This window comes from Gelidibacter algens (genome assembly GCF_001678675.1).
GTDB classification, from domain to species: Bacteria; Bacteroidota; Bacteroidia; order Flavobacteriales; family Flavobacteriaceae; genus Gelidibacter; species Gelidibacter algens.
On sequence record NZ_LZRN01000016.1, the window covers coordinates 1 to 57,671 of the forward strand.

The 57,671-nt window shown below is 37.8% G+C and carries 44 protein-coding genes (1 of these 44 running past the window's edge); 31 read left to right on the top strand and 13 right to left on the bottom strand.

The window, feature by feature from the left end; genetic code table 11:
- The first annotated feature begins 183 nt into the window (after window positions 1–183).
- Window positions 184–489: a hypothetical protein gene (locus A9996_RS09345; RefSeq protein WP_066433633.1), complete on the top strand. Its 306-nt coding sequence runs from the start codon at window positions 184–186 to the stop codon at window positions 487–489.
- A gap of 455 nt (window positions 490–944) precedes the next feature.
- Here A9996_RS09345 and A9996_RS20240 read toward each other — a convergent pair whose 3' ends face one another.
- The 11 genes from A9996_RS20240 to A9996_RS09390 form a co-directional block, all read right to left on the bottom strand.
- Window positions 945–1,799, bottom strand: coding sequence for a DUF3387 domain-containing protein (locus A9996_RS20240; RefSeq protein ID WP_211272647.1), 855 nt, complete (start codon window positions 1,797–1,799; stop codon window positions 945–947).
- Between the two features lie 9 nt (window positions 1,800–1,808).
- Entirely contained in the window at window positions 1,809–4,070 is a 2,262-nt protein-coding gene (locus tag A9996_RS09355) for a type I restriction endonuclease subunit R (RefSeq protein WP_211272644.1), read from the bottom strand.
- A 15-nt stretch (window positions 4,071–4,085) separates the two neighbouring features.
- On the bottom strand, window positions 4,086–5,366 hold the full coding sequence (locus tag A9996_RS19625) for a restriction endonuclease subunit S (protein WP_083993903.1): 1,281 nt from the start codon (window positions 5,364–5,366) through the stop codon (window positions 4,086–4,088).
- A gap of 342 nt (window positions 5,367–5,708) precedes the next feature.
- Entirely contained in the window at window positions 5,709–7,403 is a 1,695-nt protein-coding gene (locus A9996_RS09365) for a DUF4397 domain-containing protein (RefSeq protein ID WP_066433639.1), read from the bottom strand.
- Window positions 7,404–7,871: 468 nt separating this feature from the next.
- A complete protein-coding gene (locus A9996_RS09370) occupies window positions 7,872–8,432 on the bottom strand; it encodes a hypothetical protein (RefSeq protein ID WP_066433642.1) in 561 nt (186 codons plus the stop codon).
- Window positions 8,433–8,503: 71 nt separating this feature from the next.
- Window positions 8,504–9,547 carry a nucleotidyltransferase family protein gene (locus tag A9996_RS09375; RefSeq protein WP_146608944.1) on the bottom strand — a complete coding sequence of 348 codons (1,044 nt, stop codon included), beginning with the start codon at window positions 9,545–9,547 and terminating at the stop codon, window positions 8,504–8,506.
- Window positions 9,548–9,600: 53 nt separating this feature from the next.
- On the bottom strand, window positions 9,601–10,620 hold the full coding sequence (locus tag A9996_RS09380; protein ID WP_146608945.1) for a phosphoenolpyruvate carboxykinase (ATP): 1,020 nt from the start codon (window positions 10,618–10,620) through the stop codon (window positions 9,601–9,603).
- A gap of 129 nt (window positions 10,621–10,749) precedes the next feature.
- Window positions 10,750–10,923, bottom strand: coding sequence for a hypothetical protein (locus A9996_RS20110; protein ID WP_169817246.1), 174 nt, complete (start codon window positions 10,921–10,923; stop codon window positions 10,750–10,752).
- An 835-nt stretch (window positions 10,924–11,758) separates the two neighbouring features.
- The gene (locus A9996_RS20115; protein ID WP_169817247.1) at window positions 11,759–11,929 is read right to left on the bottom strand and encodes a hypothetical protein; all 171 of its coding nucleotides are present in this window, start codon (window positions 11,927–11,929) and stop codon (window positions 11,759–11,761) included.
- A gap of 132 nt (window positions 11,930–12,061) precedes the next feature.
- Window positions 12,062–14,266: a T9SS type A sorting domain-containing protein gene (locus A9996_RS09385; protein ID WP_066433648.1), complete on the bottom strand. Its 2,205-nt coding sequence runs from the start codon at window positions 14,264–14,266 to the stop codon at window positions 12,062–12,064.
- Window positions 14,267–14,463: 197 nt separating this feature from the next.
- Complete coding sequence (locus A9996_RS09390) at window positions 14,464–16,713, bottom strand: T9SS type A sorting domain-containing protein (protein WP_066433651.1); 2,250 nt, start codon at window positions 16,711–16,713, stop codon at window positions 14,464–14,466.
- Between the two features lie 491 nt (window positions 16,714–17,204).
- Between A9996_RS09390 and A9996_RS09395 the strand changes: the two genes are divergently transcribed.
- The 30 genes from A9996_RS09395 (at window position 17,205) to A9996_RS09540 (ending at window position 54,800) form a co-directional block, all read left to right on the top strand.
- Entirely contained in the window at window positions 17,205–17,666 is a 462-nt protein-coding gene (locus tag A9996_RS09395; protein WP_066433655.1) for a transcription termination/antitermination NusG family protein, read from the top strand.
- A 164-nt stretch (window positions 17,667–17,830) separates the two neighbouring features.
- Window positions 17,831–18,946 (top strand): GDP-mannose 4,6-dehydratase, encoded by a 1,116-nt coding sequence (gene gmd / locus A9996_RS09400; RefSeq protein WP_066433658.1) that lies wholly within the window; start codon window positions 17,831–17,833, stop codon window positions 18,944–18,946.
- Between the two features lie 2 nt (window positions 18,947–18,948).
- Window positions 18,949–19,896 carry a GDP-L-fucose synthase family protein gene (locus tag A9996_RS09405; RefSeq protein ID WP_066433662.1) on the top strand — a complete coding sequence of 316 codons (948 nt, stop codon included), beginning with the start codon at window positions 18,949–18,951 and terminating at the stop codon, window positions 19,894–19,896.
- Window positions 19,897–20,799: 903 nt separating this feature from the next.
- Entirely contained in the window at window positions 20,800–22,191 is a 1,392-nt protein-coding gene (locus tag A9996_RS09410; protein WP_066433666.1) for a UDP-glucose 6-dehydrogenase, read from the top strand.
- Entirely contained in the window at window positions 22,175–23,224 is a 1,050-nt protein-coding gene (locus tag A9996_RS09415; protein WP_066433674.1) for an NAD-dependent epimerase/dehydratase family protein, read from the top strand. The genes A9996_RS09410 and A9996_RS09415 overlap by 17 nt, the downstream gene beginning before the upstream one ends.
- 512 nt (window positions 23,225–23,736) lie before the next feature.
- Window positions 23,737–24,693: a Gfo/Idh/MocA family oxidoreductase gene (locus tag A9996_RS09420; RefSeq protein WP_066433678.1), complete on the top strand. Its 957-nt coding sequence runs from the start codon at window positions 23,737–23,739 to the stop codon at window positions 24,691–24,693.
- Window positions 24,694–24,944: 251 nt separating this feature from the next.
- Entirely contained in the window at window positions 24,945–25,523 is a 579-nt protein-coding gene (locus A9996_RS09425) for an acyltransferase (RefSeq protein WP_066433681.1), read from the top strand.
- A gap of 745 nt (window positions 25,524–26,268) precedes the next feature.
- Window positions 26,269–27,054, top strand: a complete 786-nt coding sequence (cysQ, locus tag A9996_RS09430) for a 3'(2'),5'-bisphosphate nucleotidase CysQ (RefSeq protein ID WP_245905315.1) — start codon at window positions 26,269–26,271, stop codon at window positions 27,052–27,054.
- 333 nt (window positions 27,055–27,387) lie between these two features.
- Window positions 27,388–29,412: an acyltransferase family protein gene (locus A9996_RS09435; RefSeq protein ID WP_066433684.1), complete on the top strand. Its 2,025-nt coding sequence runs from the start codon at window positions 27,388–27,390 to the stop codon at window positions 29,410–29,412.
- Entirely contained in the window at window positions 29,412–30,902 is a 1,491-nt protein-coding gene (locus tag A9996_RS09440) for a lipopolysaccharide biosynthesis protein (protein ID WP_066433687.1), read from the top strand. Before A9996_RS09435 ends, A9996_RS09440 begins: the two co-directional genes overlap by 1 nt.
- A gap of 13 nt (window positions 30,903–30,915) precedes the next feature.
- A complete protein-coding gene (locus A9996_RS09445; protein WP_066433695.1) occupies window positions 30,916–32,670 on the top strand; it encodes an arsenate reductase/protein-tyrosine-phosphatase family protein in 1,755 nt (584 codons plus the stop codon).
- Complete coding sequence (locus A9996_RS09450; protein WP_066433699.1) at window positions 32,670–33,860, top strand: glycosyltransferase; 1,191 nt, start codon at window positions 32,670–32,672, stop codon at window positions 33,858–33,860. Before A9996_RS09445 ends, A9996_RS09450 begins: the two co-directional genes overlap by 1 nt.
- An 11-nt stretch (window positions 33,861–33,871) precedes the next feature.
- The gene (locus A9996_RS09455) at window positions 33,872–35,125 is read left to right on the top strand and encodes a PIG-L deacetylase family protein (RefSeq protein WP_066433701.1); all 1,254 of its coding nucleotides are present in this window, start codon (window positions 33,872–33,874) and stop codon (window positions 35,123–35,125) included.
- A 30-nt stretch (window positions 35,126–35,155) separates the two neighbouring features.
- On the top strand, window positions 35,156–36,190 hold the full coding sequence (locus A9996_RS09460; protein WP_066433703.1) for an acyltransferase family protein: 1,035 nt from the start codon (window positions 35,156–35,158) through the stop codon (window positions 36,188–36,190).
- 402 nt (window positions 36,191–36,592) lie between these two features.
- Entirely contained in the window at window positions 36,593–37,504 is a 912-nt protein-coding gene (locus A9996_RS09465; RefSeq protein ID WP_066433705.1) for a glycosyltransferase family 2 protein, read from the top strand.
- A gap of 173 nt (window positions 37,505–37,677) precedes the next feature.
- Window positions 37,678–38,769, top strand: a complete 1,092-nt coding sequence (locus tag A9996_RS09470) for a glycosyltransferase family 4 protein (RefSeq protein ID WP_083993905.1) — start codon at window positions 37,678–37,680, stop codon at window positions 38,767–38,769.
- Between the two features lie 251 nt (window positions 38,770–39,020).
- Window positions 39,021–40,106 carry a non-hydrolyzing UDP-N-acetylglucosamine 2-epimerase gene (wecB, locus tag A9996_RS09475; protein WP_066433710.1) on the top strand — a complete coding sequence of 362 codons (1,086 nt, stop codon included), beginning with the start codon at window positions 39,021–39,023 and terminating at the stop codon, window positions 40,104–40,106.
- Window positions 40,106–41,233, top strand: coding sequence for a glycosyltransferase family protein (locus A9996_RS09480; RefSeq protein WP_066433713.1), 1,128 nt, complete (start codon window positions 40,106–40,108; stop codon window positions 41,231–41,233). The genes wecB and A9996_RS09480 overlap by 1 nt, the downstream gene beginning before the upstream one ends.
- A 64-nt stretch (window positions 41,234–41,297) precedes the next feature.
- Window positions 41,298–42,425, top strand: coding sequence for a glycosyltransferase (locus A9996_RS09485; protein ID WP_066433715.1), 1,128 nt, complete (start codon window positions 41,298–41,300; stop codon window positions 42,423–42,425).
- A 61-nt stretch (window positions 42,426–42,486) separates the two neighbouring features.
- Window positions 42,487–43,365, top strand: a complete 879-nt coding sequence (locus A9996_RS09490) for a glycosyltransferase family 2 protein (RefSeq protein WP_146608946.1) — start codon at window positions 42,487–42,489, stop codon at window positions 43,363–43,365.
- Window positions 43,362–44,666 (top strand): O-antigen ligase family protein, encoded by a 1,305-nt coding sequence (locus A9996_RS09495; RefSeq protein ID WP_146608947.1) that lies wholly within the window; start codon window positions 43,362–43,364, stop codon window positions 44,664–44,666. The genes A9996_RS09490 and A9996_RS09495 overlap by 4 nt, the downstream gene beginning before the upstream one ends.
- Complete coding sequence (locus A9996_RS09500; protein ID WP_066433722.1) at window positions 44,663–45,700, top strand: glycosyltransferase; 1,038 nt, start codon at window positions 44,663–44,665, stop codon at window positions 45,698–45,700. The genes A9996_RS09495 and A9996_RS09500 overlap by 4 nt, the downstream gene beginning before the upstream one ends.
- A gap of 48 nt (window positions 45,701–45,748) precedes the next feature.
- Window positions 45,749–46,906: a glycosyltransferase gene (locus tag A9996_RS09505; RefSeq protein ID WP_146608948.1), complete on the top strand. Its 1,158-nt coding sequence runs from the start codon at window positions 45,749–45,751 to the stop codon at window positions 46,904–46,906.
- 119 nt (window positions 46,907–47,025) lie between these two features.
- Window positions 47,026–47,973 carry a UDP-glucuronic acid decarboxylase family protein gene (locus A9996_RS09510; RefSeq protein WP_066433735.1) on the top strand — a complete coding sequence of 316 codons (948 nt, stop codon included), beginning with the start codon at window positions 47,026–47,028 and terminating at the stop codon, window positions 47,971–47,973.
- Between the two features lie 495 nt (window positions 47,974–48,468).
- Window positions 48,469–49,017 carry a WcaF family extracellular polysaccharide biosynthesis acetyltransferase gene (locus A9996_RS09515; RefSeq protein WP_211272646.1) on the top strand — a complete coding sequence of 183 codons (549 nt, stop codon included), beginning with the start codon at window positions 48,469–48,471 and terminating at the stop codon, window positions 49,015–49,017.
- A 1-nt stretch (window position 49,018) separates the two neighbouring features.
- A complete protein-coding gene (locus A9996_RS09520; RefSeq protein ID WP_066433737.1) occupies window positions 49,019–49,774 on the top strand; it encodes a glycosyltransferase family 2 protein in 756 nt (251 codons plus the stop codon).
- A gap of 202 nt (window positions 49,775–49,976) precedes the next feature.
- Window positions 49,977–51,101: an MraY family glycosyltransferase gene (locus A9996_RS09525; RefSeq protein ID WP_066433739.1), complete on the top strand. Its 1,125-nt coding sequence runs from the start codon at window positions 49,977–49,979 to the stop codon at window positions 51,099–51,101.
- A gap of 79 nt (window positions 51,102–51,180) precedes the next feature.
- Entirely contained in the window at window positions 51,181–51,945 is a 765-nt protein-coding gene (locus A9996_RS09530) for a polysaccharide biosynthesis/export family protein (protein WP_066433742.1), read from the top strand.
- Window positions 51,946–51,947: 2 nt separating this feature from the next.
- Window positions 51,948–54,287 carry a GumC family protein gene (locus A9996_RS09535; RefSeq protein ID WP_066433743.1) on the top strand — a complete coding sequence of 780 codons (2,340 nt, stop codon included), beginning with the start codon at window positions 51,948–51,950 and terminating at the stop codon, window positions 54,285–54,287.
- A 93-nt stretch (window positions 54,288–54,380) separates the two neighbouring features.
- The gene (locus A9996_RS09540; protein ID WP_066433745.1) at window positions 54,381–54,800 is read left to right on the top strand and encodes a CBS domain-containing protein; all 420 of its coding nucleotides are present in this window, start codon (window positions 54,381–54,383) and stop codon (window positions 54,798–54,800) included.
- A 382-nt stretch (window positions 54,801–55,182) separates the two neighbouring features.
- On the opposite strand, the gene rpe is transcribed toward A9996_RS09540, so the two are convergent.
- Together rpe and A9996_RS09550 are read right to left on the bottom strand one after the other, a co-directional pair.
- Complete coding sequence (gene rpe, locus A9996_RS09545) at window positions 55,183–55,854, bottom strand: ribulose-phosphate 3-epimerase (protein WP_066433748.1); 672 nt, start codon at window positions 55,852–55,854, stop codon at window positions 55,183–55,185.
- A 1,013-nt stretch (window positions 55,855–56,867) separates the two neighbouring features.
- Window positions 56,868–57,671 carry the 3' portion of a sigma-70 family RNA polymerase sigma factor gene (locus tag A9996_RS09550; RefSeq protein WP_066433750.1) on the bottom strand. Its footprint extends 60 nt past the window's final position, so 804 of the gene's 864 nt are visible here — the last part of the coding sequence; its start codon lies off the right edge, out of view; it ends in the stop codon at window positions 56,868–56,870.

The window sequence follows — 57,671 nt, forward strand, 5'->3', positions numbered from 1 at the left end:
GGTCAAGTCTTTAAGAAGGAAAGAAATCCTATCAATTCTACAACTACTAATGCTTAAGAATTATCTGGGAAAGAAAAAATAGTGGAATTGAAGAGTTGATAAATTCATTTGTTCTGCATCTAAATGAATTAATTACACCTAATAACCTAATTTTTCAAGTTAGAGTTTCAGAACTCATCGTACTTGGATAAAATATGTACTCTTTTACCTGGTTTTGATTTCTTACTAAAACAATATAAGAACTTAGCCGATGAAGGAAGTGTTGATATAGAACTGCTTCAAATGAGCTCAAAACCTATCGGATTTAGTCAAATTACAAGTCAAGCTAAAAGAAAATATATTTATTCTAATGACAATTTAATATTACAGCTCAAAAATATATTTTTTTCAGACCAAAGTCATATGTACTATAGTGAGACTTATGGAACGAAGCACCCTAACTTATTTGATTTAATAACAAAAAGAAAAAATAGTCATAGACGATTTTGAGAATTACCAAAAAGATACAATTCAAAGTCTCATTAAAGATGGTTACCTAAAAATCAATAAGGAAAACATAATAGAAATAGAGAAAATCACTTTTATATATATCATCAAGGAATTACATAGAAATGAATTATTAAATTATTGGCATTACCCAAAATTTGTGAGGGATGAAATCGACTTGTTAATTCGAGATAAAAAGGTCTTAACCGAAAACACTCTTTTTTCTAAAGAAGAAGTAAAATATTTTAATTTTCATCTTAATAAAAAGACATATACAAACGGTTACGACCTGAGGAATAAATATTTACATGGAACAAATACACAATCTGAACAAAAACATGAAAATGATTATTACTTAATACTTAAAATAATAATCCTTGCTCTATTAAAAATTGAGGATGATATTTTGATAAGCACTAATCCCGTTCGTCATATATAATATTTTCTTATACCACAAATTACTTCCCCGCAAAAAACGCCGCCAAGTTCTCACTTTGGGCTAAAACCTTATCAGCCTCCAATTTGGCTAAATCTGGTGGATAGCCGTAACGCATCAAAATCTTTTTAACGGTAAGTCGTAATTTGGCACGGACATCATCTCGATTCTGCCAATCTACTGTTGCATTATTTCTCACGACATCAACGATGGTATGAATGAGTTCTCTCATCTTTTCATCATCGAGCATTTTTGTAGAATCATTTTGAGATAGCACGGTGTAAAACGCATATTCTTCAGGCGTCAATTTGAGTTCTTCACTCTTTTGGTCTTCCAAGCGCATTTCTTTAGCCATTTCAGAAAGCTCTGCGAGGACTTGTGCCGAATCAATTTGGTTGTTGTGGTATCTTTTAACGATGGACTCTAACATCTCTGAAAAACGCTTCCCTTGTGCTATATTCTTTACTTTACGTACTCTCACTTCATCACTCAGTAATTTTTTGAGTAATTCATAAGCAACGTTCTTTTGTTGCATATTTTTTACTTCCAATAGAAATTCATCTGAAAGTATACTAACCGATGGACTTTCTATTCCTGCGGCTTGAAATAGATCTATAATACCATCACTGCCTAACTTGTCGTCAATGATTTGTTTGACGGCAGTTTCTACTTCATAATCTGAAATAACATTATTCCCAGAAAACTTATTGATTCTACTTTTAATCGCTTGAAAAAATGCAATGTCATCTTTAATCTGGTTTGCTTGCGGACTTGGAACAGACATCGCATAAAGCTTAGACAATAGCGTCACTTCTTTTAAGAAACGATCTTTCAGTTTTGGCGTTGCTAAAATAAAGTTTTGTGCACCTAAAATAATCTGTAAACGCTATGAGACTTCCGATGTAAAATAACTTCTGTAATCAAAACCCGAAAACATTTGCTCGACCACTTCAAACTTCTCAAGCATTCCTGCAATGGCTTCTCTAATATCCACAATTGGACTGCCTTCGCCACCGCTTTGTAAATAAACTGCCATAGCATTTCGAAGGTCTTGACCGATGCCAATATAATCCACAATTAAACCGCCCGGCTTATCTCCGTAAACTCGGTTTACTCGGGCAATGGCTTGCATTAAATTGGCACCCTGCATTTTCTTATCGACATACAAAGTGTGTAAACTTGGCGCATCAAAACCTGTAAGCCACATATCACGTACAATAACCAATTTTAGGGAATCATTTTTATCTTTCATTCGCAACGCCAATTCTTTGCGTTGCTTTTTGGTGGTATGATGGGGTTGAAAAATAGGAAGGTCATCAGAAGAGCTGGTCATAACAACTTTAATAGTACCTTGAGTTAAATCGTTACTATGCCATTCAGGACGCAATGCAATTATTTCATTATAAAGTAATACGCAAATTCTGCGTGTCATTCCGACGATCATTGCTTTGCCATCAAACACTTCTTGGCGGGCTTCAAAGTGAGCAACTAAATCTTTAGCAATATCTATAATGCGTTCAGGATGCCCGATTACTGCTTCAATGGTGGCAGTTCTCTTTTTTACGTATTCCAATTGTTCTTCAGAAACGTGTGCAATAGCGTTTATTTCTTCATCGATAGTTGCAGCAGTTTTTTCATCCAGCTTGATTTTTACCAAACGTGATTCATAACTAATTGGCACGGTTGCACCATCATCTACTGCTTGTTTAATATCGTAAACATCTATATACTCGCCAAAAACGGCAGGTGTGGACTTGTCTTCTTTTTCTATGGGCGTTCCTGTAAAACCAATGTACGAGGCATTGGGTAGCGCATCTCTTAAATACTTGGCATTACCATACCGAATTTCACTGCCTTCATCGGTTTCAACTTCACGCGCTTTAAAACCGTATTGACTACGGTGTGCTTCATCGGCAACCACTACAATATTGGTGCGCTCAGATAGGGTATCAAAAACATTGCCTTCTTCTGGCGAGAACTTTTGAATGGTGGTAAAAATAACGCCACCGCCACTAACGTTTAATAGTTCTTTAATGTGTTCTCTGTTTTGCGCTTGCACCGGGCTTTGGCGTAATAATTCTTTACAGTTTCCAAAAGTGGAAAAGAGCTGATCGTCTAAATCGTTTCTATCGGTAAGTATGACGATGGTTGGATTTCCCATTGCGGGATGCGTTACTATTTGACCGCTATAAAACACCATCGACAGCGATTTTCCTGAACCTTGTGTATGCCAAACTACCCCAATTTTACGATCGCCATCTTCAGCGTGTGTCGCTCTTATGGTTTGGGTTACTGCTTTTTGAACGGCATAATATTGATGATAGGCGGCTACTTTTTTAATTTTGACTTGAAATATCAAGCCTGTGCTTTTATCCTTTTTTTCTTCTTGCTCAAAAACGGTACAATAGCGAATAAGTTCCACCAAGGTTTTTTTATTGAGCATATGCTCTGTAAGAATTTGTAGTTCTGTTCTAGGATCATTAGGATTTGGAATAGGGGTTTTCCAACTCAAAAACCTTGAAAAAGGTGCGGATAAGCTTGATGTTTTAGCTTCAATACCATCACTAATAATGCAAATGCTGTTGAAATAAAAAATACTAGGGACAGCGGTCTTGTAATTCTGTATTTGTTGATGGGCTCTTAGCAGGGTCGCCTTCTTATCTGTTGCATTTTTAAGTTCTGCAAAAACTAAGGGTAAACCGTTGACGAAAATGACCACGTCAAAACGCTTTTCATTATTGTTTTCTTTAACAACCAATTGATTGACTGCCCAAAAACTATTGTTTTCTGGCTGAACCACATCTAATAATTTGATATTAATCCCGCGTGTTCTGCCATCTTTATGATATTCTACCGTAACGCCATTTGTTAGATAGGTATGAAAACGCTCGTTGTTTTCCATAAGATCTAAAGTGCCTAAGTTTTTCACTTTTTGGAAGGCTTCATTTCTCGCCATTTGTGAAACGTCTGGGTTTAGTTTTTGGATAGCAGCTTTTAATTGTTGCTCTAATAAAACTGACTCAAAACTCTCGCGTTGCGGATTCTTGCTGTAAGGTGCGATATCTGGTCCGTAATGATAAGTGTAGCCTTGCTCAATAAGTTGTGCTATAAACGCTTGCTCAATGCTGTCTTCAGTAATTTTAGTCATTTTTGGTCACGCTTTTTATTTCTCTGCTAATTGAATTGTTTCAATATTTTTAACCCGCAATTGCCCGCTCATTAATTTTGGTAATAAGGTGTCTCTGGTTTCAGATAAGTTTTTAATTGCTTCTTTATTTAAGGAAATTTTTTTTGTTGTTGAATTGGCTATTATTGAAAATTCATTAACTTTTTTGAAATCTATAGGTAGTGGTAATTCATAATCTGGTATAGCCTTTTTAGATAAATGTAAAACAGTAGTTCCATTTGAATATCCTACACAGTGGCCTTTGAACTTCCTGTCTTTCATTAAGTAATATAGAAACGATGTTGAAATATCTTTATGATTTGGTATAACTTTTACCAAGTCCATAGTAATAAACATTCTATTAAAACCACCGTTATCAAAAATAAATGCAGGATTTCCAAGAACTTCTGCATCTTGTGTTAAATCAGTGTGAGCGACTACTAAATCGCCAATTACAACTTCTTGAGTAACTTTAGGATTTCCTTTAAATGGTTTAAATCCTCTTGTTTGAAAACCACCACTTCTATCAAAGCTTTTTAACGTTACCAACGCTTCGTCGCTTTCATCTACCAATTCTTTCCCTTTATAAGAGTAACCATTGATAGATTTTACTAACTCACTTAATTTAAAAGTTTTCCAACCCTCAGGCAATTCATCTCCAATTTGATACTTCCCAAACCATTCTTTGAAAATAGTTTGTGCGGTTTGTTCTAAGGTTTCGTTTTGAGCGCGTAGGTTTTCTATTTTGTCATCAAAAGCAGTTAAGACTTTGGCAATGGCTTTTTGTTCTGTGAGCTGTGGAAACTTGATAGGGATACTTTTCAGAATACCCGTGTTTATTGAAGGCATTGTAGCACCAACTGAAATTTTAAAAATGAAACTTCTAAATCTGGGTTGTCTAAAAAAATAACTCAAATATTTTGAGTCTACTTTTTTTGTTGGTCTAACGGATAACATTCTCGAAGAAAACATCCATCCATCTTGATTTTTAGAAACGTATGCACTTAGATCAACTGAACCAACACGAGTAAAAACGATATCTCCTTCTTTTAATAAATATTTTGACAACCTGTCTCTATCTTCAATAGTAACACTTGGATAATCAAAATCTTTAATTTTGAAATCTTCAATATGTTCAACTGTAATTACAGGTGTACCTCCTGTTATATATTGCTCATTTTTCAATTGACTACCAAATGGTCCTGTCTGAACCTTAGAAACCTCGCCTAAAGTAGTTTTAGTCCAATTTTCAAATAAATCGTTTTCTTCTTGACTCATAATGCAAATCCAATATTGGTCACGAATAAATAAAAATGCTTCACGTCAAATCAAGCTCGCTTGAATTTGAAAGTGAAGCATTTTTATTTTCATCCCGAAGCGCCGGGAGAAACGCTTTGAGGTCTACAATCCCTTTCGCTAAAATCACTTCGTTGTTTTATTTGATTAAAGTCTTTACAATCGGATAGAGACGAGACAATCTTTACCTAGCTCTCACGTTGTTCATTCCCTTTTAAGGAATTAGACCAACTTCCCGCTAATTGAAAACAGTTATAACTAAAATGGCCAATACAAATTTGTATTGGCCATCTCTATATGCACTGAAATTTAGTAGCACTACTGCTATTTTTTAATAAACTTTCTAACGCTTGAGTTATTTTGATCGTCGGTGATGATCAAGTGATAGATACCATTTGCTAATTGTGACACATCCAAACTGTTTGAATCAGACAGTTTATAACTGTTTGTATTCAATTTTCTACCTTGGATATCAATAATATCTAACCTGACATTTTCCAAATTTAAACCTGCAATATTTAGGTTCTGGGATACAGGGTTAGGGTATAGCTTAAAGGTGTTCAGATCAGATTCATTAACAGATAAAGGCACCATAGGTAGGGCAATCAAGTTACCTCCAGCTGGGAGTGCTACCCAGATTCCGAAAGCAGGACCGTTACTGTTTTTTGACGGATCGAGAAACCCTGAGGCTAATGCTGTTACCGCAGCACCTTGTAAATTTAAAGTAGCTAAAGGCATTTCATAGGTTGCTACCACGACTGCTCCTGAAGCATCCTTAACCTCAATAACATAATCATCTGTTGCTAATTCAAGATAACCCTGAAACTCACCGTAGCTAATGTCATCAACTAGAGTTCCTTCGCCAACACCTGTTTCAACAATGTCAACCGTTGGGGCGTCAGTACCGCCATGGTGTACCAAAATATCGGTATTGCTGCCGGTTGTTGCGGTTTCTCTTCCCATAGCATACACATTCAATCCGAAAGGTTGATTAGGTTCATAACCTGATGGGCTTACAATACCATCAGCGACCACAATATAAGTTTCGTCAGCGGTAAGTGTCACAGGAAAGGCCGCAATGGCATCAGCAACTGAAGTGCTGTTTGCAGGAGCGACGGCAATGTTGATTTGTGTATCCGCAGGCAAATTTAAAAATGGAGTTGCGGTTCTAAACGTAAAGTCATCGATGGCAAGTTCGCCATTGACATAAACATCCACTTCAGCAGCGGCTGCATCTGGTGAATTGTGGACAACTTGCACACGCGCTATTTTACTTGTAGGTAATGGAATTAAGGCTCCACCAGAAGCTTTAGCAACCCAAATTCCAAAAGCTGGTCCATTACTGTTATTTGACGGGTCCAAAAATCCTGAAGCTACAGCAGTCACTGCGGCTCCATTGAGATTAAGAGCGGCCAATGGCAAATCATACGACCGTACTGTAGTCTCTCCAGAGGCATCACGTACTTCAATTTTGTAATTGGCTGTTGGGAGTATAATATAATTTTTGAATTCCCCGTAACTGATATTGTCCACAAGCGTTGTTGGCCCATCGGTGCTCACTCTCACAACATCTACCGTTGGTGCATCGGTGCTGCCGTGATGAACTAAAATGTCTGTATTTGGGCTTACTGTAGCGACAACTCTTCCAAAAGGATAAACATTTAAAATGAAAGGTTTTGCGGGTGCATACCCGGTTGTACTTAAGATACCGTCTGCAATAATAACATACGTTTTACTAGGTTCGAAGGTAAAATCCTGTTCATAAACAAATGCTGCTGAAGACGTGCTGTTTGCGGGAGTAATTTTTATGTTTAATGGTGTACCCGAAGGTAGGTTTAAGAATGCTGTTGCATTCCTGAATTTGAAATTAGCAATGACTATGGCATCATTCAAATAGACGTCCACATTTTCAAGAGCCGCATCGGGAGAGTTGTGAATTACCTGAACCCTTGCGGTTTGGGATTGGGTCACTTGAAAAAAGCCAAGTGTTAAAGTAAAAATGAGTAATAGTTTTTTCATAGTTTCACAGGTTTTATTTAAATAGAAATTGTAAAGCTAATCATAATAGACTATACTTATAAAAATAAGCGATAACTACTAAAATTAAGCGTTGTAGTGTTCAATTACAATAATGTATCGGATTTAATAAACAAGTTGTAGTCTTGAGAATTCATTCAAATTAGTGCGGTCCTAAGATATAGTCGACGCAATTTTTATATGAATGAGGCGGTGATTAGGATTTTTTGCAGCTCGTCTCTGGCATAGGGGGCAATGGTTTGAAAGGAGATGAGCTTAAGGTAAGTAAAACTTTTATCGGTGAAGTGAGCACGGAAGCTACTATGACAGACTTTTAAGAAGGAGCTATTATAATTACTTATAACCACTAGTTTGCAATAAAGATCGCAAGAATTTGAGGTGCAATCACCCCTAAAATTGTAAAAAATAAACGTTGCGTTGACTTTAGACGTGCAGGTTTGTGGAAGATAATTACAATCTGAAGACTGCTTGTACAAAATGTTGCCAGTGATTGTTGTCGAATTCGCGATTTTTCGCATTGACCGCAAATTTTGCTGTGGTCTGAAGCCGTACCCCAAAATACTCGCTGAACCAATATGCAGCACCTACTGATATGTTGCCCGAGGTGTTCAATTCATCAATGGTAAATAGGCCAACCCCTGCACCAACATACACATCCAACCAATCCTCCTCCGGAAAGATATAATCCGTAAAATACCATTTAAAATTGGTGTTTGTAGAGAAATAAGTCAAGGTTTTGTCTGGCGTGCCGTTGTCAATAGCGACACCTTTTTTAAAACCGTTGAAACTCAAATCCTGTTCAATAGCGAATTCTCTGGACCATTTGTTTTCAAAGGCTACAGCGAATGGTGTTCTGAATGCGAAATCTCCTAAATTCTCCACAGGATTTCTTGTTCCCAAATTTCCAACAGCATTAAATCCTGCACTAAAATACCAACCTGTGTCAAATCTTTGCGCTTGGGAACTCCATGCCATAAGGCCGATAAACAAACAAATAACCAATTTTTTCATAAGAGAACTTTGCTCAAAAATAACTTATTACATCAAGATTACAAAACATCGCCATCAAGTTTTTGGATAATTTACTTTTTTTGAGGATTAAGCTTATTTCTTAGCACGTGCATACGATAACTTTTGTTGCCAACTAATAAGTTAAGTCGTTCTCCTACAGCATCTAGTAAGTATAACGTTTTTTGACAATAGTGGCCCATTTTGGGATGTGTCAATTTATACCTATAATACGATTTTATAAATTTGGAATAGCCATTGGTTTGAAAGGGCTTAAGTTCAGGAAAATAGAGGCTTGAGAGTTCTAAAAAGCACTGCGCATGTTTCTGAGATGATAAAACATGGAGCAGTTCTTTGTTCTGATGAAGTTCCAAAGCCAAACAATCATAGACGCTCTTAAACTTAATGTATCCAAAAAGATGCGCTTTATCATTGATCTGCGATGTGAAAATGGCAATGCGAATAGCATCTTCAATAGATGGAACGAAGATGCCTTCTATATGCTGCTTTTTTTGAAGTACGGAGGTAGTGTCAATGAGCAATCTATACTTATGGACTAAAGTTTCATGGTGCAATTCAACGGCACCCATTTTTTTAGGATGGATTTGCCGTGAGAGATGACGGTAATTTTTCTGTATATAATTAAAGGCCACTGTTTGGGTGTAACCATTCACTTCAAGAAGGGTAAAGGCCTGTTGCACTTGGTTTGGTGCTACTAAAATATCAATGTCGCCAATCATCCGTTCGGCACGATCCTTAAAAGTATGGCCCGCAATAAGCGCCAACCCTTTTATAAAAACATGGTCGATTTGTGATTTGTGAAACAGTTCTGAAATGGCGTGAGCTTCGGTGATTAAAACCTCATTTCTGTTGCGGTTGATGGCTGTTAATTCTTCCAAATACAATTCTAGATCTTTCGGAATATAGGACAGCAACCCTTTTGCCCTGAGTTGGCAATACAGCGCTGGAAGCATCAAATGCTGACTGGCGATGGTGACCACTGCATCCCAATTGGTCTCAGTAGTATTAAAAAGGGACATAAGAGCGACACCATTAGTCTCAAAACTTAAGATGTCAGCCATAAGCTGTAATGTGGAATGCGCGGAAGTCTTGGTCAAAGTTATGATTTAAGCATTTTCAAAAATAACCAACACAACGGACATTTAATGAATTACCTTTTAAATAACTCAGAAAATTTCGAAACTGCTACCGCATTGTCCGCATAGGTAAGCTCATAACAGGTGAGTTCTTGTAGCCATTCTAAAAACAGTGCCGCATTGGGTGCCAGAGGTGATAGCCAAGATTCCGGGATCAAGGTTTCCAAAATTTTCTCTGTCGGTACGGCTTTCAAATGTGACGTCGCTGTGGGGTCATAGTTTACATAGACGATTTTTGTACATGGTAAATGCGACACGGCACTGTTAAAATTTTGAGCAGGCGGAATATATTTGATAGGAACCGCCTTTGAGGTGCTTTTATAAATAGGATACTGCTCAAAATCAGGATACAGTTTTTCTAAAATCTCAAAGGCGCCTTCTTTAATGGAGATGCCTGATGGCACCCGATACAGTTCTTTTGTCTCTGCCAGTAACGGCGTGAAATCATCCGCGAGGAGATCAAATCCGTGGGCCATGAGTACTGCAGATAAAGTGCTTTTCCCATTCCCGGAGGCGCCAATAATCATAATGGCTTCCTTAGCATTACACACTGTGGAGGCATGAAAGGTGGCGATCCAATCCGCTTCAGTTTTGTTGTAAAGTGTGTTGATCAGCTGTAATGAGAATTGGCCTTGCAAGAGGTGGTATTCTGAGGGTGAATACTGTCCAATATAAGCTTGGTTTATGAAGAGATAGCTCAAATTATCTTTTTCAAAGATATCCACTACAGTATTGGAAGTTTTATTATCATCACCTGCTGTGTGGGAGTATTGCGGGTGGATTAAATTTTGAAGTTTTAAGGACCCATAATTAATCTTTAAGTTTGTAGTGCCAAAAGCATAGTGAACCGCATTTTCTATTTTTGGAACCGCTGGTAGCGTTTTAATTTCAGTGTTCTTTTCTGTGACGGTGTTGACACTGTTAAGTAGGGTGCTGATTTCAGTGTAATAGGTTGCAGCAAGCTCTGGAGATATATGGTCGTGCCTTTGTAAATGCCTAATAAAAGAAGCTTTGTTGGGGGTTGTCAGAAACACATCCATTATATGTTTGATAGTCTCTGAAACAACCAGATATTGATTGGATTTTTCAAACCAAAGTATGAAACTGTTTGCCGTTTGAGAAAAATGTGTTGGGCTGATGTTATGAAATTTAGAACGCTATAGTTAAGGGATGTCAAAGGGTCCACCACCCGGATCGGTTGGTGTTGGGGAAGCTTGTGCGGCTTTCAAAGGTTCCAATATCAAAAAAGTACCCACTGCGGTAAGGGCGGCATATTTGCCCAGTCGCTGAAGTGCTTCTTTCCTAGATATTCCAACTGCGGAAATTTTCTTTTCCATGTCATAAATATAGTGATTTTTATAAGATACATAATGTCTATAAAAATAGTTTTTTTGAATTCCAAAAAAACCAAACTACCGTCTCGTATTCAAAAGAAAAAGCGCACCTTTTTAAGGTGCACTCTCCGTAAGAACTGAGTCAATGGTTTTGCATACAGACTTCTGCGTTTTTTCGTGGGAACGATGCTTCTGCTTCACTTTATCAACGCCTATAGCCATTTGAGACAGGTCCATTTAACTGTCAGTAGTATTTTAATTTAACTTAACCTTGCTCATTAACTGGGCGTGGATGTTAATTGCGCTTTCTCTTATGGACATGCTTAGTGGCAGCTGATGCAGTTTTTTAGTTGCTGCCAATAAAAGGGTTGATACAATAAGCCAAGAGATCAAATCCGTGGCAGATCTACATCTAAAACTGCTGCACGTGCATATTGGAGGTGCTTTAATTGCGGAAGGAATGCTGAACCGTAATTGACGATCAGATCAACATGGCCAAATTTATAAAAATTTACCTCATCAGTATTGAGGTAAAATGGAGTGGCTCGGTTTTTATTTGTGGCTTGAGATGCGTAATTGAACTGTCGAGGAGTACGCTAATTTCTTTTGTAGTAAACGTCAGGCTAGAATTTGAAATATCTTCTACTGTAAATGTGCTCTAAAAGCAGACTTGGTAGAAGATTTTAAATACGTTTCAACACTATTTTTTACAGCTTCTGCTATAACGAAGTATTGATTGGTTTTTTGAATCCTTAGCACATAACTTGACCACAGTTAAATCACCATATGTGCGGCTATTTTGAAACTCAACTAAGTAGTGGTCACTAAATCAGCACTATCAAGGAAACACTTCGCATTCTACACATGGTGGTGCATCGTGAGACGAAGCCTGTGCTTGTTTTGGATTTAGGATTAAAAAAGTGCCGACAGCCGTAAGCGCGGCATATTTGCCCATGCGTTGCAAGGCTTCTTTTCTAGTAATCTCAGATTTGGGTTGGTTCTTTTCCATTGTGCAAATATAGGGATGATTTTCAAAGATCTACCATCTTGCTAGGATAGTTAAAACAGAGCTCGTTTTCTAGTACTTAATGTAAAGCAAACGTGATATAACAATACGCTTTTGTAAGCTGCGGCCATCACGTTATTTCAGCATGACTTTTTGCGTTTTTTCTTGAGCTTTATTTTTCAATTTTACAATATATACACCCGTACGCAAATTGGACATGTCCACTTCATGGCTTTGGCTATTTCCGTTTAATTCTTTAGTGCTCATCAATCTGCCCTGTAAATCATAAATAGTTACTAAAGTATGTGATTGAAGTTGCCCCTTTACTATTAAAGTTCGAGACGTATTGTTAGTAAAAATTCGCACTATGTCAGTGTCAGTATTATCAGTTGATAAGGTCGTATTGGAAAAACGAAGATAAAAACGTCCTGTGGAAGCCAAATTTGATTCTGCTGTAAAAATATAGTCAGATGAATTCAATAACGTAAAAGTGTTTTTTAAGTTGTCTTCTAAATACACTTCAGTGCCCTCTGGCAATATGGATTCAGCAATGCTTAATGTAATTTGTTGTCCTGAAGCTGCATTGACACCCAAAGGAACAATCACATCGTTTTGAAGATCTTCAAAGTTTAGAGATTGTATAGCCATATCGTCACCTTCATTATTTTCAACTAAATGAGAGTATACTGCGAAAGCTGGTGCGGTACCTCCATAAATACTCGCGTCGTATCCTGCGTCCATACCTTTTGATGATGCGTCATTAAAATACAACTCTGTACGGTACTGTTGTGTATGGCTAGATATTTTTAAATTCACGAAACCTAGTTTATAGGCGTCGCTGGTATTTCTGCCTAAAATAAAATCGTCTGTATTTCCCGTGGTGCGCATCTCTGGGGTAAATATGATCGCTCCAACATCATTTTTGGATGACAGAAAGAAGCCTTGGCCTGGAGTGATACGAGCGTTTTCTTGATTATAAGGTAAGGTAGCCAAATTAACAATTGTCCACCCGTCAGAGGATTTTCCATCAAAGCCATAAATAGCAGCTGCAGTAGGAGAAAGTTGCGATACGTTAGCTTTTAAAAATGTTTCAGTATCAATATAAGATGGATATGGGTTTCCGACTAAATTCCAAGATTTAGAATAAGGTCCAGATTTGTAAATATTTACATTTACAGGTGCTGTGTTGACCTTTCCGGTGAAGGTGAAAGCGCTATTGTCAGAAGAAGCTGTTCTGTACCCCATTCCAGCTTTCAAAGGGGTGTTCTCCGTATTTGAGTAGTTTACAAAAGTACCTGTAGTCTTGTTGAAAACACCAAAAAGGAATAACGTATTAGTTGCGTTGCTAATTATATTTGGATTTTTAGTGCGGAAGGTATCAAAAGTCTCATCTGATACTGGTGCTGAAACTAGATCATTGCCTCCTTTTTGAGTGTTGATATGGCGTTCGTACTTTGTAGTTCCCGTCACAGTGCCGTTTACAATTAAACTGGAATACTGTGTTGAACTTGACTCTAAAGTGACGTTATCAGAAGTAATTAAGTTGCCATTGACCGTAATAGATCCTGTATTCTTGACCACAAGACCAGCACCTGGAGCAACCGTAAAGTTTTTTGCTTTGATATTATTTGTTACGATATACATCCCCTTTTCTATCAATATATCCTTAGTGCCGGTGTTCTCTTCTGGAGCACTAGGCGACCATTTGGTGCCATTGTAAACTAATCCTTCATATGTTACCGTACCTTCTAGTATGATCCCTGTATGTTCAAGTTGAAGGATGTTGCCCAAGCCACCTTCAATGGCAAGTGTGCCGTCCTCAGACTTTTTTCCACCTTTAGCTTTATAGCCATAGAGCCTAAAAATAATGATACCCCCTTTAGCACTGAGGTCGGTAGAGATAACAGGAGATTTTCCAGAGTCTTTTCCGTTCTTATCGAAGTAGATATCTTTTGTGAAATTATCGGCATTGGTTCTTATGCTGACCTCTTTTGGACCTTTCCCATGACCAGAGGCACCCTTCCCGTTGCTTGCATCGGTAGTATAATCAATTTGTAGGCTAGTGATTTTAATTTCATAACCAGGCGCTGCTGTAACAGACCATTCTATATAATCATTGACATCTAAAGTCTGGTCAGTTGTCCAACCACCACTGTTAAATGTAGCACCGCCAGCATCTATAAGTCCAGGACCTCTGGATAAAGCTGTTGCGGTAATAGTGCCATTTAGAGTCTTGGCGGCAGGGGTAGATGTCCCTGAAAAAGCTGCAATCTCTCGGCTTTGGCTACATATAGACATGGAGAGTGAAAAAATAAATAAAGAAGTAATTAGTGTTCTCATTGGTTAAGCGTCTTTTCGATTAGGAGCTGCAAAAGTAGCACGTCATCCTTGCTACAATTGCATTTAATTGATGTAGGTAAAGGGATAATCGATAAGTTGAACACACGTGTAAATTTTAGCGATGAAAAACAAAAAATCCAATCACTTATTCTAAAAGCGATTGGATTTTTCGATACATTATAATGAGATTTTTTTATTTATCTCAGCATGATCTTTTGAGTGATCTCTTGTATAGTATTTTTAAGTTTTACAATATAAACACCGGTATTTAATTGGGATAAATCTAATTGATTCGTGTTGCTGTTTGCCTTTAATTGTACGTTATTTACAAGTCTTCCGTGAATATCATACACAGACACCGCTGTATTTTCTTTTAGAAGTCCTTTTACGAATAACACTTTAGAATCAGTCGCGTAAAGTTGCAAACCACTTAATTCGTTCGGGTCGGATGTCGATAATGTGGCTTTTGTGAATCTTAAAAAGAATCTCCCAGTACCTACTAACTTTGAATTTGCAGTAAAGACATAGTCAGATGTGTTTAATAAAGTGAACGTATTATTTACATTGTCTTCTAAATACACTTCAATACCTTCAGGTAACATCGACTTTTCAATACTTACGGTAATTTGCTCACCCTTTGCCATATTAATACCTAAGGGAATAAGGACGTTACTAGTTAAATCCTCAAACGGAAGGGATTGTACCGCTAAATCAATGCCTGTATTATTGTCAACTAACTGCGTATAGATTGCGAAGCTTGGTGCATTTTTACCAAATACGGCAGCGTCGTAGCCTTTGTCCAGTGCTTTTGTTGAATTATCATTAAAGTAGAGTTCTGTCTTATAACTTTTAGCACCGGTATGTATCTTAAGTTGGGTATATGCTGCATTGGTATTGGCAGTTCTATTTGGAATAAAATCATCAGATGTTCCAGTGCTCCGCATTGCGGCATTGAAAGAAATGGTTCCTCCCCCAGGTTTTGAGGCTACAAAAAAACCTTGCCCAGGGGCTATCAGCTCGGTCGCATTGTTATTATTCAAAATCGTCCAACCATCCGATGAATTGCCATCAAACCCATACACTGCTGCAGTATCATCATCAAAAGCAGTTTCGTTTTGATTGAAAAAATCTATAAAACGTATGTAAGACGGATAAGGATTGCCAATGAGATTCCATTTTTGGAAAGCTGTCCCCTCATTTGAAATGGGTTGATTAACGGTTCCTAAGTTGACATCACCAACAAATGTAAAGGTGCCATTAACTATAGAAGCCGCTCTATAGCCAGTACCAGGATTCAGAGTTGTGCTTTCAGTGTCTGACCAGTTTACAAAGGTGCCATCCACTTTTTCAAAGGGACCAAACAAGAATACCGTACCATTGTTATTTCTGATATTATCATTATTAATTACAAATTCACTAAAAGGTTGCCCAGTAACCGGAGCAGAAATAAGATCATTACCCGCTGCGTTGCTATTCACATGGCGCTTATAGGTGACATCTCCAATAGAAGTGCCTTCAACAATTAAACTTGAATAGCGTGTTGAGGTAGAATTTAAGACCAGATTTCCTGGGTTGTCAAGATTATCACCTACTGAGAGATTTTCATTTATGGTGAGGTTACTTTCAGGAGTAATGGTCACGGCGGCTCCATTGGCGATTACTAAATTTTTTATGAATACATTTTCATCTACAGACTCCCCATATTCATTTTTTCCAATGTCATAGGTGCCGTCGGCAATATAGACATTTTGATCCCCGGTTTCATCTGATGGTTTTACCGGAGTCCATTGTTCATTTGAATACTGTATACCGTCGTAGATTAAACTTCCTTTAATGCGACAACCAGGGTTAGTAATACCAAAATCCGTTGTTAACAAAGTCTGTTGGATCGCAAGCATATTTTCTCCAGTTTCACTTCCACCCCAAGCATATAAGCGAAATTTAATCGTACCTCCAAAATCTGATATGATATTAAAACCAGTTACATTGATTGAGGATAAGGGATACTCGTCACCATCATAGGGGAGTAGGTCGGTTACGGCAGAGAGCGGCGCTTCATTTACAAAATCGTTAACGCTATAAAAAATTTGCCATTTTCTAGGGCCGCCCAAAGTTGTGTTTGCTGCAATTCGTAACGCTGAGATTTTGAGTTTGAAATTAGGATCAGCAGTAACGGACCATTCTATAAAATCATTGGCATTTTTAGCGGTTTCTTTATCACCTAGTGCATTCCAGTTATTTGCTGTGAAAGTAGCGCTTAGTGGCGCACCATTTCCCAACCCGGGACCACGTGTAAAACCTATGGCAGACAAGTTATCAGCAAAACCTATAATTGTAGATTGTCCAACAGAGACATTGGCTTTATCTATGGACACAATAACCGGATCTTGCCCATACCCAAAATTAAAAGCAATTACTGTAATTAAAAGAAAGTAGAATTTTTTCATGTGGGGGCTGTGAATTAAATTTGGGTTTTCTGATATGCTAGGGTCATTCTCTTAAGCGGCTATTAGACAAGCAACTATTTAGCTTTATTATTCGCTTAATTTTTGATCTGTAATCTAAAAGTTGTGACAAAAGTAGGAAGTAATTTAAATTTTATGCCTTATTATTTTCTAATTAAGCCCTAAGGAAATATTTACCGATGAAATGCATGAACGCTTTGTTTTGAACGGGATTAAAAGGAAAAAATCCAGTCAAAAGACCACCTTTATTTGGGTCCTTTTTAAGAAAGTGGATGCATATGATTCAATAGTTCCTATTTACTTCCTATGTTTCTTATGTTAGGTTATTGAAAGGCAAATGTTGGACCTTATTTGAGTGCTATTGTTAAGAGAAAGAACACCTAATACTTCCTCATTATTTCCAGAATTAGCTTAGGAACCTGAAAAAGTTTGATTTACTTTGCTTTCTAATGTTAATTTAAAATCCTACACCAATGGCTTGGCACGTCCTCATCACAAAACCTAAATTTGAACTTAAAGTGGCGGAGCGTCTCACTGATCTGCACTTTGAAGTCTGTTGCCCTACCCGAGTTGAGATCCGGCAATGGAGTGACCGCAAAAAAAAGGTGACCGTTCCCTTATTGCCGTCCATGGTGCTTATTAACATCACAGACAAGGAACGTGCCGAGGTGTTTACGGTACATGGTGCGGTTCGTTATCTCTTTTGGTTGGGCAAACCCGCCATAGTACCTTCTAAAGAAGTGACTTTACTCCAGGATATTGCAGATAAAAAGCAACAGGTGCTCTCTACAGAAAAAATAGGCATAGGTCAAGAGATTAATTTAGAAGAATTTGGACTCACTGCAAAAAAAGGCACCGTAAAATATGTGTCGGGGAATCAGTGTTGGGTGGTGCTCCACAACTTGGGCTATGTTATAAAATTGAAAATTAAATGAACGCAGTAAAGGCATTCTCCAAATTAGTTCTATTTTTGCGTCTTCTTAGAGCTAAATCGTATAGCTTGTTTGAAATATAAGTAATTAAAAACCATATAGTTGCATTTTTTTATGTGACTATTCTTGGCGAAGCCATGAGATTATTTAAATAGACAGTGATTAAAATGAAAAAAGTTGCACTTATTACAGGAATTACAGGTCAGGATGGTGCCTACCTTGCCGAATTTCTATTGAACAAAGACTATGAAGTCCACGGTGTCAAAAGACGCTCTTCCTTGTTCAATACCGATAGAATCGATCATTTATACCAAGATCCGCATGAGAAAAATCGCGATTTTTTTCTGCATTATGGTGATTTGACCGACAGTACCAATTTGATCCGATTGGTGAAGGACATTCAACCTGATGAGATTTATAATTTAGCAGCCATGAGCCATGTTGGGGTCTCTTTTGAAATCCCAGAATATACCGGAAATACCGATGGCCTTGGAACGCTCAGAATATTGGAAGCCGTCCGTTTGTTGGGTATGGAGCAAAAAACCCGAATCTATCAAGCCTCTACTTCAGAGCTTTATGGCAAGGTGCAAGAAGTACCACAAACCGAGACCACACCTTTTTATCCGCGCTCTCCGTATGCCGTGGCTAAAATGTATGCGTATTGGATTACGGTCAATTATAGGGAAGCCTATAATATGTTTGCGTGTAATGGAATCCTGTTCAATCACGAATCGCCAATTAGGGGAGAAACATTTGTGACCCGTAAAATCACCAGAGCGGTCTCTCGGATTGCTCTTGGCTTGCAGGATAAAGTGTATTTGGGGAATTTGGATGCCAAAAGAGATTGGGGCCATGCCAAGGATTATGTGAGGATGATGTGGATGATCCTTCAGGCTGATGAAGCTGAAGATTGGGTCATCGCCACCGGAAAGACAACCACAGTAAGGGATTTTGTAAAAATGGCCTTTGCTGAAGTCGGTATTGATGTGGTCTTTAAAGGCACAGGCGTGGAAGAAAAGGCGTTTGTGAGTGCGTGTCACAATCCCGAATTTCAATTGCCTGAGGGTATGGAAGTGGTGAATGTGGATCCTAAATATTTCAGGCCTACAGAAGTTGATCTTTTAATAGGCGACGCTTCAAAAGCCAAGAATAAATTAGGCTGGGTACCGCAATTGGATTTGCAGGATTTGGTCAAGGATATGATGCAAAGTGATGTCAAACTGATGCAGAAAGAGCAGTACTTAAAAGAAGGCGGCCACAAAACGCTTAATTATTTTGAATAAGGATGACTAAAGACGGTAAAATATATATTGCTGGCCATAGGGGAATGGTAGGTTCTGCGGTTTGGCGGGCCTTAAGTGCCTTGGGGTATCACAATCTTATCGGGAAAACAAGTAAGGAACTCGATTTGCGCAATCAAGCTGAGGTGAATGCCTTTTATGAACGTGAGCAACCAGAAGTGGTGATTGACGCTGCTGCGAAAGTGGGAGGCATTTTAGCCAACAGTGAGCATCCCTATCCGTTTTTGATGGAGAATCTTCAAATTCAGAATAACTTGATTGACGGGGCACATCATCACAAGGTAGAGAAATTTATCTTTTTGGGGAGTTCTTGTATTTATCCGAAGCTGGCACCGCAGCCATTAAAAGAAGATTATTTACTGACCGATAGTTTAGAGCCCACAAATGAGTGGTATGCTATTGCAAAAATAGCGGGCGTTAAGGCTTGTGAAGCCATCCGAAAACAATATCAGAAGGATTTTGTGAGCTTAATGCCGACCAATCTCTACGGGCCCCATGATAATTTTGATCTGAAATCGTCGCACGTGTTGCCGGCAATGCTCAGAAAGTTCCATGATGCCAAATTGAACAATGAGACGGTAACCCTTTGGGGAAGCGGTACTCCTATGCGCGAGTTTTTGCACGTAGATGATCTGGCGCGGGCGGTCGTGTATGCGGTTGAAAACGTGCTTCCAGAACATTTATACAATGTGGGTACGGGAACCGATGTGACCATTAAAGACCTGGCAGATACCATTCAGGCTATTGTTGGGCATGAAGGCGCTATTGATTGGGATAGCTCCAAACCTGATGGCACGCCTCGTAAGTTAATGGACGTGTCAAAATTGAACCAACAGGGCTGGCAGGCCAATATTGATTTAAAGTCTGGAATTGAAATGACGTATGCTTGGTTTCTTGAGAATGAAGGCGCTGTGAAGGAGGTCAAATTGTGAAAGGAGATTTTAGATGTTCGATCGCTTTGCTATTAGACGTTAGATGTTAGATGTTAGATTGCTTTGTTGTTGGAAGAATGACTGATGAATAGCGAGTAACGAATAACGAATGATGAATTTCGAATAACGAATAACGAATAACGAATGATGAATATCGAATAACGAATATCGAATAACGAATATCGAATAACGAATATCGAATAACGAATATCGAATAACGAATATCGAATAACGGATAACAGATAACGGATAACGATTAACAGATAACGAATAACGAATAACGAATGATGAATATCGAATAACGAATATCGAATAACGAATATCGAATAACGAATATCGAATAACGAATATCGAATAACGGATAACAGATAACGATTAACAGATAACGAATAACGAATATCGAATAACGAATAACGAATGATGAATAACGAATATCGAATAACGAATATCGAATAACGAATATCGAATAACGGATAACAGATAACGGATAACAGATAACGAATAACGGATAACAGATAACGAATAACGAATAACAAATAAGGAATATCGAACAACGAACAACGAATATCGAATAACGAATAACGAATAACGAATAACGAATAACGAATAACGAATATCGGATAACGAATATCGGATAACGGATAACAGATAACGGATAACAGATAACAGATAACGGATAACGGATAACGAATATCGAATAACGAATAACGAATAACGAATATCGAATAACGGATAACAGATAACGGATAACGAATAACGACTACTGAATTTCGAATAATTAATGTCGAATATCGAATAAAAATAAATAATAGAAATAACAAATGTCGGGACTGCCAATTCCCCTAGAGGTTATAGGGCTTGACAGAAAAACAAGAAGACAACACTGCTAATAATCAATAAAAAATGAAAGTTAAAAATATTTGCTGTATCGGTGCTGGGTACGTTGGCGGACCTACCATGGCCGTCATCGCTCAAAAAAATCCGGATATTAAAGTAACGGTGGTGGATATCAACGCCTCCCGAATTGCGGCTTGGAACCATGACGATTTGGAGCAACTTCCTATTTATGAACCAGGATTGGACAAGGTTGTTGCGGAAGCCAGAAACAGGAACTTATTTTTTAGTACAGACGTTGATGCGGCGATTGAAGCGGCGGATATGGTTTTTATTTCAGTGAATACGCCCACCAAAACCTACGGAAAAGGGAAGGGCATGGCGGCCGATTTAAAATACATCGAGCTTTGTGCACGACAAATTGCAAGGGTTGCCAAATCAGATAAAATCATTGTGGAAAAATCCACTTTACCCGTTAGAACAGCCCAGGCCATTAAAAGTATTTTACACAATACCGGCAATGGGGTCAAATTTCAAATTCTGTCAAACCCAGAATTTTTAGCGGAAGGTACCGCTGTTGCCGATTTGATGGCGCCAGACCGGGTTTTGATTGGTGGCGAACAAACCGAAGACGGCTTTAAGGCCATCCAAGCTTTGGTCAACATTTACGCCACTTGGGTGCCTCAAGAAAATATCTTGACTACCAACCTTTGGTCGTCAGAATTATCAAAATTAACCGCCAACGCATTTTTGGCACAACGCGTCTCTTCTATCAATGCCCTATCCGAATTATGTGAAGTGACCGGCGCTGATGTCAACGAGGTGGCCAACGCGATTGGAAAAGACAGCAGAATCGGACCTAAATTTTTAAAAGCGTCTGTCGGTTTTGGAGGCTCTTGTTTTCAAAAGGATATTTTGAACTTGGTATATATCGCAAAATCTTATGGCTTGGATGCGGTGGCCGATTATTGGGAACAAGTGATCATCATGAACGACCATCAAAAACACCGCTTTGCTTCCAAAATCATTCAAACCTTATACAATACCATTTCAGGAAAGAAAATCGCATTTTTAGGCTGGGCCTTTAAAAAAGATACGAATGACACGCGGGAGTCGGCCGCTATTTATGTGGCAGACCAACTTCTGGAAGAGCAAGCTTCTATTGTCGTATTTGACCCGAAAGTGACCAAACAAAAAATGCAAAGCGACCTTAATTATCTCAACACACGTTCTGAAGAAGATAACGCACAGTATCTGACCACAGTTCCTGAGCCTTATGAAGCCTGTAAAGACGCACATGCCATCGCGATATTGACCGAGTGGGATGAGTTTAAAACCTACGACTGGCAGCGCATTTATGACCAGATGCAAAAACCGGCCTTTGTGTTTGATGGCCGTGGTATTTTAGATCAGTCACAATTAAAAACTATAGGATTCCAAGTCTATGTCATCGGAAAATAACAGCCTTTCAAAAACCATCTTGGTAACCGGCGCCGCTGGCTTTATCGGCTTCCACGTATCCAAAGCCTTATTGGCATTGGGCCATAAGGTTGTTGGGATCGATAATCTTAACGATTATTATGATGTCAATTTAAAACTGGCACGATTGGCCGAGTTGGGGATAGACAAGGAAGAAGCCATTCAAGATCTGAATGTTACGTCAAGTACCACTCATGATAGCAAAATGATATTCCTCAAAATGAATTTGGAAGACCGAAAGGCGCTCCCAGAGTTATTTAAGAAGTACAACTTTGATGTGGTCTGCAATTTGGCGGCCCAAGCGGGCGTGCGGTATTCCTTGGAAAATCCTGAAGCCTATGCCGATAGCAATTTGACGGGTTTTTTAAATGTCTTGGAATGTTGTCGCCATACAAAAGTTCCGAAGTTGGTCTATGCCAGCAGCTCCAGTATTTACGGGAACAGTGATGCGGTGCCTTTTGAGGAAACGGCCAATGTAGACCATCCCATCAGTCTTTACGCCGCCACCAAAAAGGCCAATGAACTGATGGCACATGCCTACAGTCATTTGTATGGTTTTGAAACGATCGGCCTCCGATTTTTCACGGTCTACGGCCCTTGGGGACGACCAGATATGGCCATGTTTTTATTTACGGAAGCCATTATCAACGGCCAACCTGTTAAGGTATTTAATAATGGCGATCTCTCTCGAGACTTCACCTATATTGATGATATTGTTTCTGGGATTCTTGCAACGCTTTTAGAAACTTCGGATAATACCTCGCTTTACAAACTCTACAATATTGGCAACAGTCAGCCTGTCCAACTTTTAGAATATATTGAGGCTATTGAAACCGCACTGGACAAAACCGCCATTAAAGAAATGCTGCCGATGCAACCGGGAGATGTCAAACAGACTTATGCCAACGTCAACCTGTTGAAAAAAGATTTTAAGTACCAGCCTAAAACGGAAGTGACCCAAGGGATTGCTGCTTTTGTGGCGTGGTATAAGGGGTTTTATGATATCGGGCGGTAATTTAAATGAGTGAGGTATGAGCGCGGCAACTTGTCAATAGTAAATTGCCTGCCCGACTGCAGCTTTTGCGAAGGCGGGAACTTGAAGTGTGTTCTAAACAAGAAACAAGAAACAAGAAACTAGAAGCTAGAAGCTAGAAGCTAGAAGCTAGAAGTGGGAAGCGGAAAGCCAAATGGTAAAATTTTAAAATTCCAAGTTCCAACTGCCAAATCATCATCGTGAGCGTCATTGCGAGTGAGGTACGAGCGCGGCAATCTGACTGTTGTTAGTAGAAATTGGATTAAGCTTGAATTGGAAGTTGAAACACCAAATGACAACTCCTTAAAAATGTTAATTTGAAGTCTGCGGAAATCTGCGTTATCTGCGGGAAATTTTTTGAGTGAAGTAGTCGTTTTTGGAGTGAATCTCCGAGTCCGCAAAGTGAACAAGTTGAAATTGAAATTGAACTTGAACTTGAAGTGTGTTCTAAACAAGAAACCTGAAACCTGAAACCTGAAACCCCCTTTAACCCCATGAAAAATTTCGCACTAATCGGTGCATCTGGCTATATCGCGCCACGGCACATGAAAGCCATTAAAGATACCGGCAACACCTTGGTGGCTGCTTTGGATCCTTATGACGGCATTGGGGTGATGGACAGTTATTTTCCACAGGCCAGTTTTTTTACGGAGTTTGAACGCTTTGACCGCTTTGTGGACAAATGGCGCAGAGACAGTGGGAATAAAATCGATTATGTGTCTATCTGCTCACCAAACTATTTGCATGATTCGCATATTCGGTTTGCCTTGCGCAGTGGTGCCGATGCCATTTCTGAAAAACCTTTGGTGCTCAATCCGTGGAATATAGATCAGCTGAAAGTCATTGAAAAGGAGACCGGAAAAAAGATCCACAACGTGCTTCAGTTACGCCTGCATCCAACATTGATCGCTTTAAAAGAGAAGATTGGAGCGGAGTTAAAAAACAACCCAGACAAAGTCTATGACATTGACCTGACCTATTTGACCTCAAGAGGCAAATGGTATTTTGTATCCTGGAAAGGGGACGAATCAAAATCAGGAGGGATTGCCTCCAACATCGGCGTTCATTTTTTTGATATGCTCAGTTGGATTTTTGGAGCTGTTACAGAAAATATCGTTCACATAAAAACGGCAGACACAAATGCCGGTTATTTAAAATTAAAGCACGCCAATGTGCGGTGGTTTTTATCCGTAAACCACGACCATATTCCGGACGCGGTTAAGAATAAGGGACTTTCTACGTATCGTTCAATCACAGTAAACGGTGAAGACATAGAATTTAGCGGTGGCTTTACAGACCTGCATACCAAAAGTTATGAAGCCATATTAAAAGGCGACGGGTTCGGACTTGATGATGCTTATGGCTCCATCACTACCGTTTCTGCCATCAGAAACTTGGATCCTGTTGGATTAAAAGGCGATTACCATCCGTTTTGTAAAAAGATGAAATGAGTTAAATCTCAAATTCCAAATTGCAAGTACCAAATACCAAGTGCCAAGTACCAAGTACCAAGCACCAAATTCCAATTGATAAATCATAATCGTGAGCGTCATTGCGAGTGAAGCACGAGCGCGGTAATCTGTCTGTTGTTAGGAGGAAAATGAAATCATTTCCCGCAGATGACGCAGATGCTCGCAGATCTTAGTTTAGAAACAAGAAACAAGAAACAAGAAACACCAAACACCAAACCCAACCCATTCCTATGAGTGATTTTTTTGTCCACGACTCCAGTTATATAGATGCCGATGTCACTATCGGAAAAGACACCAAAATCTGGCATTTCAGTCATATTATGGCACATACCACCATAGGCGACAATTGTTCCTTCGGGCAAAATTGTGTGGTGGGGCCTAATGTTGTCATTGGTAATAATGTCAAAGTTCAGAACAACATCTCTATTTACGAAGGGGTGGAAGTGGAAGATGATGTGTTTATTGGTCCGTCCGTAGTTTTTACCAATGTGATCAATCCGCGGAGTTTTATTGTCAGGAAGCAGGAGTTTCGAAAAACGCTGTTAAAAAAAGGCGTTTCTATTGGCGCCAATGCGACTATTATTTGTGGAAATACTCTTGGTGAATATGCCTTTATCGGCTCAGGAACTGTAGTTACCAAAGATGTTCCCAATTTTGCCTTGGTTGTGGGGAATCCTGGGCGTCGAATAGGCTGGGTGAGTAGAGTTGGGCATATGTTGACGTTTAATGAACAGCAGGTGGCCACATGTCCAGAGACTGGGGAGACGTATCAGTTGAAAGAGGATGAGGTTGTTGCATTGAGAGGATGAAATTGAAATTGAAATTGCCTGCCCGTCCGTAGCTTTTGCGAACCTGACTGTCGGCAGACAGAGGCGGGAAATTGAATTTTGTTCTAAATATGAAACAAGAAACACAAAGCCAGAAGCCAGAAGCCAGAAGCTGGAAGCACGAACCACCCCCTAAGCGTCATTGCGAGTGAGGTACGAGCGCGGCAATCTGTCAGTTGTTAGGAGTAAATTGCCTGCCCGTCCGTAGCTTTTGAGAAGGCGGGAATTTGAACTTGAACTTGAAATTGAAATTGAATTTTTTCTAAATAAGAAACAAGAAACAAGAAACAAGAAACAAGAAACAAGAAACACGAAGCTAGAAGCTAGAAGCTGGAAGCACGAACCTCCACCTAAGCGTCATTGCGAGTGAGGAACGAGCGCGGCAATCTGTCTGTTGTTAAGATTAAATTGCCTGTCCGACCGTAGCATTTGCGAACCTGCCTGTCGGCAAATAGGGGCGGGAATTCAAAGCTGAAAGACCAAATGACAACCCCCTAAAGTATTAGTATCGCTATTTTAACTTAAAGTCTGCGGAAATCTGCGCTATCTGCGGGAAATTTTTAAGTAAAGCAGTAGGTTCTTAAGTGGGCACTTCGACTGCGCTCAGTGTGACAGCAGGTTGAAGTTGAATTTGAAGTTGAATTTGAAGTTGAAGTTGAAATTGAAGCGTGTTCTAAACCCGAAACCCGAAACAAGAAACAAGAAACAAGAAACTAACAACCCAATAGTGAACCTAAAAACCGCCATAACCGCAGCCTTAGAAGCAGGAAAAGTAATTCTTGACATCTATCATTCCGATGACTTTGGAGTGGCACTTAAAGATGATAAGTCACCTTTAACTAAAGCAGACATCGCGGCTCATAATATGATCATCGCTTATCTTAATGAGACTGGCATTCCTATTCTTTCAGAAGAAGGGAATTCCATACCCTACAACGTTCGGAAAGACTGGAAGCAGTTGTGGATTGTAGATCCATTGGACGGTACCAAAGAGTTCATTAAACGCAATGGCGAATTTACCGTCAATATCGCGCTGATAGAAAATCAGAAACCAGTTTTGGGCGTTATTTTCGTTCCGGTCTCAGGAGAGCTGTATTTTTCAACAAAAGAAACTGGTGCTTTCAAAGTCACCGTAGATCTCAACAATTTTGAAGTAGATGCTTTGATGGAAAAATGTGTGAAGTTACCAATCCAAAGAGAAGATAAAACTTTTACTATCCTGGCGAGCCGCTCACACAGGTCTGTTGAAACTGATGACTATATCAACGCCATGCGCATAAAGCACGGTACAGTGAATTTGATATCCAAAGGCAGTTCGTTAAAGTTTTGTATGGTTGCAGAAGGGCTGGCCGATTGCTACCCACGTTTTGGACCAACGATGGAGTGGGATACCGCTGCAGGACAAGCTATTTGTGAACATGCGGGTTTTGAAGTTATGGATTGGGAAACTCAAAAAACCATGTTATACAATAGGGAGGCGCTTCTGAATAACTGGTTTGTGGTGGGAAAATAATTAAATGGATAAAATAGGGGATTCTCAATATTATTGTAGTTTTGCAGGCTTTTAAAAACGCTTTTAATAGCGTTTTGTCTTTTAGGATAAGTAATTGTATGTCATCATATTAATTAATTTAATGTGAGTGATGGTGGCGAAGCCATTCCTAAAGATGCTTTGCTATAAATTAAAGGATGGAACCAAAAGTCAGGACTAAATCAATTACTATGGTTAGGCCAACAACAAAAATAATATTCGTTTTGTTAAAATGAACATACATCAAACGAAAATATACCTAAACCCAAAATTAAACCATACAATCATCCCATCTCCTTTTGTAATACCTATCAAATGAATCTCATCAACAATTTCAAATACAGACCTGAAATCGATGGACTCAGGGCCCTTGCGGTATTAGCGGTGCTTTTTTATCATGTAGGTTTGGGGTTTCCTGGCGGCTATATTGGGGTTGACATATTCTTTGTGATTTCAGGATTTCTTATTACCTCTTTAATCATCAAAGAGATTGAGCAAGATAAATTTTCGTTTATCCAGTTTTATGAACGAAGAGTACGACGCATTTTCCCTGCTTCCGCAGTATTGATGTTGAGCACTGTAATAACGGGCTGGTTTCTTTTACTACCTTCAGATTTTATTGGTTTAGGAAAATCAATAATTAGTCAATCGTTCTTTAGTTCTAATATCTACTTTTGGAGGAATACCAATTATTTTGCTGAAGCTGCTGGGTTACAGCCGCTACTTCACATGTGGTCCCTTGCCGTTGAAGAGCAGTTCTATATGATTATGCCCTTTTTTATATGGGGGCTAATGAAAGTTCTAAAAATAGGATCGAGAATCAAATTGATTCTTTTTTTAGGAATGTTGTTTTGCGCTAGCCTAGCTTTGAGTATTTGGTCATTACCTAGGATGTCTGCATTTACCTTTTACTTACTTCCTACACGAGCTTGGGAGATGCTGATAGGTTCTCTAGTAGCTTTAGTTCCGACTATTGGATTGATAAAAAAGCGTTCCGTAAGAGAAGCATTAGCCTTTATAGGATTATTGGGCATGATTCTGCCCTGTTTTTTATACACAAAAGACACCTTGTTTCCGGGTCTAGCAGCGTTACCTCCTTGTTTAGGAGTAGCATTCTTCATACTGGCATCCTCTCCGCTGCCTAATGGCAATATTCCTATGACGGCAAAATTATTTACGTGGCGCCCTATAATTTTTATCGGCCTCATCTCATATTCCCTGTATCTCTGGCATTGGCCGCTCGTTGCTTTTTCAAAATATTGGGCACTGGAAGAGTTTACAACGTTCTATAAGTGGGGTATTGTGGCATTGAGTATAATTCTAGGAATAGCTTCTTGGCATTTTGTTGAAACTCCTTTTCGCAAGAAAAATATTGCAAGAAGCAGAAAACCATTATTTGGGTATGCCATAATTGCATCCTCAATACTTATAATCGGTGGGTCATCATTAATAGCGATGAACGGTTTTGCAGGACGTTACAGTGATAGAGTTCTCGTCTATGAAAAATCGAAAGAAGATTCGCTACTTGAAAATGTTATGAACACACCACTTGATCTTGAAGGTGCGAGATTGGGTGAATTTCCGATTTTTGGGAACTCAAACTTAAATACGGTTAATGTTCTTGTATGGGGAGACTCCCATGCAAAATCTATTTTACCTGCCGTTATAGAAGCAGCTGGAGATTTTTATGTCGTCGGTTCTGCTTGGCATAGTAGTACTGCACCTATACTGAATTATGTACCTCCGCAGTTTGCTGCTGAATTTTCCTTAGGAGATAATAGTCCTACATGGGCAGCTGCAATTGTAGAACAAGTAGAAAAAAAACAGATTCCTAATGTTTTACTTGCTGCAAGATGGAGTGGCTATTACAAGACGGCATCTGAACAAATGGAGGAAAATAATTTGTCTCTCATTAATTTTAATAATAATTTATTGAAGACAGTAAAATCTCTAAGTGAAGCAGGTGCTCAAGTATGGATTCTTAGAGAAGTGCCTAATCATCTTGTTTCTGTGCCTAAAGCTCTGATAAAAGGGGAGGTGTTTGATGCAGACATATCTGAATATGCATGTACAATAGGTCAGTTAATTGATCAGAATGAGACTTTTGACGCTTTGAAAATGGAATTAGAATTAGCAGGAGCTAAAATATTGGACACTTCAGAGTTATTGCTTGATCAAACTGAAAAAAAATACCGGATGGAATATAAAGGTGTGGCTTTGTACTATGATCAGCATCATCTTTCAATTAATGGTGCAAAAAAAGTAAAAGGAGTTTTTGATCCTATTTTTTCACAAGCGAAAGCCAAAGTAAATATAGTTAACAATGAAGGAGAATTATAATGGCTAAAGGTTCTAAAATAGCCTCTTTAGATACCGAAGATCTGGGGCGTAAATCTATGCGTTCAGGAATGGTTAACATGGGGGCGCAAGGTGTCTCTGTTGTTTTACAGTTAGCTTCAACGGTTATACTTGCACGGATGCTTACCCCTGATGCCTATGGGTTATTAGGTATGGTCATGGCTGTTATTGCATTTGCTGGGTTATTCCGCGACTTGGGGCTAAGTACAGCAACAATACAGCGAAAAAATCTGAATGCGCCACAAGTAAGTGTTTTATTTTGGGTGAATGTTGCTATTGGGCTTGGACTTACAATTACATTAGCGTTGTCCTCTCCTTTGGTTGTTTGGTTTTATGAAAGACCAGAACTAAAATGGATGACCGTTGTATTAGGTGTTAATATTTTGATTTCTAGTTTGGGAGCGCAACATTCTGCTCTATTGACTCGCAACATGCTATTTAAAAAGTTAAGTATTGCAAGAATTTCCAGTGCATTGGCCAGTTTTATAGTGGCATTAGTTGGAGCTCTTAATGGATTAGAACATTGGGCTTTAGTATTAGGTGCGGTTGCAGCTTCTTTTACCTATACCCTCATGGTATGGTTATTCTCTGGATGGATACCTGGATTGCCAAGCAGGAATACAGGTAGCCGAGAAATGATAAAATATGGACTGAATTTAACCGGTTTTGAATTTGTGAATTATTTTTCGAGAAATCTTGATAATATTTTAATTGGTAAAGTTCTAGGTTCTGAAATATTAGGCTTTTATAGTAGAGCATACCAGTTAATTATGTTTCCTATCTCAAATATTAGAACACCTTTAGCGTCTGTTGCGCTCCCTGGTTTAAGCAGTTTACAGGCTGAAAAAGACCGGTTTCGTTCCTATTACACGCAGCTATTGGGTGTATTATCATTGGTAACGATGCCTATTGCAGCCTTAACTTATGCGGCAGCTGATCCAATTGTCAGAGTTGTTTTGGGAGATAATTGGGCACCTGTAGTGCCCATAATGAAATGGTTGGCCGTTGCCGCATTTTTACAGCCAGTTGCTGGCTTGTTTGGTATTGTTTTATTGGCATTAGGCCATGCAAAGCGTCATTTGCACTGTGGACTAATTTCTGCAGTGGTCGTTTCAATTACATTTCTTATTAGTGTTCAATACGGGGTGGTTACTTTGGCAATTGCATATGCCATTTCAGGTTATGTTCTATTTGTGCCCATTTTTTTATATGCCGCAAAGGGGTCTGGTATAACATTGGTTGATTTTATAAAAGGAGTTTGGCGTGCAGCTTTGGCGGCTATAGTCGCCACGATTTTACTTCAAGTGCTTGATGTGTCAATGATATCAGAAAGTAGCTTTATAGATCTTATACTCGTAGGTTTAGAATTTGTATTATTTTATATAGGATGTATTATTATTCTGCCTGGCGGCAAGGCGCAATTATTAAAACTTTTTAATCGCCTTAAGCATGCCGTTTCTAAAAAAAAGTAATTAACAAGCATATATGACTTTTAATAATAATCAATTATCTGTATTACTTACTAATATTCAGGAGCGTTCTGCTCAAGGGGCATGGAAATCCTTAGATAAAGCTAGAATACCTGTTATTTTATCTACCACAGCTAAGGGACTACTTTTAATGGACCGTAAAGAAAATGTTGAAGTCCATCCTTGCCCTGATACTGAATTTTATGACTTTAAAAATTGGGTATATTCGAAAATAAATAGTGACAATGGCTTACTAATTTTACCCATCAATGAAGCTATTATGTTTGCTTGTGATACCTTAAGAAAAGCACATCCAGAGATGGCTAATAGGTTTATAATGCCATCTTCATCCTCTTTACACTATACTTTAAGTAAATTCAACGCTACAAAAGCGGCGATAAAAGCAAATATCAAAACTCCGGAAACTTTTTTTATAAAAGAATCGGGATCTGATGTCATTAATTTACCTTCTAAGAGCCTAAAATATCCACGGATCTTAAAATGGGATAATGTATTAAATCCTGAAGGAAACTATGAAAAAGGCAGTTTGCGTGTTGTGGCGAACACTATAGAGTTAGAGGATTCCGCCGCTGAATTGGCACCATCAAACTGTAGTATCATTCTTCAAGACATGGTTCCCGGTCATGGTGTTGGCGCTTTTTTTCTACGTCAAAATGGGAAAATTCTCCTTCGCTTTGCGCATCGTAGATTACATGAAGTTCCTTGGACTGGGGGTGTATCAGCATATTGTGAGAGTTCAGATGATCAAGAGGTTTTAGAAGCAGGAGAACGTATGTTAGAAGCCATAAACTACGAAGGTTTAGCGATGGTGGAATTTCGTAAAGAAAACGGGAAGTCGCCTTTGTTTCTCGAAATCAACGGACGTCTTTGGGGTTCATTAGGTCTCGCACTAAAGGCTGGAGCTGATTTTCCCAAAGCAATGGTTGAGTATCATTGTCAACAAAAAACGTCGGTTAAACAACCTTCTTTGAAGAATAAAGTCCGCTGGCACGAGCCAGGGTTTGATATGATGTTTCTGCAGTCATTATGGACAGAACAGTCTAAAAGCAGAAATGAGACTGCACCAAAACTTAAAGGACTCTGTCAGGTCATTATTAATTTCATTAACCCAAATATTGGTAACGATTGGATGCGGTTGAACGAGCCAATACATACTTCTAAGCGCTACTTACGTCTCGTAAAACATCAATTATCCTATTTAAAAAGAGCCATCATTAGAAGTCTGGAAAAGGAAAAAACTTCATCTATCGTAGAAGAAACGGCTTTACGTACACAAATCTTAGGTAAGGATTTACATAGCGTTCAAAATATTCTTTTTGTCTGTTATGGGAATATATGCAGAAGCCCTTACACTGAGTTAAAATGGGAGCAGTTGAGATTAGAAAATCCACAGCTTCCCAAATCTATATCAGTAGGCTTTCATGATAATGTTGCACGTACAACACCTGCTCGGTTTCAATCGGTGGCACGCAATTTAGGCGTTGAGTTAACCAATCATAGATCGCGTCGCATCACAGAGGAGTTAGTAGAAAATGCCGATTTAATAATTGCCATGGATCAGCGTAATTTGCAAGATATACAACGTGAATTTCCAGAGGCGATGAAAAAAACAATATTATTGGGTGCCATTCATACCTCTGCAAATCCTGAAATCTTGGATCCGTACGGGCAAAAGATTGGTACAGGTGGGCAGATTTATCGTCGTTTGGATATAGAATTGGACCATTTGAAAAATTCAATCTTGCAATAATGATAATAACTTGGATTATTCCTGATACTTATGGGTTTCTATTGGATGAATTAGAAGAGTTAGCAATTAGAGATGTAAACATTCGTGTGCTTTCAGGTAAACCCATTCCAAATAATGTGAATAAACGACTTCCAAGTGTCGCGTTTCATTATTGTCCTGAGCGATCAATTCTAGTAGATAGTTTATTTCAAAGGATTTTTGACCCTTTATGGAATACGTATACATGGAGACTTCCACGGCATTCTTATCATACAAAACCAATAGCAGGAATTTATAAGGTTTTGTTAGATTTAGAAAAGGAACACCCTAGTGATGTGATTCATTCGCATTTTGGGTATCCTGGAGGTTTGGGTGGAAGCCTAATTGATATGCCGCAAATATTGACCTTACGAGGCTATGACATACTCACCACTGGAAACTATGGTGCCTTATGGAATTACTTTTTTCGTCATAACTTAATAAACAGCTATTCTAATAAAGGAATCGTTAATGGTGGTAGTGGCTATACCGTAAGTAGAGCGAAACAGATTCTAGGTTCTCATGCTGATATACGGTGTTTAAAGGAAGGTCTTTCAGTAGTATCCTTTGCGACAGCAGGGGTTCATACCAGGAATTCACTTGGAATAAAGGTTCGAGATACCGTCATATTGAGTGTTGGTAATTTAGTGGATGTAAAAAACCACGAATTAATGATCGAGGTCTTTGCAGGTTGTTCTTTAAAAGAGATAGAAAATAGTTCTTTGATAATCTGTGGCGATGGACCATTACGAAAAACGCTTGAAAAACAATGTGAGACACTTGGTATTGCCCAGCGGGTTATATTTATGGGACAGTTAGAGAGAGAAGAGCTAAGCGATATTTTTGAATTGTCTGATATATTTATACATACTTCAATGTCTGAAGGCTTTGGGAATGTGATTTTAGAAGCGATGTTGTTTAGACTTTTAGTTGTTGCCAGTCCAGTTGGTGTTGCGCCAGATGTCATTACTCACAAAGAAAATGGGTTTTTACCTGAGCTTGGTGATAAAGCAAGTTGGATAAGTTGCTTAAAGGAAGCAATTACTACTCGCAAAAATTACACTCAAGTCTTGGAAGTAAATAGAAAATTGGTGTTAAGAGAATTTGGAATGGACAAACGGATTGACGCTTACATGAAGCTATATGAAGAAGCTATTGTTACTAGAAATTAGGCATTTCAACTATGAATAAGGAGAGAACTAAGTCACTTTGGTTAAATTTGGCACCTTCACTTCGTGAGTTCTTAACGACTAACCTCATGGTATCTGATGCTGTGGAATTGCAGAACGCCACTTTAGACAACTTTCCAGAAAAGCCATATAACTACCACGTAGTTTTTGCTCAGTTGGATAAGGATTTTCTTAGTTGGCAGAGATGGTATTTTCAGTGTTTTTCACACCAACTCCATGACCATGGCTACTTTTTTTTAAAGGGTTATAAAATTCCTAATCTAAGTTCAGGATTAAAGTTTTTTGTTCCTGCATTATTACGTTGGTTTTTATGGCATTTAGCTACCTTATTTCAAAACCCGTCAAGACAAAAAAAGCTCTTATCATCAAAATTTCTTGCAATGGCTGAAACCTACGGGCTTTATTTGGTGGCATTTCCTACTGAGTTACAATTTCTGAAAAACCATGGTATCGTGTTTCAAAAAAAAGAAATCGCCGAGGAAAAGAAGCAGCAGCAATTATATAATAAGGACTTCTTATTAAAACAAGTTCAAACGCAATACTTAGATAGAGCCATTACAAATACTTCTTTTTCCTATAATGATATCGAGCTTACTTCTGTTTCTGAATTATTGGCTCCTAAAAACAGTACAATACTTGTGCTCTCACCGCATCCAGATGATGAATTAGTGGGCTGTGGAGGCACACTTTTAGCATTGGCAGAAGCAGGTGCAAATATTCATGTTTTACAAATGACTGAAGGGGTTACCTGCAGTGGTCTTAAAAATGAGAATGAAGCTATTAAAAGAACAGTAAGATGGGAAGAAGCTAAAGCCGTGGCTAATGGATTTGGTTTTATACAGTGTTATTGGAGTACAAATACAGATGCTGAATTAATTAATAGTAACGAAAATAGAGATAAATTGCACAGTTTATTACACAACTTAAAACCTGAGTTAATTTTTGTGCCTTCAGATCTAGATCATCATCCAGAACACCAAGTCGCATTTCAGCTTTTTTCAGAAGTCAGGAAACAGTACCTATCTGAGATTATAGTATTGAAATATCCCGTTTGGGGAACACTGAATACAATAACTCATGCCATTGATGTTACAAATTACAGCCAAGAGGTATTGGAAGCGATGTATCTCTATAAAACAGCTATGAAAGCGGAAGATTACAACGCCCGCCTCCAAACGCTATGGGCTTACCAAAGTTTATTGGTTAATGGAACTTCCGAAAAACATGTTGAAGTGTTTTCTATTTAAAGTAATGTTTAAATAACTACAATGTCAATAATGAATCTATACGACAGAAAAACAATCACAATTGCTAAAGCACTTGTCATCGCAAGTGTTGTGCTTGGGCATATTTTGGAAGCTATGCTTTTAGATGGTAATCGTAGTGGTTTTGTCAGCGGATCTTACAATTCCATATATTTGGTGCACATGCCTTTCTATTTTATACTCAGTGGTTGGCTATTTAAGGGCGCACAACCAAAGCTTAAGTATCTCATTAAAAAGAGTAAACATCTGTTAGTACCCTATGCTGCTTGGTTAATTATATTTAACATTCCTGCCATAGCGGGTTTTATTTTTAATTTAAGCCAAGGAAATATGGTGGGAGAAAAGTTGGTTTTTTACCAACAACACTTTTTGTCACAGCTTTATGGTGGTATGGCAGTGAGCGGGATTCAAATGATACTATGGTTCCCCATGTGTCTTTTTTTTACGCAACAACTAGCAAATTATATTTTGGACAAGTTTGAAAAACACGTAACTGTTATCACATCAATTACTGCATTATTTTATACGCTTGCTTACGTGAATCAATATTTTTTTCCAGAGTTTCATTTACCATTAGCCATAAACGTCGTCTGCGGGGCCTTACCTTTATTTTTGCTTGGGTATTATATTAAAAAGTATCCTATAAAAATGAGTTTTTTCTGGGGGTTGATTGTTTTCTGTCTAGTAATTTGTGTGTCACTCTTTATTTATAGCTATCCATTAACTTATCATATGCGGGGTGCAAATTATGGGATTCCAATTATATCTATCTTGGCAGCTCTTGGTGGTTTCTTTACTGTGTTACTAATTAGTAACTATCTGTCGCGGAGTAAATACGTGTATAGTGTTTCACAACCTCTTGGCAAAGCATCTATGACTATTATGTACTTGCACGCCCTGATTCTTGTGCAAATCAGAACATTGGATGTTTATAATGTATTCTGGTTATTAATTGCTGGTATATTGATACCCACTTCGATTCATTTAGCCATGGGTCGCGTAAGCATACTTTCAAAATTATTTCTCGGTGAAGATAAAAATGAATAATTGGTTAGAGAATGTGCAATTAATAAGTAAATTTTAATTGAACATCAAAATATTAAAGCTATTAATATAAAGAAAAATTACAAGATCAAAAATAAGTATGTTATTCTTTAATATTCCAACGAAAATAACATTGGTAAGAGAAACACGAATAGTTTTTACAAAAAGTACATCTTTTAAGGGATAGTTAGGCAAACTGTGATGATATATGTCAAACATAGCTCAATTTAAATTCTTTAATACGTTCTCTTTTAAACAACGTAATAGGTGAAATTATTAATTGCTCTGTGTCGTTATAACAACTTATGCTTTTAATAATATCCACTTGTAGAAACTTAATTATTTGAAAACAATATTAGCGATCATTTATTGTAAACCAAATTGTTTCCTGAAAAATCAAATTAAATGATATCAGTAATAATACCAAATTATAATAAGGCGAGATATATTAGTCAAACACTGGACTCTGTTATAGAACAAACTTACGATGAATGGGAAGTAATTGTTGTAGATGATCAGTCTACTGACGGGTCGTGGGAACTTATTTTGAGTTATGCAAATAAATATCGCAACATAATTGCTCTTAAACCTGAACGCAAATTGTTTGGTTCAGGTTGCAGAAACTATGGAATAGAACATGCCAAAGGAGATTATGTTTTGTTTTTAGATTCTGATGATGTTTTGGATAAAAAATGTTTACAAAATAGGATAGATTATTTTGACAGCTACAAAGATGCTGACTTTATAGTTTTTGTTACTGGAACATTTTTCAATTTAATTGGTGATAGCAAAAGTGTATGGCGTCCCAAAGACTCGAATTTCTTGAGAGATTTTCTGGAACACAAACTTCCATGGAATATAATGTCTGTGTTATGGAAAAAAAAGACACTGTTGAGGCTGGATGGTTTTGATGAAGATTATATGAGACTTCAGGATGTAGAGTTGCATACCAGAGCTTTATTATTGGATGACGTAAAATTTGAAGTGCTGTCAAATTTACAACCAGATTGCTTCTACAGAATTGATGAGAGTAGAAAGAATAACGATATTATCACAACAATTAATAATCAGGTACAAGGTGTAACTACTTACATAAATAAAATTTCTGAGATATTAAAGAATAGATCACAATTTAAATATTTGAAGAGTACGTTATTTTCAATAATTACTTATTTAAATTATTGCTACGTTAGTAAACAAATAAATCCCAAAGATCATGGAGATTTCATTCGTGACCTAGTGGAGTTAAACAGACAAAGACTTAATTTAAATCTATTTGAACTGAAATTTTTTAGAGATTTATATAGTTCTATATAAAAAAGGTTTATATAGGATAAAGGGCTTTAATTATGCATCAAATTTGTTATTCAAAATAATAAAATAGCAGCATTTGTTTATTCTGAAAAAGTTCTTGTTTTTTAATATTATCAAATAAATGAAAAAAAATAGCTCTATTAACAAATGGTGTCTTCCCCTTTGTAGTTGGAGGAATGCAAAAACACTCTTATGCTTTGGCTAAAAATTTTGCTAATAGTAAAATTAACGTTGATGTCTATCATTTTAGAAAGGAAGAAAATAAAACTATTGCTTTAAATCAGTATTTCTCAGATGAAGAGTTAAGAAGAATTAATTTTATAGAGATTACATTTCCTGTATTCAGACATTTTATAGGTCATTATATTTATGCATCCTTTTGTTATTCAAAAGCATTATATGAAAATGTAATTAATAAAGATTACGATTGCATATATGCCCAAGGTTTTACGTCATGGTATTTCTTAAAAAGAGAAGCATCTCTAAAAGTCAAATTAATTACAAATTTACACGGCTTAGAAATGTACCAGCCTTCTATAAATTTGAAGAATAAATTGGAACAATGCTTACTTAAAATACCTGCTAAAAAAATCATACAAAATTCTAAAGCAAACATTTCTTTAGGAGGCAAACTGACCTCTATTTTATATACTAATGGCGCACCCGAAAATTCGGTTATTGAGTTACCAAATGGCATAGATGACTCCTGGATTATAGATGAAAATGCAATTGCCGCCCTTAATCAAGAGGGATTAAAATTTCTATTCGTTGGAAGATATGAACGCAGAAAAGGTATAGAAGAATTACTCGAAGTCATTGAGCGTACAATTAGTAATGAGAATTACGAAATTTCTTTTATTGGACCAATTCCAAAAAACAAGCAAATTGACCATCCACGAGTTATGTTTAAAGGTTTAATTGCTGATGTCGATTTGCTGAAGAATGAATTCTTGAATGCTGATATCTTAGTTTGTCCTAGCTATTCAGAAGGTATGCCTACAGTCATTTTGGAAGCTATGGCATCTGGTTGTGCCATCATTGCAACTAACGTTGGCGCTGTTAGTACAATGGTAGATGATCAAAATGGTTGGCTAATTGAAGGTGATATTAAAATTGGGTTAGACCGTGTAATAACCGAGGCGCTACATTTAGATGAAAAGGAATTACGAGATAAAAAGTTGGTTTCAATAAACCGGGTTTCTGAGAAATTTACGTGGGAGCGGGTTATCAAGCAGACCATAGAGGCAATCTATCATATTAAATATTAATATTGACTCGCTTTTTTTAAAGTGTTTTGATCCATAAATAGTCCGATCTTTGACACCTGGTATGTAATTTAAGTATGGATTGAAAATAAAATTAACAGTCTTCGAAATTTAGTTCCCAGTGAATTTCGAGTTAATAAGTTGTGATAAAAGGGAGTTAACATCAACTTAAAATAAATCAACTTCATTGATTAAATTGTGATCTATCTGAAGTAAAATTCATAATTATTTGAAAGAATAAAACAAAATAAGAAATGAATATATTAATTGTCATAGGGACACGTCCAAACTTTATTAAAGTCACCCAATTTAAAAAAGTCATTGATCAGCACTATCCCCATATTAACTTAAAGATTGTACATACAGGACAACATTATGATGAAAAGATGGCGAACATATTTTTTGATCAATTCGAGTTGCGGCCGGATTATTTTTTAAATATTTCTCCAGATACCCCAATCAAGCAGATGGCTGATATCATGGGTTTGTTAGAAGAATTGGTAAAGAATACTTTTAATCCAGACTTGATGATTGTTCCTGGGGACGTTAATTCCACACTGGCTGCAGCTTTGGTAGCTAATAAAAATGGAATTAAATTAGCGCATCTTGAAAGTGGGTTGCGTTCTTTAGATAGAACTATGCCAGAAGAATGGAACAGAATTTTAGTAGATGAAATGGCGGACTATTATTTTGTCACGGAAAAAAGTGGAATTGAGTATCTCAATCAAGAAAACAAAAAAGGTAAAATATTCTTTGTAGGTAATACAATGATTGATACTATGGTTGGTTTTGAGAAACAAATACAAAGTAGCGATATACTTGTTCGCTTAAACATTAACATTGATTTTGTGTTACTTACATTGCACCGCCCATCAAATGTTGATAGTAAAGAAGGTATAAAAACTATGATCAGTCTGTTAAGCTATTTAAATAAAAAAACAAAGGTAGTGTTCCCTATTCATCCACGCACAAGAGCTAGAATTACATCTTTTGGTTACGACGAAGAGTTTAGTAAACTTGAAAATATTATTCTTACAGAACCTTTAGGTTATTTTGACTTTCAAAAACTGATTGCAACATCCAAAATGGTATTAACCGATAGTGGTGGTATTCAAGAGGAAACTACGTTTAGAGGTATACCGTGCTTAACATTGCGTGAAAACACAGAACGTCCAATTACCATTGATGAGGGAACTAATACATTAGTGCCTTTCGAATTTGATGCACTACAGAAATATATAGATCAAATATTAGAAGGGACTTACAAAACTGGTAAAATTCCAGAATTATGGGATGGAAAAGCAACTGAGCGTATTTTAAAACATATTACAGAGATTTAATGATATACCTAACCTTTGGTGATATATACAGTGGTATATTTCAATCCCAAGTGATTGACGTTTTAAAATATATTAACAAAACCAATACTGTTAATACCAAGCTTATTTCCTTCGTCCCTTACCCTATATATAAAGAACAAAGACAACTAATTAAATCACAATATCCCAACTCTCAAATCTTGCCGATGATACCTAGTAGAAATCATTGGGTGATTTTCTATAGTTTTTTAATTGTATGTTTCAGTTTCTTCTCAATACTAAATCAAAAAGTGGTGTGTCGTAACATTTGGTCTACTAATATTGGATTGCTTTTGAGGAAATTAAAAATTTTAAAATGGGTGTGTTGCGATGGTAGAGGCGCTGTTTTTGCAGAATGGCAGGAATATTTAATAACTAATACGGATGTTGATTTAAATATCATATATAAGGCTGAAAAAAATGCAGTTAGAAAAGCTGATTACAGAATGGCAGTTTCCACAGCCCTTGTTAATTATTGGGAGATGACTTATCAATATAAATTAATCTCAGAATCATTTTCAGTAATACCGTGTACCATAGCAGAATCTTTTGAAATATTTATAAACGACGAGACTCGACTGGTATCCAGACAACAATTAGGCTATACATCTGAGGATACTGTTATAGTTTTTAGTGGTGGTATTGATAAATGGCAATCTCCTGAATTGTTGGGCGAGGTAATGGAGAACCTCAAAAAAAACAATAAAAATATTAAATTTTTATTTTTGGCAAAACCTGAAATAATTAATCATCCTGCAATTTCTCCTTTTAAAGCCTTAGTCAAAGCTTTTTGGGTTAAGCCTGATGAAGTTAAGGACTATCTCATAGTAGGAGACTTTGGACTTTTAATTAGAGAAAAATCAGTAACGAACAGAGTCGCTGCCCCAACTAAATTCGGAGAATATTTGGCATGTGGTTTAGAGGTTGTCATTACAGAGGCTCTGGGTGACTATACTTCTTTTGTTAAAGAACACAACTGCGGCATAATATATAATGGCGATGTTCTTGCTTTGAACAAAACATCAACTAGAACTGAAATGTATAATCTTGCAATTAACAACTTCTCAAAACGTAATTTTTCTAAAGAGTATGGAAAAATATATAATTAAAAAAGAACGTATTTACTTCTATTCAAAATAGTTCAAATAATTATGCAATTTATGAAATGCTAAAATGAAAAAGATACTATTTATAACAGATATTGGTTTGCCGTGGGGAGGAAGTGAAGAATTATGGAGTAAAAGCGCAACCATTTTGAAAAATGAAGGTTTTAATATTCAAGCTTCAGTAGGATGGTATGGACAAGTTCATCCTAAAATGCAAAACATGATTGATATAGGCATTAAAGTCCATTTTAGAAAAAATAAAGTTAGAAATTTATTACATAAGGCATATGGCGTTACGCAAAATGGTCTTCTAAAATATGTTAAAGCTGAAGCAATAAAGCACATTGATAAGATAAAACCTGATTTTATTGTTTTCTCTCAATCTCACATTTTCAGCGCCTGGGAATATATGCGCTATGCCAAAAAAAACGATATTCGCTATTGCGTCATAACGCAATTAAACTCTGAATTGTCTTGGGCAAATGATACTAATTACAAACAAATTCGTCAAGCATTTGTTGGTGCTGAAAGTTGTTTTTTTGTGTCAAAAGGTAATCTGGAATTATTAGAAACTCAATTAGCGTTTAAATTATCAAATGCAGAAGTTATTTCAAATCCATTTAATATGGATTCTGTAAAAGATATTCAGTGGCCAAAAATGGATACCTTGAATTTTGCATATGTAGGAAGGCTTGATTTTACACATAAAGGCATAGATATTTTACTAAAATCTTTTGCAACTGAATCATGGAAAAAAAGGGAATTTTTGCTAAACATTTATGGATCTGGCAATATCGAATTAACGAAAGAACTTGTTAATCATCTGGATTTATCAGAAAAGGTAATCTTTCACGGACATGTAAATAACATACATGAAATTTGGAAAAAAAATCATATTCTCGCATTGGCTTCGCGCTATGAGGGCATGCCTTTAGTTTTAATTGAAGCGATGTTTTGCAAGAGAACAGCAATTGTAACAGATGTTGCGGGTCATGGCGAATTAATATCTGATGGGGTAAACGGTTTCGTGGTGGCCGCTGCTCAAAACAAACTATTTGCACAAAAATTAGAAGTTGTTTGGGCAAATAAACATAGGTTGGAAGACTATGGTAAGGCTGCCCTTAGTACTATCAAAAAGTCGATTGAAGAATTGCCAGAGAAGAAATTCTCTGAGTTGATAAAAAATACTTGGTAGAAGTAATCATTCACCAATTGCAATATCCGTTATTAACTTGGTCCAAAAATTAAAAACAAATATGTTTAGTAAGAGCATAGATATTGTTGTCCCCACATACAACAGACCCAATGAAATAAAGAAATTCATTTATGAAATTCAGAAACAAACGTATTTAAACTACAAGGTTTATATCATAGACGATTGTGGTTCTGAAGATATAAAGTCATTAATTCCGAAAAATGATGCTCATTTCGCCTATGAACGACTAAAAGAAAACTCAGGGCAGGCTTATGCTCGTAATTACGCATCGACTTTAGGCGAAGGTGATATCATTATTTTTATGGATGATGATGCCTATTTTATTCAAGACAATAGTTTAGATCTTGTGCTTGAATACTTTGAAGAAAATGAGGATGTAGGGTTTACCATGTTTAACATCAAAGAACCAAATAGAGATTGGCTTAGTAAGAGGAAAAATTTAAACGATTTTCAAGAAATAGGAGGATTTATTGCTTGTGGTTGTGCTTTTAGACGCAGCACTTTCTTAAATTCCCCTGGGTTTTCAAAAGAATTTCATTCCTATGCCGAAGAAACAGATATCTCCATGCAATTGATTAAGAATTCCGAAAAATTGGTGTTCGCGTCTCGCGTTAAAGTATTTCATAATTACAATCCCACGGAGAGAACTCAAGCTTGGCTTAAAAGATTTAAATATAATACAGTTAGAAATGACCTAGCCATAGTATTAACAAGATACCCGACAATCTATGTGATCCCAAACTATATAGGAAAGATCATTTCTCACTTGGTCTTTACACTTAAATTTGAAAAACATAAACGACTCAATTTTGCTTGCATCTTTAAGGGCGCTTTTGCGAGCTTTTATTTATCGCGTAAATTAAAGCGAGATCCTCTGACTATGAAACAGTATGACTATTGGAAATCTCGTAGGATTTGAGTAAGTTCTTAAATATATTTTTAGAATTTAAACTAACTATATTGTGGCTCTTAATTATCACAATAGGGGGTATGTTTGGTGGATTTATCATTGCAAGTGTGTTATGCATGCCGATATTGATATCTGATAAGCCTCTATTCAAAATCGAAACATTATTTGGGCTCTTTATTGTTATATTCTTTTTAGGTGACAATTTTGAAGGTGTCTTTAGTTTTACTCAAAACCTGAGATTTGTAATTTTGGCTATTAGTTTATTCGTACTATTAAAATTTGAGCTTTTTCAGTCTAACGTCGCAAAATTTATTTTGCCGTTCAGTATTGTGATAACATTGATTACCATTGCCGTTTCTCCATTAGGAATTCAGGCTGCCTCAAGAGGTTTAAGCTATTTTTTAGTGGCTTTAGTAATGTTTAAATCTGTCCAATTATTAGTAGCGCATGATGCGAAGCGTTTTTATGATCTTATTATTACGGTATTACTCCTCTATTTTAGTGTGACGCTGTTATTGTTATTTGTTCCTTTTCTCGGTGACGTCTATATTAATGAGCGTTTTAATGGCTTGATGGGTAATCCTAACGGACTGGGCTTTGTGGCCATGTTTTCGTATGCTGTTATTGACATCATCAGAAGAAAAAATCAAACCTCCTTTAGTCCTCATTTTTTTACAGCATTTAAAATAGTACTTATTGGTTTGGTAATACTGACGGCTTCGCGTACAGCATTATTTAGCGTTTTAATCTATGAAATCACCTTAAGACTTTTAAAGTACAAATTTCTTTTAGCGGTAGTGCTTTTAGCTATGATTTATATATATGGAATTAGTGCTACCTTAAGTACGGAGGCCATCGTGGAGTCTCTTGGTTTATCTGAGTATTTAAGAATAGATAGTTTAGATGATGCTAGTGGGCGTACAGAGGTATGGGCTGTAGCTCTAGATGAAATACAAAATCAACCCTGGTTCGGTAAAGGGATGCTCTATGATAATTATTTTATAAATGATTTTGCTGATCGCTATATAGGGGAACCAAGAGCAAGGCATTGGTATGGCATTTGGAATTCTTATTTGAGTCTTTTGCTAAATGTTGGTATTATTGGCCTACTAGGGTTTGCTTTTTTTTGGTATAAAATGTATGCCTTAAGTCAAATGAGAATTGTTAGAGTAGCATTTTTAATGATGTGTTTGTTTTCAGCAGTTTCAGAATCTTGGATGGCAGCCTCAATGAATGCCTATATGCCCATGGTTTTTTTATGCTGGGCCTTACAGATTTATAACCCCAAACCTCGTGAAATAAGTTTATGAATATTTTAGTTTTGTATACACGATTGACAGGATATTGGCTGGCCTGCATGAGAAAAGACCATGAGCTAAATGCTAATATTTACTTAGTTTTTAGAACACCACCTAGTAAAGATGCGCCTTTTACAATAGAAAGCGAAGCAGGAATTGAAATATGCGATTACAGTCCTGAGCGCATGAATGAAATACAAACTCAGATATCAAACTTTCAACCTAAGGTGGTATATATATCAGGTTGGTCCAATAAAAATTATTTAAGGATTGCTAAATTTTATAAAGCTAAAGGATTACCTGTAGTTACAGGTATGGACAACCAATGGCTGGGGAGTTTAAAACAGCGCGTGGCTTCTGTTTTTAGTTTTTGGTTTATAAGTCGCCATGTTTCACATATTTGGGTGCCCGGAAAACCTCAGTATTATTATGCTCGCAAACTCGGGTTTAAACCGCAGCATATTCTTTCTGGTTTGTATTGTGCAGATGAGTCTCTATTTAAAAATATAGCACAGCATGAACATGTAAAACAATTAATTTTTGTAGGTCGGATTGTTGATCATAAAGGAGTTAAGGAGTTGTTTGAAGTTATTGAAGAATTGATTTCATCCAATCAATTTAGATTGAAGTTGCATATTATTGGAAGTGGCCCTTTAGAACATCTAATACCCAAACACAAAAATATCAAACACACGTCATTTGTAGCCCCAGATAAATTACCTCAGTTATTAAGCAATGCGGGGACTTTTATATTACCCAGTCTTTATGAAGCTTGGGGTGTTGTGGTGCATGAGGCTGCATTGTCTGGGCTACCAATAATAACAACATATCAATGTGGAGCAGGAACAGATTTGGTGATTGATCATTTTAATGGTTTTAAATATGATGCAACTAACAAAGTGGATTTAAAAACGATTTTATTAAAAGTTACGGAACAAAGTGCGGATGATTATTTTAAAATGTCTGCCAACAGTAAGTTTTTGGGGTCTAAGATTAATTTAATCAATTGGTCAGCTCAAATAAATACTTTGAAAAACTATAATTAAAGTGAAGGCGATTTTAAATATTAAATTAAAAAGCTTTAATAGTTGATAGTGAGTAGAGTGAAAGGAAATAGAAAAAAAGTATTAATTGTCATCGATTGGTTCCTGCCAGGGACTATGTCAGGTGGCCCCGTGAGATCGTATGCCAATTTAATTGAGCACCTTACGGATGAGTTCGAGTTTTTAGTGGTTACACGAGATTCTGATTTTGGATCGGACCGACCTTATGATACCGTTATTTCAAATACCTGGACGGAGTTTAATGACTATACCAAAGTATTTTATTTATCCAATGACAACGTTAAAAGAGAATTTTTAAAGGAGTTATTTCAAAATACAGAATTTGATATTGCTTATATTAATGGTATTTATAGTTGGTATTTTTCAATACTACCAATTATCCTATTAAAACCATTAGGGAAAGCAATAATTGTATCAGCACGAGGGATGTTAAATCCGCAAGCCTTTTCCGTAAAAGGCTTTAAAAAGAAGTCGTTTTTGAAAATTGCAAGTGTTTTCAAACTATACAATAATGTAAGTTTTCATGCCACCAATGCCGATGAGGCAAGTTTTATAAAATCTATTATTGGTGATAAAACTTTGGTGCAGATTGCACCCAATTTGCCAAGGAAACTAAGACCTAGTTTTCAACAAAGAACTCAGAAGCAAAACCCTGTTAGTTTTATTAATTTGGCAAGAGTATCTGTTGAAAAGGGAACTTTAATAATGCTAAAGACCCTTAGCAATATAGAACAACCATTAAAATTGGATCTCTATGGCCCCATTCACGATGAAGTTTATTGGACGCAATGTCAAACTGTAATATCCCAATTACCAAAACATATCAATGTGACCTATAAAGGTGTTTTGCCGAGTGAAAAAATACCAGAGACCTTGACTGATTATGATTTTTTTGTTTTGCTTTCAGAAGGCGAAAATTTCGGTCACGCTATTATTGAGGCTCTTTCTAGTGGGCTCCCTGTTTTAATATCAGATAAAACACCTTGGAAAGCGTTAGAATCTAAATTGATAGGCTGGGATGTTGATATTAAAAACCAATACGATATTATTAAAGCATTTAATGAGGCCATTAAAATGTCTGAAATCGAATATTCAAAATGTTCTAAAGCAGCATTTGAGTATGCTGAAGCATTTATTGATAACCCAGAAGTTCTAAAACAAAATAAAGCCTTATTTTTGAACGCTTAAAAACATAACATGATCCTAGCTTGCTGGCAGTTTTATCAGTTAAGGGAATGATCCCTGGAGAACTTCATCTGCATACCGACAGGCAGGCGTAACAATTAGAAAAAACAATTAAAAAACATATGAAACGCATTTTAATTACAGGAGGCGCAGGATTTGTAGGCTCGCATTTGTGTGAACGTCTACTCAAGGAGGGCAATGAAGTCATTTGCTTGGACAATTATTTTACAGGCTCGAAAAAGAATATTGAGCATTTGATGGATAACCACTATTTTGAATTAGTGCGGCATGATGTGATCAATCCGTATATGATTGAAGTGGATGAGATTTATAATATGGCCTGTCCCGCATCCCCAGTCCATTACCAATACAACCCGATAAAGACAATCAAGACCTCGGTCATGGGTGCCATCAATATGCTGGGACTTGCAAAACGTGTCAAGGCTAAAATATTACAGGCTTCCACCAGCGAAGTTTATGGGGATCCTGCGGTTCACCCACAACCAGAAACCTATTGGGGCAATGTCAACCCTATTGGTTTACGCTCCTGCTATGATGAGGGCAAACGCTGTGCGGAAACCTTGTTTATGGATTACCATATTCAAAATGATGTCAAAATTAAGATCATTCGCATCTTTAATACCTATGGGCCAAACATGAATCCAGGCGATGGTCGTGTGGTTTCTAATTTTATCGTACAAGCTTTAAAAGGTGAGGACATTACTATTTTTGGTGACGGTACGCAAACCCGAAGTTTTCAATATGTCGATGATTTAGTGGAAGGGACTATCCGGATGATGAACAGTAGGGATGGCTTTGTAGGTCCTGTCAATATTGGGAATCCTAGCGAGTTTACCATGCTGGAACTGGCCAATAAAGTGATTGAACTCACCAATTCCAAATCAAAATTAGTGTATCTGCCGTTACCACAAGATGATCCCTTACAACGCAAACCTGTCATCGATTTAGCGAAAAAGGAACTCAACGGATGGGAGCCGAAAGTACAATTGGAGGAAGGATTGACAACGACGATTGGGTATTTTGATAGGTTGCTTCGGACGACTGATTAAATAGGAATTAAGCATGCCCTTCCGTAGCTATGGCGAAGGCGGGTATCAAGAATCAAGAATCAAGTATTAAGATTTGAGAATCAGGAATTGATCTTGGCCGTTCTTAGCCTTAATGGACCTGCCTGACAGCGGATAGGGGCGGGTGTTACGTATTAAGCTTAATGTGGTGAGATCCTGAAGCTCTAGGTTTTCTAAATTTTAACCGATCAGCAATATCTTAGAAAAATTAATTAAAATAAATCAGTATTGCCCGGTTAAACACCATATGATGTCCCTACGGGACATTGACCTAATTGTGCTTTTCTGATTACCAATATTTTGTTCCCCTGGGACTATATGCCGTTAGGTATTTAATATGGGTAACTAAATAGAACCCCTGCAAAGGCTAGTCCCGTAGGGACTAAATATAGAATGAGGTTTCCCGGAATCATGTATTACTTTTATCGGACACCAATAACAATAAATAATAAATAATAATTTATAAGGAACATACTCTTGAAAACCGATCTTTCTAAATACAATAACAGTTGGTATCAACCAGGCTCTATGGTGAAGCGCTTGCTGTGGTATGTTGTTAATGAGCTGTTTTTACGTAATCCGTTGAATATGTCATCTGGGCTTAAAATTTTTTGGCTGCGTCTGTTTGGAGCCACCATCGGAAATGGGGTAGTGGTCAAACCGCACATCAACATCAAATATCCTTGGAAATTAACGGTGGGCAGTCATTGCTGGATAGGGGAAGGCGTTTGGATCGATAATTTGGATCAGGTGACTCTTGAAGATCATGTCTGCATCTCACAAGGTGCATCTTTAATTTGTGGCAATCACAACTATAAAACATCCGCTTTTGAATTAATGATTGCCCCAATTGTTTTGAAAGAAGGCAGTTGGGTTGGTGCCAAAAGTAGTGTTGGTCCGGGCGTGGTTTTTGAAAGTCACGCAGTGTTATCGTTAGGTTCCGTGGCCACTGGACATTTAGAAGCGTATGGCATTTATCGCGGTAATCCTGCTATTAAGATTAAAGAACGAACATTCATAAAATAGAATGAAAATAACAATTATCACCGCCACCTATAACAGCGCCAGGACTTTGGAAGTTTGCATGGACTCTGTGCTGCAGCAAACCTTTAAGGAGATCGAGTATATTATTATTGATGGCGGCTCTACGGATGGTACTTTGGATGTAATCTCCTCCAAAGCTAAAAACAACCTGAATATCGTTTATAGTTCTGAACCTGACAAAGGAATTTATGATGCCTTAAATAAAGGGATTGCCAAAGCTACTGGAGACGTGATCGGTTTTGTCCATTCGGATGATTTTCTAGCAGACCATCAGGTCATTTTAAAAATTGCGGAAGCTTTTGAGACGGACGACGTAGACGGTGTTTATGGAAATCTGCATTATGTGCAATTTGATGACACTGAAAAAATTGTACGCAATTGGATCAGTCAGCCATTTTTGCCCAAACTATTGACACGGGGGTGGATGCCAGCACACCCTACCTTATTCTTAAAAAGCGAAGTGTATCGAAACTACGGGCAATTTAATTTGGAGTATCGCATTGCAGCAGACTATGATTTTGTGCTACGGGTATTTCAGCAAGCACATCATAAGTTTACCTACTTACCATTGACCATCACTAAAATGAGAGTGGGAGGTGCCAGCAATAGAAGTCTTAAGAATCTTGTACAAAAAACAAGGGAAGATTATAAGGCTCTGATAACCAATAAAATTGGGTTTCCTATAAAGGTCGTGCTTCACAAAAATCTTTCAAAATTGCCACAATGGTTTACCAAATGATTCGTGGTTGAGTGACCTAATTTAATCATTAGCGTTAACAGGGTATAAAATAAAGGTTATATTATGGCGATTTAACGCGCTGAAAATCAATCAATATCGATAGTATTGATATAAATAAATATTGGATTTTAACACATTACGTGTATCTTTGCAAAAATTTGGCGCAGCATTTTAGCCAATGGTACTCAAACTTATATAACACATGATTCAAGAACTTCTAGCCTATTTTAATCCCTTGGATTATTTGGGAATATGGTTATTTACAGCTTTTATTTTAGCGTTTTTTGTGTCGTGGAGTACCTTTCCTGCCATTTTTAAAGTGTCAGAAGCCAAGCAGCTTATGGATGAACCAAGTTCACGAAGCGTGCATGCCAGCAGAACGCCAAACTTGGGCGGGATTGGGATTTTCTTTAGTTTGGTGGTGGTCATTACGACTTTTGGGGGCCTTTTGGATACTAAAATTTTACTATTGCTTTTGGGCGGGATGACCGTCCTTTTCTTTTTAGGCTTGAAGGATGATTTATTGATTTTATCGCCTAAAAAGAAATTCATCGGGCAGCTGTTGGCCGCTTTGGTATTGATCATCTTTACCGATACCCGCATTATGGGGTTTTTTGGTATTTTTGGGATTACCATCCTACCATATTGGTTTTCTGTGATCTTTACGCTATTTGTTTACATCTTGATCATTAATGCTTACAATTTGATTGACGGGGTGGATGGGTTGGCAGGGTCCTTGGCGTTATTTGCCTGTGCCGCCTTTAGCTATGTCTTCTTCAAAACAGAAGATGCCAGTATGATCACCATTGCCGTAGCAACCATTGGGTCATTATTACCATTTCTTCGGTTGAATTTTTCTAAGAAAAATAAGATTTTTATGGGTGATACGGGATCAATGATCATTGGATTTCTTGTCGCTTTTTTTGTCGTCCGGTTTATCAGTGAGGCGCAAGTTGTTAGAACATCTACTTTTTACAAGTCAGCACCTGTTTTGGCGGTCGCGATTGTGTTCTTCCCGCTGTTGGATACGCTCCGTATTTTCTTTATCCGCTTGATCATTCATAAGACAAGTCCATTTAAAGCCGATAGGAACCACTTGCACCACTGCTATTTAAATCTTGGGTTTACGCATGTCCACACCACCTTAGTTGTCGTCGTTATAAATATCCTTATTTTTATACTTGCCCTTTTGATTAAGGATATCGACATCCATTTGCAATTGCTAATCGTGTTGTGTGTGGGCTCATTTTTATATGGCAGTATCTTTATCTATTGCGGGCTATTTAAAATCAAAACCAATTCAAAAATGCCGGAACATGTTCGTTGATAGCACGTCTTGTTAAAAATCCAATGTCTTTGCGGAATCTCCAACATGCCTAAACAATTCACTCTTTAAGATCATTTAAATGAAACACATCTTTTACGCGCTTTTAACATTACTCGTGTTCAGTTCATGCGCAACAAAAAAAGAAATCCTTTATTTTCAGGACTCAGCGCAGTATAACAATACCCCCATTAGTTACATACGGCCTACCATACAGCCCAATGATATTTTGAAGATTACCGTGGGTGCCCTGGTTGAGGAAGCCGCACGCCCCTATAACAGGATTGGTGCCGGGGCACAGCAGGGAGGTGGAAGCGTGGAGCTGATGAAACTTGAAGGGTATTTGGTGTCAGAAGATTACACCATTAATTTTCCGCAATTGGGAGAGCTCTCCATAAAAGGTAAAACCACCCAACAATTTCAACAAGAATTGACGCAGCTTTTGGAAGAGGGTGGGCATCTGAAGAATCCAACAGTCAACGTGAGGTTGCTCAATGCCAAGGTGACCATTTTGGGTGAAGTGGGGTCACCTGGGACCTATGATTTTACAGAAGAAAGCATCACGGTATTACAAGCCTTGGGTCTGGCAGGCGATTTGACCATTAATGGACAACGTGAAGACATCCTGTTGGTACGGGAAACCGAAGGGGTCTATAAAACCACCCATCTTGACTTGACCTCGGCAGAATTACTGACCAGCCCCTATTATTTAATAAAACCCAACGACGTGATTGTGGTCAACCAAAACGGACCCAAAGTTAAGAGCGCTGGTTTTATTGGGAACCTGGGAACTTTACTTTCTGTATTTTCAATAATATTGAGCACTGTGCTAATAATAACAAGATAAGAATGAACCAAGACAAATTGAATGCCGTTACTGGAAAATCTGATCAAGGGGAACTGATCAAATATGAGGTCAGGAAGTATCTGCGCTATTGGGTGTGGTTTGTCATTGGCGTTGTGATCGCCTTAAGTATTGCATTCCTTTATTTAAGATATACAAACAATATTTACAATACCTCAGCCAAGATTCAAATCTTGAATAAAAATAAAGGGATTGAACTGCCCTCTTCGGCCTTTATCTTTAACCGTTCTACCATAAATTTAGAGAACGAAATTGAAGTCATCAAATCGTTGCGGATCAGTGAGCGTGTGGTAAGAAATTTAGATCTTACCATGGCGTTTTATGAAGAAGGCAATGTGAGGACCTCCGAAATTGACCGATTTCCGTTCAGTCTCACAAAGACGATCCCCAATGATAGCATAATTTCTAATGCATCCTTTAAAATAGCAATTACTGACAAGGGCTTTGAAGTGTATAGAGGCGCTTCAGAGAAGTCCATTGTCTTTCCAAATTACAGTACCTATAGTGTAAGTCATAGCCTACCGTTTGAAATGGAAGCCAATAGCCTCAACGCGATTAAAGAAAATAAAGGGAAAACTTATATATTTAGGCTTATCCCTGTGTCTTCTGCCGCAAAAGCTATTAAAGGTGGTTTGGGAATTTCGCTATTGGGAAAAAGCAGTGAGTTATTGCAGCTTAGCTACAGCGGGCAAAGCAAATCAAAATCAGAGCGCATTCTTAATGAGGTGATGTCTGTATTTAATTTGGATGGTATTGTGGACCGTCAAGAGGTTTCAAAAAGAACCATTGCTTTTATTGATGAACGCTTTGAACTGTTGGCAGGGGAGTTGGATTCTATAGAAGGGAAAAAACAGGATTACAAACAGAATAATAATTTTTTTACTGTAGAATCTGATGCGGCATTGGGCATGTCACAACGCACCGCATCGGAAAACGAAGTATTTGCCATCGAAAGCCAAATTTTGTTGTCTAATATGTTGGTAGAATCCTTAAATATCAAGAATAATGACTACGAGTTACTGCCCGCCAATATTGGTATTTCCAGTGCCAATACCAATGAGCTTATAGGCACTTATAATGCCTTGATTTTTGAGCGTGATAATTATTTGACCAGTGGTGGGGAAAACAACCCTATGGTGCAGACCCTTAATGAGCAGTTGAAAGAACTGGCTAGGAATATCAATGTGTCATTGAGCTCCTACAAAGCACAATTACAGGCTTCAAAGAATCAGTTGGAGACAAGGAATACGAAGTTCTCCTCGCAGGTTTCTGCAATCCCAGCCAAGGAAAAAATTATGCGTTCCATTGAGCGCCAACAAGCCATTAAAGAAACCTTGTATTTGTTTTTACTCCAAAAGAGAGAAGAAGCCGCAATTAATTTAGCCATCACGGAGCCCTCTATTAAAGTGGTTGAATATGCCATTTCTAGTGGCGCACCCATTTCACCAAATCCAAAGAACATTTATCTTATGGCCTTTGTTGCCGGATTACTTGTGCCTTTTGGGGGAATTTATGCCAGTATTTTATTGGATACGAAAGTTAAAGGGAAAAAGGATGTCAAGTTGAGAGTAGATCATATCCCGATTTTAGCGGAGCTTCCAAAAATTAAAGGCACAGATCAGGTGTTTATTGATCCCACAGCCCGCAATATTCAAGCAGAGGCCTTTAGGATCTTGAGTTCTAATGTTAATTATATTTTGCCCGCCGGAAAGGAGTCCAAAGGCAAGGTGATCTACGTGACCTCTACCATAAAAGGAGAAGGGAAAACCTATGTGGCGATGAACCTTTCATTAGCGCTTTCTAGTTTAAACAAAAAGGTATTGTTGATTGGCGCCGATTTGAGAAATCCGCAAATCCATCATTACACGCAACCTGAATCTGATAAAAACCAACCTGGGCTTTCCAATTATTTACATGATGTCTCCTTTAATTGGAGGGATGCTTTGATCAAAGGCTTTTTGATGCATACCACTCACGACATTTTACTTGCAGGGGCGATACCTCCAAATCCTGCGCATTTATTGACCAATGGGCGTTTTGAATCGTTGTTGAATGCCGCTAAAGAAGACTATGATTATATCATCGTAGATACCGCCCCTACAATTTTGGTGACCGATACTCTGCTGATTTCTGAATTTGCTGACGCCACCTTATATTTGGTAAGAGCGGAAGTGACCGAGAAAAACCTATTGGACTTCTCAAAAGAGCTCAACGATTCAGGACGTTTGAAAAACATGGCGTATATTATTAATGGGGTTGGCGCAAGCAAATCTTACGGATATAGTTATAATTATGGCTACAACTATGGCTATGGTAATGACTAATATCAGTTTTTTTCTTATGAGTATGTGATAATTATCATGGGATGTGTGATTAGTATGGGTTACTTTTATGAGTGAATTTAAGAGACCAGAACCATGAAAACAATACCGCCAATTTCTACAATAATGTCCGTTAAGATTATCACGCTTAAAAAAGATGATGATCTTGAAAAGGCCGAACTTCTATTTAAAAAACATAAGATCAGACACATTCCTGTAGTCAATGGCGATGCCATTATCGGGATGTTGAGCTATACCGATTTACTTCGGATAAGTTTTGCAGATGCTGTAGATGAGTCTGAAACTGAAATCGAGAGCTTGGTCTATAATATGTTTACGATAGAGCATGTGATGGCTAAAAATCTAGTCAGCGTGTCTTCTGATACAAGCATCAAGGACGTTGCTAAAATTTTATCAAAAAAAGAATTTCACGCCTTGCCGGTTGTTGATGATGGCGCTTTGGTGGGGATTGTCACCACTACGGATTTGATCAACTATTTGTTGACACAGCTGTAATGTAAGAGCTGCTATGTAACGCGTAATTACCAGTTTTTAGGCAATTGAATTGGCTTGAAAATTACACCTATTTTTATATTCCCTGCCAGAAAAAGGTAGGGTTTTCTGTTTTATCTCGCTTTTGGGGAGGTTGGAATTTCTATTTAGTTTTGGATGGGTAAAATAGGGATCAGGTCATAAACTCGATTGATGGTGGAAAACACCAACAATGGCGTGAAAAATTTCTATTTAGTTTTGGATGGGTAAAATAGGGATCAGGTCATAAACTCGATTGTTGGTGGAAAACACCAACAATGGCGTAATATAAAACCCCGATGGCGAAGCCTTCAGGGTTTATTAGTTTTATCTACTTTAGAAAAGATTGGGAACTATCTTTTAAGATTTAGATCATTTTAGAATTGGCTAAGTCTCTCAAGGTTTTGATCGTTGCCGTTGGATTGTCACTTTTAAATACATGACTCCCTGCTACAAAAGCGTCTGCGCCCGCAGCTACTAATTTTTGAATGTTTTGGTCTGTAACCCCGCCATCAACTTCTATACGCGTATCCAACCCTTGTTCATCAATCATTTTACGCAGGTTTTTGATCCGCTTGTAAGTCACTTCTTCAAATTTCTGTCCGCCGAAACCTGGGTTAATGGACATCAACAGCACCATATAACATTCCGGCAATATATCTTCTAAAACAACGAGCGGGGTTGTGATATTGAGTACAACACCCGCTTTGCAACCCGCATCCTTAATTTGTCGCAACGTCCGGTGTAAATGGACCGTTGATTCGTAATGGACGGTGATAATATCGGCACCAACTTTGGCGAATTCTTCGATAAAGCGTTCTGGTTTTTCAATCATTAAATGGACGTCCAGGGGCTTCGTGGCGTGTTTTTTAATGGCTGCAATTACAGGCATCCCATAAGAGATGTTGGGTACAAAGTGGCCATCCATCACATCAATGTGAAACCAATCGGCATCACTGTTGTTGACCATTTCAACATCACGTTGAAGGTTGCCAAAATCGGCGGCGAGCATGGAAGGGGCGATAAGTTTTGAAGACATGTGGTGGTGTTTTTAAGTTTTTGCAAAGATAGGGAAATTTAGTTGGCGGTATTCAGTCGGCAGTCTTCAGTCTTCAGTTGGCAGTCTTCAGTCGGCGGTCTTCAGTTGGCGATCTTCAGTATTCGGCGTTCAGGGTAAGTAGTTTGGAATATGGAATTTTGAGTATGAGGTATGAGGTCTGGTTTTTGGAATTTGGTACTTGTTGTTTGTTGTAAAGTTGAACTCTACCAGGATTATTGTTCTCTGTGTTCTCGGTGAAACCTCTGAGGGTCTCTGTGTCATTTTATCTCGCAAAGTCGCGGAGGCGCAAAGTTGTTTGTTGTAAAATTGAAGGTCTGTAAAGATAGAGTTCTTTAGGTGTCATGGTGGAGTAGGTAGTTTGTTAGCAGTTTACAGCCTTCGGTTGGCAGTCTTCAGTCTTCAGTGTTCAGTGTTCGGTGTTCGGTATTCGGTGTTCAGTGTTCGGTCTGGTGCTTGTTGTTTGTTGTAAAGTTGAACTCTACCAAGATTAGTGTTCTCTGTTTGTCTCTGTGAAACCTCTTTGGTTCTCTGTACCATTTTATCTCGCAAAGTCGCGGAGGCGCAAAGGTGGTTGTTGTTACCGTGAATTAGATAGCTTGTTGGCAGTCTTCAGTCTTCAGTCTTTAGTCTTTCCGGGAGGAAGGAGGCACTTTTATTTGCTAAATTTTTTAAAAAGATGAAAGTTCCCTTCCCTTTGGGAAGGGTTAGGGATGGGCTATTTCCCCTTCCCTTTGGGAAGGGTTAGGGATGGGCTAAGTTTCTTCCCTTTGGGAAGACGGAAGATGGGCCTAAAAACAAACCCCCGGTAATCAGCCGAGGGTTCTTTCATCAATCAAAAAACGAACAGCCTTAACACCCACGGAAGTGGGTGTCCCTCTAAAATGAGAGTAAACTGTTTGTTGCTTTCAAATTCCTCCCGAAACTTCGGGATTCAAGATTTAAATTCTAAATATTAGTTTTGGAATTTGGTGCTTGAAATTTGGAATTTAAACCTACCCTAGGTAGGTTTTTAATATTTTGCTGCGTGAGGTATGTTTCAACCTACGAATTGCTTTTTCTTTAATCTGACGGACACGTTCGCGCGTTAGGTCAAAGGTCTCACCGATTTCTTCCAGAGTCATCGGGTGTTGGTCTCCCAAACCAAAGTACAAACGGATCACGTCTGCTTCACGAGGGGTCAATGTTTCCAAAGCACGTTCGATCTCTGTACGCAAGGATTCATGTAACAAATCTTTATCAGGATTTGGAGATTCTCCAGAACGCAAGACATCGTATAAGTTGGAATCTTCACCTTCAACCAACGGCGCATCCATGGAGACGTGACGGCCAGAGTTTTTCATGGACTCTTTTACATCATTGATGGTCATGTCCAATTCTTTGGCAATCTCTTCTGCACTTGGCGGACGCTCATGACTTTGCTCTAAAAAAGCAAAGGTCTTGTTGATTTTGTTAATCGATCCAATTTTATTCAATGGCAAACGGACAATACGTGATTGTTCAGCCAAAGCCTGTAAAATGGATTGACGGATCCACCACACCGCGTAAGAAATAAATTTGAAACCACGTGTTTCATCAAAACGCTGTGCCGCTTTGATCAAACCTAAGTTGCCTTCATTAATTAAATCTGGTAAGGTCAGGCCTTGATTTTGGTATTGTTTTGCTACCGAGACAACAAAACGTAGATTGGCTTTTGTCAATTTTTCTAAGGCAAGTTGATCTCCTGCTTTGATCCGCTGTGCCAATTCAACTTCTTCATCAGCGGTAATTAAGTCAACTTTTCCAATTTCTTGAAGATA

What these genes read in the sequence shown, in the direction of transcription:
- A9996_RS09465 (WP_066433705.1), top strand. Translation starts at nt 36,593, where the DNA reads ATGATATCAGTAATAATACCAAATTATAATAAGGCGAGATATATTAGT.
- A9996_RS09525 (WP_066433739.1), top strand. Translation starts at nt 49,977, where the DNA reads ATGATTCAAGAACTTCTAGCCTATTTTAATCCCTTGGATTATTTGGGA.
- A9996_RS09455 (WP_066433701.1), top strand. Translation starts at nt 33,872, where the DNA reads ATGAATAAGGAGAGAACTAAGTCACTTTGGTTAAATTTGGCACCTTCA.
- A9996_RS09370 (WP_066433642.1), bottom strand. Translation starts at nt 8,432, where the DNA reads ATGAAAAAATTGGTTATTTGTTTGTTTATCGGCCTTATGGCATGGAGT.
- A9996_RS09440 (WP_066433687.1), top strand. Translation starts at nt 29,412, where the DNA reads ATGGCTAAAGGTTCTAAAATAGCCTCTTTAGATACCGAAGATCTGGGG.
- A9996_RS09500 (WP_066433722.1), top strand. Translation starts at nt 44,663, where the DNA reads ATGAATATTTTAGTTTTGTATACACGATTGACAGGATATTGGCTGGCC.
- A9996_RS09490 (WP_146608946.1), top strand. Translation starts at nt 42,487, where the DNA reads ATGTTTAGTAAGAGCATAGATATTGTTGTCCCCACATACAACAGACCC.
- A9996_RS09535 (WP_066433743.1), top strand. Translation starts at nt 51,948, where the DNA reads ATGAACCAAGACAAATTGAATGCCGTTACTGGAAAATCTGATCAAGGG.
- A9996_RS09450 (WP_066433699.1), top strand. Translation starts at nt 32,670, where the DNA reads ATGATAATAACTTGGATTATTCCTGATACTTATGGGTTTCTATTGGAT.
- A9996_RS09435 (WP_066433684.1), top strand. Translation starts at nt 27,388, where the DNA reads ATGAATCTCATCAACAATTTCAAATACAGACCTGAAATCGATGGACTC.
- A9996_RS09540 (WP_066433745.1), top strand. Translation starts at nt 54,381, where the DNA reads ATGAAAACAATACCGCCAATTTCTACAATAATGTCCGTTAAGATTATC.
- A9996_RS09530 (WP_066433742.1), top strand. Translation starts at nt 51,181, where the DNA reads ATGAAACACATCTTTTACGCGCTTTTAACATTACTCGTGTTCAGTTCA.
- A9996_RS09385 (WP_066433648.1), bottom strand. Translation starts at nt 14,266, where the DNA reads ATGAGAACACTAATTACTTCTTTATTTATTTTTTCACTCTCCATGTCT.
- A9996_RS09410 (WP_066433666.1), top strand. Translation starts at nt 20,800, where the DNA reads ATGAAAGTTAAAAATATTTGCTGTATCGGTGCTGGGTACGTTGGCGGA.
- gmd (WP_066433658.1), top strand. Translation starts at nt 17,831, where the DNA reads ATGAAAAAAGTTGCACTTATTACAGGAATTACAGGTCAGGATGGTGCC.
- A9996_RS09480 (WP_066433713.1), top strand. Translation starts at nt 40,106, where the DNA reads ATGATATACCTAACCTTTGGTGATATATACAGTGGTATATTTCAATCC.
- A9996_RS09355 (WP_211272644.1), bottom strand. Translation starts at nt 4,070, where the DNA reads ATGACTAAAATTACTGAAGACAGCATTGAGCAAGCGTTTATAGCACAA.
- A9996_RS09415 (WP_066433674.1), top strand. Translation starts at nt 22,175, where the DNA reads ATGTCATCGGAAAATAACAGCCTTTCAAAAACCATCTTGGTAACCGGC.
- A9996_RS09390 (WP_066433651.1), bottom strand. Translation starts at nt 16,713, where the DNA reads ATGAAAAAATTCTACTTTCTTTTAATTACAGTAATTGCTTTTAATTTT.
- A9996_RS09405 (WP_066433662.1), top strand. Translation starts at nt 18,949, where the DNA reads ATGACTAAAGACGGTAAAATATATATTGCTGGCCATAGGGGAATGGTA.
- A9996_RS09470 (WP_083993905.1), top strand. Translation starts at nt 37,678, where the DNA reads ATGCAAAAACACTCTTATGCTTTGGCTAAAAATTTTGCTAATAGTAAA.
- A9996_RS20115 (WP_169817247.1), bottom strand. Translation starts at nt 11,929, where the DNA reads ATGGAAAAGAACCAACCCAAATCTGAGATTACTAGAAAAGAAGCCTTG.
- A9996_RS20110 (WP_169817246.1), bottom strand. Translation starts at nt 10,923, where the DNA reads ATGGAAAAGAAAATTTCCGCAGTTGGAATATCTAGGAAAGAAGCACTT.
- A9996_RS09365 (WP_066433639.1), bottom strand. Translation starts at nt 7,403, where the DNA reads ATGAAAAAACTATTACTCATTTTTACTTTAACACTTGGCTTTTTTCAA.
- A9996_RS09460 (WP_066433703.1), top strand. Translation starts at nt 35,156, where the DNA reads ATGAATCTATACGACAGAAAAACAATCACAATTGCTAAAGCACTTGTC.
- wecB (WP_066433710.1), top strand. Translation starts at nt 39,021, where the DNA reads ATGAATATATTAATTGTCATAGGGACACGTCCAAACTTTATTAAAGTC.
- A9996_RS09395 (WP_066433655.1), top strand. Translation starts at nt 17,205, where the DNA reads ATGGCTTGGCACGTCCTCATCACAAAACCTAAATTTGAACTTAAAGTG.
- A9996_RS09520 (WP_066433737.1), top strand. Translation starts at nt 49,019, where the DNA reads ATGAAAATAACAATTATCACCGCCACCTATAACAGCGCCAGGACTTTG.
- A9996_RS09445 (WP_066433695.1), top strand. Translation starts at nt 30,916, where the DNA reads ATGACTTTTAATAATAATCAATTATCTGTATTACTTACTAATATTCAG.
- A9996_RS09485 (WP_066433715.1), top strand. Translation starts at nt 41,298, where the DNA reads ATGAAAAAGATACTATTTATAACAGATATTGGTTTGCCGTGGGGAGGA.
- A9996_RS09420 (WP_066433678.1), top strand. Translation starts at nt 23,737, where the DNA reads ATGAAAAATTTCGCACTAATCGGTGCATCTGGCTATATCGCGCCACGG.
- A9996_RS19625 (WP_083993903.1), bottom strand. Translation starts at nt 5,366, where the DNA reads ATGAGTCAAGAAGAAAACGATTTATTTGAAAATTGGACTAAAACTACT.
- A9996_RS09425 (WP_066433681.1), top strand. Translation starts at nt 24,945, where the DNA reads ATGAGTGATTTTTTTGTCCACGACTCCAGTTATATAGATGCCGATGTC.
- rpe (WP_066433748.1), bottom strand. Translation starts at nt 55,854, where the DNA reads ATGTCTTCAAAACTTATCGCCCCTTCCATGCTCGCCGCCGATTTTGGC.
- A9996_RS09510 (WP_066433735.1), top strand. Translation starts at nt 47,026, where the DNA reads ATGAAACGCATTTTAATTACAGGAGGCGCAGGATTTGTAGGCTCGCAT.